Origin of the sequence: Rathayibacter oskolensis (genome assembly GCF_900177245.1) — a bacterium.
GTDB lineage: Bacteria > Actinomycetota > Actinomycetes > Actinomycetales > Microbacteriaceae > Rathayibacter > Rathayibacter oskolensis.
In genome coordinates, this window is record NZ_FXBM01000002.1 from 844,856 (window position 1) to 902,526 (window position 57,671).

Consider the following 57,671-nt stretch of genomic DNA (forward strand, 5'->3'; position numbering starts at 1 on the left):
TCCGCAAGGAGGGCAAGCTCGGCCGCGTCTACTACCCGGCGCCGTTCATGACGAACGACAACCTGGAGTACTACCAGGACGCGTACGAGATCGGCTACGAGAAGATCATCGACACCTACGCCGCGGCGACGCAGCACGTCGACCAGGGCCTCTCGCTCACGCTCTTCTTCAAGGACACCGCGACCACCCGCGACATCAACCGCGCGCAGATCTACGCCTGGCGCAAGGGCATCAAGACGATCTACTACATCCGTCTCCGCCAGCTCGCGCTGGAGGGCACGGAGGTCGACGGCTGCGTCAGCTGCATGCTGTAGCGTCCGACCCCCGATCACCCCTTCCGCACGACCGATCCGCACGAAGAAGAGATCATGACTCCCCCTGAGAAGCTCAAGCTGGTCAGCCACGTCAACGCCATCAACTGGAACCGCATCCAGGACGACAAGGACGTGGAGGTCTGGAACCGCCTCACGAGCAACTTCTGGCTGCCCGAGAAGGTGCCGCTGTCCAACGACATCCAGTCGTGGAACACGCTCACCCACGACGAGCAGCAGCTCACGATGCGCGTGTTCACGGGCCTGACCCTGCTCGACACCATCCAGGGCACGGTCGGCGCGGTGTCGCTCATCCCGGATGCGCTGACCCCGCACGAGGAGGCCGTCTACACGAACATCGCGTTCATGGAGTCGGTGCACGCCAAGTCGTACTCCTCGGTGTTCTCGACCCTGTCGAACACGCAGGACATCGACGAGGCGTTCCGCTGGTCGGTCGAGAACCCGAACCTGCAGAAGAAGGCGTCCATCGTCATGGACTACTACCAGGGCGACGACCCGCTGAAGCGGAAGGTCGCCTCGACGCTGCTCGAGTCGTTCCTCTTCTACTCGGGCTTCTACCTGCCGATGTACTGGTCCTCGCGCGCCAAGCTCACCAACACGGCCGACCTGATCCGGCTCATCATCCGCGACGAGGCCGTGCACGGCTACTACATCGGCTACAAGTTCCAGAAGGGACTCGAGCTGGTCGACCAGGCCAAGCGCGACGAGATCAAGGACTACACGTTCTCGCTGCTCTACGAGCTCTACGACAACGAGGCCCAGTACACCCAGGACCTCTACGACCAGCTCGGCCTGACCGAGGACGTCAAGAAGTTCCTGCACTACAACGCCAACAAGGCGCTGATGAACCTCGGCTACGAGCCGATGTTCCCCAAGCAGGTCACCGACGTGAACCCCGCGATCCTGTCGGCCCTCTCGCCGAACGCCGACGAGAACCACGACTTCTTCTCGGGCTCCGGCTCCTCCTACGTGATCGGCAAGGCCGTGAACACCGAGGACGAGGACTGGGACTTCTAGGTCCCGCTCCGATCCGTCGCGAAAGGCCCCTCCGCCTCCGGGCGAGGGGCCTTTCGCGACCGGTCGTCAGGCGCCGAGGAGGGCTGCGCGGATCGAGGTGAGCAGCGCGGGAGTGTGCACCGTGATCGTGGCCCAGAGGCGGTCGTTGTCGAGAGCCGCATCGTTGTGAGCGGCGGTGCTCCGGGTCGTGCGGAGGCCCGCGACGTCCTCCGCGGGCAGAGTCGCCACGATCTCGGTCGGCAGGTCGCGGAGCACGAGATCAGCGAGGTTGATCAGGGCCAGGGCGCCGACGTCGCGGCTGTCCGACTACGCTGCGAGGAACTCCTCCCGGCCGTCGCGGGAGGCCCTCGCGATCCGGGACAGGAGGCGATCGACCTCGGCGATGAGGCGCTCGGACTTCGCGCTGTCGTCCTCGTCGCTTCGCGGACGTGCGACGAATCCGGTCACAGCGGCACCGCCTGCTCTCGGATGACGCGGACGACGTCGTTGTCGGAATCGTCGACGACCACGTCGACCGGGAATCCGAGCAGCTCCTCCGCACGCCCTCGGAAGGCGGCGAGGCGCAGATAGTCGACGTCGGGGTCGGCTGTGACGAGCAGGTCGACATCGCTGCGCTCGTGATCGGTGCCCCGGACCGTCGAGCCGAAGACTCGGATGTCGTGCAGCCCGTGCTCGCCGGCCAGTTCGCGCAGGTGATCAGCCAGGAGCTCGAGCGCCACCGATGGCCGTAGCCGAGCCGCACGCAGGATGCGATCGAGCAGCTCAGGGCCTGCCCGCCGAGCGCCGGTCTCGATCGCAGCGAGGTTGGACTGCTGCACTCCTGCGGCTCGGGCGAGGGCTCCCTGCGACAGTCCGATGTCCTCTCGGGCGCGACGGATCACCGCGGCGGGGTCGATCGAGCCGGTCTGCATGCGTCGACAATATCAAGGTGATATAGCGGACGTCAGTCGAGCGGCAGGCGCATGACGACGCGCGGGAACCCCGCCAGGACCGAGGTCGTGTCGGCCGCCCATGAGAAGCCGGCGCGCTCGAAGAGGGCGCGCGTGCCGACGTAGGCCATCGTCTGCTCGACCTTGGCGCCGGCGTTGTCGACCGGGTAGCCCTCGATCGCCGGGGCGCCGTGAGCGCGCGCGAAGTCGACGGCGCCGGCGAGCAGTGCGTGCGAGATCCCGCGCTTGCGGAAGCCGGGGCGGACGCGGATGCACCAGACAGTCCAGACGTCGAGGTCGTCGACGTGCGGGATCTTCCTGTTCTTCGCGTAGCTCGTGTCGGCTCGCCGGTGCACGGCCGCCCAGCCGGCCACCTCGTCGCCGTCGTAGGCGAGGACGCCGGGAGGCGGATCCTCCTCTACGAGCTCGCGCATCCGCTCGCCGCGGGCAGGCCCCCGCAGCGCGTTGTTCTCGGTCGACGAGAGGAGGCGGTAGCTGAGGCACCAGCACACGCTGGCATCCGGCCGCTTGGGGCCGTTCATCGTCGCCAGATCGTCGAAGTCGGTGGCGGGACGCACCTCGATGCTCATGACCGCACCCTGCCACTGGTCCGCCGGAGAGGCAAGGCGTGAACAATTCAGGAAGGATGTCCGGCGGAGCCCGCGGATCCGCACGAAACCGCTGCCGTCTCGGCGTCTGTCCTGAGTTCTTCACCGACTCCACCCGCGGCGCGGCCGATTCACCACTCCGCCGCATGAATGCAACCCCCACGCACTGTTGGACGCCGCTCAGCAGGCCCGCCTACCGTGGAGGTCGTATCCAACGAAGGAGCACTTCCTGTGAAGCACGTCCCCCTCGGCGCCTCCGGCCTCGACTCCCCGAACGTCGTCCTCGGCCTCATGCGCATCCCCGACATGACCGACGACGCCATCCGCGACCTCGTCCGCACCGCCCGCGACTCCGGCATCGACTTCTTCGACCACGCCGACGTCTACGGCAACTCGCTGCACCAGTGCGAGGAGCGCTTCGCCGAGGCGCTCGCGCTCACTCCGAGCGAGCGCGCGGAGATCGTGCTGCAGACCAAGGCCGGCATCGTCGGCGACGGCCCGTACTTCGACTTCTCGTACGAGCACCTGATCGAGTCGGTCGAGGGCTCGCTGAAGGCGCTGCGCACCGACTACATCGACGTCCTCCTCCTGCACCGGCCCGACGCGCTCGTCGAGCCCGACGAGGTGGCCCGCGCCTTCGACGAGCTGCACGCGGCCGGCAAGGTGAAGCACTTCGGAGTGTCGAACCAGACGCCGCTGCAGATCGAGCTGCTGAAGAAGTCGCTGAACCAGCCGATCGTCGCCAACCAGCTGCAGCTGTCGATCACGCACTCGCCGATGATCGCGCAGGGTGTCGCGTCGAACATGCTCGCAGAGGACCAGTCGACGATGCGCGACGCGGGCATCCTCGACTACTGCCGCCTGAACGACATCACGGTGCAGGCCTGGTCGCCCTTCCAGAGCGGGTTCTTCACCGGTGTCTTCCTCGACAACCCGCAGTACGCCGAGCTGAACGCCGTCATCGACCGGCTCGCGAAGCAGTACGACGTGCCGGCGATCGCGATCGCGACGGCCTGGATCACCCGCCACCCGGCGAAGATGCAGGTCGTGCTCGGCACGACAAATGCGCAGCGCGTGCGCGACTCGGCCCTCGGCTCCGACCTCCCGCTCACGCGGCCGGAGTGGTACGAGCTGTTCCGCGCAGCAGGACACATCGTCCCCTAGAGCTCCCACCCCGGAGGAAAGCGCGTCGGCGCACGAGGAGGCACGGACCCGCGAGGGTCCGTGCCTCCTTCTACGTCGCGATGAGCAACCCCAGGCGCACCACGGAGTCGACCTCGACGTCCTCCGCGCGCCGCACGGAGGACTTCAGCGGCACGATGAAGCCGCCGTCCTTCGGCCAGAGCGAGGTGGTCCAGGTGCTGGCGCCGAGTGCCACGGTCACCGGGATCATGCCCCAGCCGTAGGTGACGTGCGCGGCGACGGCGGCGATCGCCTCCGCCTGATCGCCCGGCACGCTCACGAAGTGCCACGGTGCCGGCCCCCGCCAGAAGAAGACGACTCCCTCGAACTCGAGCTCCATGCGGGCCAGCGTACGACCGACGGGGACCCGTCCGGCAGACGCCGGTGCGACGCGGGAATAGCACGGGGCGTCCTGCGTTGAACTTGAGCGTAACCGACTCAACTTCTTCCAGGAGGACTGGTGCCCGATAACTTCAATGAGGCCGGAGCGAGCTCGTTCGACGACTTCCTCGCCCGCTACCTCGACGGCGAGCGAGCTCGCCAGGCGCGGTCGATCGACCTCAGTCGATTCCTCACCGCCCGTACCCAGGGCATCCTGCAGGCTGCAGGACGCTTCGCGCTCGAGCGCGGTCAGACCGAGCTCGACGCGCTGCACGTGCTGCGCGTGCTCATCGACGACGAGACCGTCGCCCAGGCCGTTCAGCGCATCGGCGTCGACCCCGCCGCCATCGCGACGGCCACGGAGGCGCGCCTGCCGCAGGCCAGCGACGGTCAGGCCTCGCAGAACGCCGCGACCATCACGAACAGCGCCCAGCGCGCCCTGTTCCACGCCTACCAGGTCGCCCGCTCGAGCGGCTCGACCTACATCGACCCCGAGCACGTCTTCTTCGCCCTCGTCCTCGGCCAGGACGCCCCCGCGGGCCAGGTGCTCGCCCGTGCCGGAGTGACCGCCGAGGCGCTCACCCAGGGCATGCGCGAGACGGTCTCCGCGGGTGCGGCGCCGGAGGAGAGCCCCGTGTCCTCCTCCTCCGCCTCCGAGACCCCGATGCTCGACAAGTTCGGCACCGACCTCACCGAGCTCGCCCGCGAGGGCCGGCTCGACCCGGTGATCGGGCGTGCCGACGAGATCGAGCAGACCGTCGAGATCCTCAGCCGCCGCACCAAGAACAACCCGGTGCTGGTCGGCGAGGCCGGCGTCGGCAAGACCGCGATCGTCGAGGGGCTCGCGCGCGCCATCGTGGCGGGCGAGGTCCCCGAGCAGCTGCGCGACAAGCGCGTCGTCTCGCTCGATCTCCCGGCGATGCTCGCGGGCACCCGCTACCGCGGTGACTTCGAGGAGCGCCTCACCACGACCATGGACGAGATCGCCGCCCACGCGGGCGAGCTGATCGTGTTCATCGACGAGGTCCACACCGTCGTCGGCGCCGGCGGCGCGGGCGAGGGCGGCATGGACGCGGGCAACATCCTCAAGCCTCGCCTCGCGCGGGGAGAGCTGCACCTGGTCGGTGCGACCACGCTCAAGGAGTACCGCACGATCGAGAAGGACCCGGCCCTCGAGCGCCGCTTCCAGCCGGTGCGCGTCGGCGAGCCCGGGATCGAGGACGCCGTCGCGATCCTGCACGGCCTCCGCCCCGCCTACGAGGAGCACCACCGCGTCACTTTCACCGACGACGCCCTGCGCGCCTCCGTGGAGCTCTCGGCCCGCTACCTCACCGACCGCGTGCTGCCCGACAAGGCGATCGACCTGATCGACCAGGCCGGCGCGCGCCTCCGCCTGAAGCTGGGCACCGGAGTGGACACCGCGGCTCTGCTCGAGAAGCTCGCCACGCTCGAGGGCGCGAAGAACGCCGCCGTCTCGGGTGAGCACTACGAGGAGGCGTCGCGTCTGCGCGACGAGATCACCGCGGTCCAGGCCGCGCTCGAGGCCGCGACGGGTCACGTCGCCCCGGAGGCGGTCGTCGGCGAGTCCGAGATCGCAGCCGTGGTCGCCCGCGCCACCGGCATCCCGGTGTCGCGGCTGACGGAGGGGGAGCGCGATCGCCTCGCGCACCTCGAGACGGAGCTGCACCAGCGCGTGATCGGCCAGGACGACGCGGTCACCGCGGTCGCCCGCGCCGTGCGCCGCAGCCGCACCGGTCTCGGCGACGCCTCTCGCCCCGTCGGGTCGTTCCTGTTCCTCGGCCCGACCGGAGTCGGCAAGACCGAGCTCGCCCGCACGCTCGCGGGGTCGCTCTTCGCCGATGAGCAGTCGGTGATCCGCTTCGACATGAGCGAGTTCGGCGAGCGGCACACCGTCTCCCGGCTCGTCGGCGCCCCTCCCGGGTACGTCGGCTACGACGAGGCGGGCCAGCTGACCGAGCGCGTGCGGCGGAACCCGTACTCCGTGATCCTCTTCGACGAGATCGAGAAGGCGCACCCCGACGTGTTCAACCTGCTGCTGCAGGTGCTCGACGACGGACGCCTCACCGACGGCCAGGGTCGCACGGTCGACTTCCGCAACACGGTGATCATCATGACCTCGAACCTGGGGTCGGAGTTCCTCGCGTCGCGGTCGGGTGCGCTCGGCTTCGTCGCGACGAGCGACGACAGGGCCGAGGGCTTCGCCTCGGAGAAGGACCTGCGCGACCGCGTCATGGGCCGCCTCCGCGAGGCGATGCGCCCCGAGTTCCTGAACCGCATCGACGAGATCGTGCTGTTCCGCCGCCTCGGTCGCGCTCAGCTGCGCGAGATCGTCGGCATCGTCCTCGAGGCCACCCGGGCCCGCCTCGCCCCGCGCGAGGTGTCGCTCGAGGTGACGGAGGCGGCCGTCGACTGGCTGGCCGAGCACGGCTACGAGCCGCAGTACGGCGCCCGCCCGCTGCGCAGGCTGGTGCAGCGCTCGGTCGACGACCGCATCGCCGACCTCTTCGTGAGCGGTGAGGTGGCCGACGGAGGCGCGGTTCGCGTCGACGCGGCCGGCGGCGAGCTGGTCGTCACCTCCGCGGCGCAACTGCCCCTGGCGGCCTGACCACCGCACCACCGCACCGCCCCGGCCCCGTCGGCTCCGCCTCTCGCAGAGCCGACGGGGCCTTCGCGTGCGGGCCGTCGCACTCTCGGCGGCGCTGCGCACCTGCTTGCGTGCGCGAGCACGGCCGGATAGACACGGGAGCACGAGAACCGGAGGCACGATGTCCAATCCGCGCTACTACGATCCGGTCGGACAGGCGATCAGGACCCTGCTGATCCTGAGCCTGGTCTGCTTCGGGCTGGCCCTCGGGCTGTTCGCCCTCGATGTCGTGACCCCGGGCACGATGACGGACGCGCGTCGCCCGTACGCCGAGGCGAGCGGGGCGCTCGCGTGCTTCGGGATCCTCGGGCTGTTCGTGCACTTCGCGACGGTGGCGATCGTGGGCGCGATCCGCGGGCGCGGCCAGTAGCCGCCGGGGGTCACCTCCGGCTCGCAGGAACGCGTTCGGCTCGCAGGAATCCGGGGATCCTGCGAGCCGAACGCGGTCTCACGAGCCGGAGACGGCCGTCAGGGGCACTTCTTCGCGCTGACCGAGACCTTGAGGGTCGCATCCGGTGCGACCGAGGAGCCGCCGGCCGGATCCTGACCCGTCACCTGGCCGGCGTCGGGAGCCCTCGGGTCCTCGGTGCAGGCCAGGGTGATGCTCGCGAAGCCGGCGGCTCCGAACGCGGCCTTCGCCGCCTCCAGGTCCTGACCGACGACGTCGGGCACCGTCTTCTGGTTGCCGTTGCTGGTGAAGACGGTGATGCCGCTGCCCGCCTCGGCGGAGCCCGACGGACTCTGGCGCGTGACGGTGCCGACCGCGGCATCGCTCGCCTCCGCGCCGCCCTCGACCACGCTGAAGCCGGCGGCCTCGAGCTTCGCCTTCGCGTCGGCGAGGGCGAGACCGGTCACATCGGGGATCTCGACCTTCGGCACGACCTGGAGGGAGCCGTCGGCCTCGGGGAAGGCGTCTCCGCCGTACTTCGCGTTGGCGGCCGCCATCACGACCGGCCAGATGCGGTGGCGGGCGGTCGCCGCCGATCCGGTGTCGAAGGCGTAGCGCGGCGCACGCAGGCTCGCGTCGCCCTTGATGTTGAAGACGCCGACCGCCGTGGCGACCCGGGTGCTCGCTCCGGTCATCCAGGTGGCGACCGCGTTGTCGGTCGTCCCGGTCTTGCCGATCAGCGGGGTGCGGTCGGGCGTCCTCGAGGCGACGGCGGTGCCTCCGGAGGTGAAGGTCGACTGGAGCGCGACGGCGGCCGTCGCCGCGACGTTCCGGTCGATCGACTGCCGGCAGTTCGCCGTCGGGACCGGCTGCTCGGCACCGGCCGCATCGGTGATGCGGTCGATGGCGATCGGGTCGCAAGTCGTCCCGCCGGAGGCGATGGTGGCGTAGGCGCCGGCCATCGACAGCGGAGAGACGTAGTTCGTGCCGAGGACCGTCGCGGGGTAGCGGTCGAGCTCGCCGTCGCTGCCCTGGACGACGCCCATGGCCGCCGCGGTGTCGCGGATCCCGCAGAGGTCGAGCTCTCGGGCCATGCCGACGAACCCGGTGTTCAGCGAGGTCTTCGTGAAGCTGATGGCCGTGCCGACCTGGCCGCCGCCTCCCTCGTCGTTGCGCGCGCTGGTGTCGTTGCTGGTCGTGGTGCCGCCCGGCTCGCAGGAGTCGGTGAAGGTGCCCCAGGTCGCCTTGCGGGTGCCGTCGACCCGCTCGTTGATGCTGTGCCCCTCCTTCAGCCACTCGACGAGGGTGAAGAGCTTGTAGGTCGACCCGGGCTGGATGCCCGAGGAGCCGCCGTAGGCCTTGTCGGTGCTCAGGTTGATCGCGCTGTAGCTCGGGTCGTTCGTGAGCACCTCGGGATCCTGCGAGTACTTTTTGTTCTGCGTCATCGCCAGGACGCGGCCCGTGCCCACCTCGACGCTGACCGAGACCGCGCCGACGTCGAAGTTCCAGGTCTGGGGGACCTCCGCGTTGACGGCGCCGACCGCGGCGCTCTGCAGGTCGACGTCGAGCGTCGTGTAGACGTCCTGTCCGCCGCGGCGGAAGTTCGACCAGCGGGTGTCCTCGTCGGTGCCGAAGATCTCGTTGTTCTTCAGCACGTTGGTGACGTAGTCGCAGAAGTAGCCCGCGTCGCCCGCGGAGGAGCAGCCGGTGCTGGGCTGGGTGATCTGGGGCTCGACCGGCGTCGCGATCGCGGCGTCGTGATCCTCCTGGGTGATCTTCCCCTCCTCGAGCATCTTGCCGATGATGTAGTCGCGGCGCTCCTTGTTGCGGGCGTAGCCGTTGGCGGCGCCGTTGTCGGGGTTGTCGGGCTGGTCGATGCGCAGGTTCGCCGGGTTGTTGACGATCGCGATGAGGCTCGCGGCCTGCGCGATCGAGAGGTTCGCGGCGGTGGTGTTGTAGTAGTAGTTGGCCGCGGTCTCGATACCGTAGGTGGTGCCTCCGAAGAACGCGATGTTGAGGTAGCCCTGAAGGATCTGGTCCTTCGTGTACTCCTTCTCGACGCCGATGGCGAGCTTCATCTCGCGGAGCTTGCGCTCGGGGGTCGTCCGGGTGGCCTCGTCGATCGCGGCGGCGCGCTCGGCCTCGTCGGTGATGTTGCGGACGGCCTTCTCGACGAGCACGTTCTTGACGTACTGCTGGGTGATCGAGGATCCGCCCTGGACGTCGTTGCCGATGACGTAGGTCTGCGCGACGGCGCGCAGGGTGCCGGGGAGGTCGACTCCGCCGTGCTCGTAGAAGCGCGGGTCCTCGCCCGAGACGGCGGCGTCCTTGGCGAACTGCGAGATCGCGTCCAGCGGCACCTCGATGCGGTTCTCGACGTAGAAGGAGGCGAGCAGCTGCGTGGAGCCGTCGGACCTGGTCGCGTAGATGTTGCTCTTCTCGGAGAGCTTGTCGACCTCGAGGTACTCGGGCAGGCCGTCGAAGATCCCGATGGACTGGTTGGCTGCGACCCCGGCGATCGCCACGGCGGGCGTGACGGTCGCGGTGACGAGCACTCCGGCCACGACGCTCATGGACAGGAAGCCCACGGTCGCCTTGACCACACCACCGACGGTCCTGTTGTCCGACGCCAAACCTTCTCCTTCGGTACCCCCAGTTTCACGCCGCAATGACCGACGCCCTAGCACGTTCTGCGCCAGGTCAACCTCGACAGACTAACCCGAGACCTTCCGAAGGCGAAGGGCCGGTCCGGGGGCTGACAAGCCACTGGGTGCTCGGCGGGACACATGCAGGACCGCGGCCCGATGCTCGCGGCCTCCGCTGAGTGGTTCCGTCGACTGCATGCAGTCCGGCTTCTTCTGCGTGCTCCATGAGCGGTTTCTCATGCGCGACGGAAGAGACCGCACCATCGAAGGCGTCGGGCGAGACGAGAGGCTCCTCCACAAGGCATCCGGATTGCTCCATACACATGTGGCCGCTACGGTTCGAGGAATTCTCACCCCCTCGACAGGAGATCCTCATGTCCTTCTCTCGGCGCGCCAGCGCTCTCCTCCTCTCGGCCGCCGCGCTCGCCACGAGTGCCCTCATCGCCCCGACCGCCTCCGCGGCCGAGAGCCAGTGCCCCACCGGGTTCAGCTGCGTCTGGACCGACGCGAACTACAGCAGCAGCTACTCCGGTCGGGGCAACGCGAACTACACGGAGTGGTACGCCGTGGGCGGCTACGTCTTCAACGACACGATCTCGAGCCTGAAGAACCGATACCCGGGGCGGAAGATCTGGTTCCAGCACGCCGACCGAGGGGGAGCGCAGCTCTGGATCACGCAGAACTACAAGATCGCCAATCTGCAGAACGCGGGCACGGGCCTCGCCAGCCACCCGAACTGGAACGACTTCATCTCGAGCGTCGACTGATGGGAGCGACCCGCCGAGCCGCGCGGGCGGTTGTCGCCGTGTCGTGTCTCGCCCTCACCGCGTGCTCGGTGGGCGCTCCCTCGGGCGGCCCCACCGAGCCCCCCGAGGACGTCGACATCAGCGCCTACTCGGACGTGCACGCGGTCCTCGACCGCTCGGCCGAGTCGATCGTCTACCCCATCGATGCGTTCTTCATCAGCCGGGCCGACCTCGGTCGTCTCGCCCAGGCCAACGCGTTGCTCTGGGACGACTGCATGCGCGAGGGAGGCCGGACGTACCCTCCGGCGGAGTTCGATCTGACGCAGTCGGTCGACGCACCGGACACGGCCTTCGGGATCTGGAGTCCCGACAGCGCTGACCGTTTCGGGTACGCACTGGACCCTTCCCTCGACGACGACATCGAGACCGCGAATGCAGCGCTGATGGCCGCGAGTCAGGCGGATCCGGGATGGGACGCGGCTTTCGACGCGTGTCTCGAGTCCGTCGAACGCCTTCCCGAGCTCGGACGCGACTTCGCCTGGGAGACCCCGCAGATCTCCGATCTCCCGCAATCGATCCGGAACGACGCGGGCATGCTGGCCTCCACCGACCCCGTCTGGGAGGACGCCCGCCAGGCCTGGAGCGACTGCCTCGTGAGCAGGGGCCTGACGCTCGACACCGAGGTGGAGGGCTCGTGGGCCCCCGAGATCCCCGAGGATCCCGAAGCGGCGATCAGGACGGCGGTGCTCGACGTGCAGTGCAAGGAGGAGACCGGACTCGTCGAGACGCTGAGCTCGCTGCACGCCCAGTACCAGGCCGCCCTGATCGATCGTCACCGGGCCGCACTGGACGAGGTCGCCGAGAAGGAGCGCGAGATCGTCGCGCACGCCGACGAGATCATCGCGACACGCGGAGCAGGCGGATGACGGAGCGGCCCCACGTCCGCCTGCCGGCGATCGCCCGACCCCGGACCCTCCTCGCGTTCGTCGCGGTGGTCGCTCTGGTGGGTGCGACCGGATACCTGCTCGGAGCGTCCACGAGCTCGACCGCCGACCTCGATGCGGTCGCGGCTCAGGCGCCGCCCGCGGTCGACGCGGCGGTCGAGCTCCGCTCGATCACTCCGGCCCGGTCGATCCAGGGCACGGTCGCCGCCGGCGACACCGTCACGGTGCCCTTCACCGGGATCACCGCTCCCGCCGTCCTCCCCTTCGTCACCGAGGTAGGGGCCGGTGCCGGTGCGGCGCTGACGAACGGCGGGCTGCTGATCGCCGTCGCCGGGCAGCCCCGCATCGCGCTGCGCACGTCCTCTCCTCTCTACCGCGATCTCCGGGTAGGTGACGTCGGTGCCGACGTCGAGTCGTTCGAGGCGGCCCTGAAGGCGGCCGTGGGAGGGGAGTTCGACGTCGACGACACCGTCACCGCCCTGACGCTCGAGGCGGCCGAGGAGCTGTGGGACGGCCTCGGCTACGACCTCCCGTCGGAAGAGGGGGAGGCGACCGCCGCCTCCTCGACCGGGACGAGCGGAACGGCATCCACGTCGACCGTGACCCCGGCCGCGGCGCCCGGATCGCCTGCCGTGCCCGCCGCGACTCCGGCCGAGCCGGAGCCCTACGTCGACGTCACCCAGATCGTGCAGCTCCCGAGTGACTCGGTCACCGTCCTCAGCATCCTCGCTCCGGGAGACACGGCGACAGCCGACGCACCGCTCGCCACGCTGCAGACGAGTCCCCGCCGGATCGTGGCCCGGGCGACCGTGGTCGATGCGGAGGCGTTCTCGCCGGAGGCGCCGCTCGTGCTCCGGACCGACGGGCGTTCGGAGCAGAGCGCCCGGGTCGGCCGGTTGGGAGACTTCGTCGACTCCGACGGGACCGCCCAGAGCGCTCCCGGGAGGGACGTCCTCGTCGACCTGCCGGCGGACTGGTCGGACCTGGCCGAGAGCTCGACGGTCACGATCACGACCGTCGAGGCGGGAGCCCCCGTCCTGGCGGTGCCGCTCGCGGCCGTGCAGGACGCCTCCGCCGCGCCCTTCGTCGTCGTCGTTCGGGCGGCGGAGTTCGCCCGCGACGAGGAGGTGGCGATCACGGTGCTCGCATCGGGCGACGGCTGGGTGCAGATCGACGAGGCGTCCGGCCTGGTCGAGGGGGACTCGATCGCGGTGAGTCCGTGACCGGGCCGCTCCTCTCCCTCCGCGGCGTCTCCCGCCGCTACGCCGGGTCGGCCGGCGCGCCTGCTCTCGACTCCGTCGACCTCGACCTGCATGCAGGGGAGTTCGTCGCGGTGGTCGGCCGTTCGGGTGCGGGCAAGTCGACACTGCTCAACGTCCTCGGACTCCTCGACTCCGCCGACGCAGGAGAGTACCGGATCGCCGGTCTCGACGTGGCGACCCTCGCGGAGGCGGAGCGCGACGCCCTCCGCTCCCGGACCTTCGGCTTCGTGTTCCAGGACTCCTTCGTGCTGCCGAACGAGACCGTGGCGCGCAACGCCGCTCTCCCTCTCCGCATGCGGGGGGAGGCGCGCGACGCTCAGATCGGCGCGGTCGCCGAGGTCCTCGACGAGTTCGGTCTGCTGCCGCTCGCGGAGCAGCCGGCGGGCACCCTGTCGGGAGGGGAGCGCCAGAGGACGGCTCTCGCGCGCGCGATCGTCGGCCGACCCGCTGTGATCCTCGCGGACGAGCCGACCGGCGACCTCGACTCGGGCACGACGGCCGTCGTCATGGACCTGCTCGTCGAGCTGCACCGCTCCGGCGTCACCGTCGTCCTCATCACGCACTCGGCCGAGGTCGCGGCCGTTGCCGAGCGCACCGTCCGGATCGCGGACGGCCGGATGGAGTCCGACACCGGCGCCACCGGAGCGGGGGAGCCGAGGACCGGATCGCCGGCCGATGGCGACTCTCCGACCCGGGCGTCCGTTCGCGCACCGCGGGCGCGCCGACGCGCCGGCTGGCTCCTCGGCGACGCGGTATCGGCGCTGCTGCTCTCGCCGGCCCGCACGGTGGGGATCCTCGCCGCCTTCGTGATCGCCGTCGCAGGACTCGTGACGTCGGTGGGCATGAGCGCGACCGCGGCGCAGCAGATCACCCAGCGGCTCGACTCCGCTGCGCTCGATCAGGTGACGGTGCGGATGCCCGCTGTCTCGAGCACCGAGGATCTCCGGCGCGCCGCCGAGGCGATCGGCTCGCTCGACGGCGTCCTCGCAGCGAGCCCGCGGACGACCCTGCCGGCCGCCGTCGCACGACCCGAGCGCTGGATCGGCGGCTCCTCGGTCACGACCGACGCGCCGGTGCTCGCTGTCGACCGGGCGTTCCTCGACGCGCTGCACCTCTCGGTCGCGCCGCGGACCGCGGCTGACTGGCTGGATGTCGAGGACACGGTGCCGGTCGCGCTGCTCGGACGCGGAGCGGCGGACGACCTGGGCATCCCGACCACGCGCACCGGGGACACGATCCGGATCGCGGGTCAGGCGGTGACCGTCGCGGGCTTCGTGACGTCCACGCCCCGGGATCCCGCGCTCGCCGAGTCGATCCTCGTCTCCCTGACCGACCTGACGGTGCCCCCGCAGTCGGACCTGCACGTCGTGGCGCGGACGGTCCCCGGACGGCCGGCCGCGATCGCGGAGTCCATCCCGCTCGCGGTCGATCCGGGCCGTCCCGAGACCGTGGTCGTCCAGACGGTCGCAGACCTCCGCCTCCTGACGCGCGGAGTGAGCAGCGATCTCGCTGCGAACCTCCTCGTCATCTCGGCGGTGCTCCTCCTCCTCGTCTGCTTCAGCAGCGCCACCTCGATGTTCCTGACGGTGTCGGCGCGCACGCGCGAGATCGCGCTGCGCAGGGCGGTCGGCGCGACTCGGCGCGACATCCGAGGCCTCTTCCTCGTCGAGGGGACGGCGATCGGAGTCGCGGGCGGCCTCTCCGGTGCGGCGCTCGGCACGCTGACGACCACCGTGCTCAGTGCTCTGCAGGGCTGGTCGCCCGTCGTCGACCCGACGAGCGCGCTGGTCGGAGTCGCCGCGGGAGTGGGGGCCGGGGCGCTGTCCGCCGTCGGCCCGGCGCTGCGCGCCGCCCGCGTCGAACCCGCTCTGGCGCTGCGCGCGGGGTGACCGACGCGGCCCTCGGAGGAGCGCCTCCGGGCACCGGGTGGACGCCGGAGGGACACGTGGATGTCGCCTGCGGGCCGTAGCGTCTGCGGCATGACCGGACTCCCCCTCCTCGCCACCGACGACGTCCAGCTCCGCTGGGCCCGTCCCGAGGTGCTCGACTCGTCGCGGCACCGGATGCTCCGCCTCCTCACCCTCGCCGAGCGCCTGCGCTACGAAGCCACCGGCCGCCGCGAGACGCGCGACAGCTTCCTCCTCGGCCGTGTCCTGGTCCGCGAGCTCGCCGCCGAGACCCTCGGCATCGACCCGCTCGAGATCATGGTCGACGCGCGCTGCGACCGCTGCGGAGGCCCGCACGGCCGCCCGGTCCTCGGTGGCGAGCACCCCGCTCTCGAGCGCATGCGGATCAGCATCGCCCACTGCGACGGCGCGGTCGTGGCCGCGCTCGCGACCGGCCGCGATCTGGGCATCGACGCCGCGCGCACCAGGACCGTCCGCGACCGGGTCGCCTCGGGCGAGGCGACCGCCGAGCAGATCCTGCACGAGCTGCGCGCCCAGGCGGTCGCCAAGGCCGACGGTCGCGGCTCGACGAGCGAGGAGCCCGTCCGCTTCCGCACGCGCGAGGGTGCGACGGAGGCGTGGATCGAGGGCTCGGAGCGCTACTTCGCGGTCTCGGAGCCGATCGTGCACTCGGCGCTCGTGGTCACGCTGGCGGTCGCGCAGGACTGACAGGGGCCGCCCCGGTCACCGCGGCGCGCGCACCGTCGCCAGCGAGTCGACGTGCAGCGGCGCGGTCTGCCAGCGCGCCGAGAACGTCCCGCTCTCCGGCGACACCCGCACCTGCAGTCGGTGCGGTGTCTCGAGGAAGACCACGTCGACCAGCAGTGCTCCGTCCTCCGCCCGGCCGGCGCCGGCCGCATGCACCCCGGAGGCGACCCACTCGCCGGTCCCCGGCGCGAGCAGCAGCCGCTCGTCACCCTCGATCAGGGCGATGGTCCAGGGGTCGCCCCCTGCGATCTCCACCGCTGTCAGGGAGGAGGGCTCCGAGCCTGTGGCGGGGGAGTAGCGGCCCGGTGCGGGAGCGTCGGCCGCCGACGCGAGAGGAGGCAGGGCGAGCGAGGCCAGGCGCGCGGCCAGCGCCGCGTCCGCCTCCGCCGACGAGGCGCGGCCGACGGCCGGCAGCAGGTGCTCCCAGACGCCCGCCAGCAGCGCCCCGGTGTCGGTGGTCTGCCCGGTGATCGCGACGACGAGGTCGTGCTCGGGCACGATCAGGCTGAACTGACCGTAGGCGCCGTCGGCGCGGTAGCCGTGCTGGGAGCGCCAGAACTGGAAGCCGTACCCCTGCACCCAGTCGGTGCCGCCCTCGCCGGGGGTGGCGATGTGGGCGCGCGACGCCTCGGCGACCCACTCCGGAGTGAGCAGCTGCTCGCCGTTCCAGCGGCCGTCCTGCAGATAGAGGAGTCCGAGCTTCGCGGCGTCCTCCGTCGTCGCGTGCAGTCCGCTGTAGCCGATCTCGCGCCCCGACTCGTCACGGGTCCAGGCGACCTCGCCGATCCCGAGCGGGTCGAGGAGTCGCGGCCGCAGGTAGTCGACGAGCGACTCGCCGCTCACGCGCTGCACGATCGCGGCGGCGGCGAACGTGCACGGCTGGTTGTAGGCGAAGACGCTGCCCGGCTCCTCCTCGGGAGGCGTGAGCAGGAAGCCGCGGACCATGTCGACCGGGTCGATCTCGCGGGCCCGATCGATCGTCTCGCTGCGGTGGCCGCTGGCCATGGCGAGGACGTCGCGGATGCGGATCCTCCGCGAGCGCGGATCCGTCACCTCGGCGTCGAGCTCGGGGAAGTGGGAGAGGACGGTGTCGTCGAGGTCGAGCAGCCCCTCGGCGGCGGCGAGTCCGACGGCCGTCGAGGTGAAGCTCTTGCTGAGCGAGTAGAAGAGGTGGAGGCGCTCGGCGCTGTAGGGCGACCACCAGCCCTCGGCGATGACCTCGCCGCCGTGGACGATCACGAGCCCGTGCAGCTCGACCCCCTCCGCGGCCTCGAGCGCATCGAGGAGGTCGAGGACGCCGCGGGCGTCGACGGACTGGGCGGACGGAGTGCTTCTCGGCAGTGAGACGGTCATGCTCCGATGCTACGGCCGGCTATGCGACCGTCTCGGCGGGGAACGGGCCGAGCCCGAGGAGGAAGCGCAGGATCTCCTCCGCCGGGGCCCGCACGGCGGGGCCGCGGCCGAGCTCCCACTCCGCATCCGTCGGGACGAGAGAGCGACCGCGGATCGCCGCGCGGATGGGCAGCGGACCGCGCTGGAGCCGATCGAGCGCGACAGCGCCCGAGATGCGGGAGGGGAGGCCGAGGTCCGAGGCGAGGGCGAGCTCGACGCGGACCACCTCGACGAGCTCAGCGACACCGCTCGGGCCGCGCCCCGCCCGCCGCGACGAGGCGAGCGCGGCGAGAGCTCCGGCGAGAGCCGGCGTCTCGGGGGGAGCGGCGGCCTCGCGCGCGCCGATGCGCGTCGCGAGGCGCTGGCCGGTGCTGCTCGAGAGCCGCACGATCAGCTCGCCGAGCAGAGCCCCGGAGACGGCACCGGCCGCCTCCTCCTCCATGACGGAGGGGGAGACGGCCAGGACCGCGAGGTGATCGAGCCGGTCGGCGACCGGCAGCCGCCAGTCGTTGCTGACCGTCGACTCGTCGGACGACGGCCCGGTGCTCAGCGGGAGGAACCGCGACCAGTCGGGCACGACTGCCGGGCCTAGCGCCCGCCCGAGCGGCGCTTGTTGTAGACGTCGAAGGCGACCGCCAGCAGCAGCACGAGGCCCTTGACCGCCTGCTGCCACTCGACACCGATGCTCATGATCGACATGCCGTTGTTCAGGACGCCGATGATCAGACCGCCGATGATGGCGCCGCCGATCGTGCCGACTCCGCCCTGCACCGCCGCGCCGCCGATGAAGGCGGCCGAGATGGCCTCGAGCTCGAAGCCGTCGCCCGCCTTCGGGCCGGCCAGGTTGAGGCGGGCGGTGAAGACGAGACCGGCGAGCGCCGCCAGGACGCCCATGTTCACGAACAGCCAGAAGGTGACGTTGCGGGTCTTGATGCCCGAGAGCTCCGCCGCGTGCAGGTTGCCGCCGATGGCGTAGACGTGACGGCCGAAGACCGAGCGGTTCATCACGACGCCGTAGATCATCACGAGCACGGCCAGCACGATCAGGGTCACCGGGATGCCCTTGAAGCTGGCGAGAGCGAAGGCGAAGGCGCCGATGACGAGCGCGACCAGCACGAGCTTGGTGACGAACCACGCGCCGGGCTCGACGCTCTGGTTGTACTTCTGGCGACCGCGGCGGGTGCGCACCGACTGCACGGTGAACGCGACGATCGCGAGCGCGCCGACGCCGAGCGACAGCGGATCGAGAGCGGTCTCGCCGAAGAGGTCGGTCAGGAAGCCGTTCCCCAGGGCGCGGTACTCGGTGGGGAAGGAGCCGATGTTCGCATTGCCGAGCACCACGAGCGCCAGGCCTCGGAAGATCAGCATGCCCGCCAGGGTCACGATGAACGCGGGTATCCCGACGTAGGCGATCCAGAAGCCCTGCCAGGCTCCGACCAGGGCGCCGATCAGCAGCGACAGGACGATCGAGAGCCACCAGGGCAGCCCCATGTTCACGGCGAAGACGCCCGAGACGGCTCCGACGAACGCGGCGATCGAGCCGACCGAGAGGTCGATGTGCCCGGCCACGATGACCATCACCATGCCGATGGCGAGGATCAGGATGTAGCCGTTCTGGACGATCAGGTTCGAGATGTTCTGCGGACGCAGGAGGATCCCGTTGGTCATGATCTGGAACAGCAGCACCACCACGATGAGGGCGATGAAGATGCCGTTCTTGCCGAGATCGCCGAGCACGTGGCTCAGCCGCTTCGTGAACGCGTTCTCGACGGGCTTCACCTGCGCTCCCGCCGCGGTCGACGGTTCGTTCTGCAGATCGGTCATCGTTGCTTCTCCTGAGTCATGAGGGTGAGGACCGCCTCCGGCGTCGCCTCGGCGATGGGCAGCTCGCCCGTGATGCGGCCCTCCGACAGCGCGTAGACGCGGTCGCAGATGCCGAGAAGCTCGGGCAGCTCGGAGGAGATCACGATGATCCCCTTACCCTCCGCCGCGAGCCGGTTGATGATCGTGTAGATCTCGTACTTCGCTCCCACGTCGATGCCGCGGGTGGGCTCGTCGAGGATGAGGACGTCCGGGTCGGAGTAGATCCACTTCGACAGGACGACCTTCTGCTGGTTGCCGCCCGAGAGCTTGCCGGTCTTGGCGAGCACCGTGGGCGACTTGATGTTCATGCTCGAGCGGTACTCGTTCGCGACCTCGAACTCGCGGTTGTCGTCGACCAGACCGCCGCGCGCGACCTTCCCGAGGGAGGCGAGCGAGATGTTCCGCTTGATGTCGTCGATGAGGTTGAGGCCGTAGTACTTGCGGTCCTCGGTGGCGTAGGCGAGGCCGTGGGCGATCGCCTCCGACACGTTGCGGATGCGGATCTCCTTGCCGGCCTTGAAGACCTGGCCCGAGATGCGGCTGCCGTAGGAGCGGCCGAAGAGGCTCATCGCGAATTCGGTGCGTCCGGCGCCCATGAGCCCGGCGATGCCGACGATCTCGCCGCGGTGCACCGTGAGGTTCACCTTGTCGACCATCACGCGGGACGGGTCCTGCGGGTGGTGCGCGGTCCAGTCGACGACCCGGAGGATCTCCTCGCCGATGTGCGGCGTGTGGTCGGGGTAGCGGTGGTCGAGATCGCGCCCGACCATGTCCTTGATGATGCGGTCCTCGGTGACGTCGTCGTGGGCGATCGTCTCGATGGTCTTGCCGTCTCGGATGACCGTGACGGTGTCGGCGATCTTCTTGATCTCGTTCAGCTTGTGGCTGATGATGATCGACGTGATCCCCTGCTCCTTGAGGTGCAGGATCAGGTCGAGCAGGTGATCCGAGTCGTCGTCGTTGAGTGCGGCGGTGGGCTCGTCGAGGATGAGCAGCTTGACCCGCTTCGAGAGCGCCTTCGCGATCTCGACGAGCTGCTGCTTGCCGACTCCGAGGTCCTGGATCTTGGTCGTCGGGTTCTCGCGCAGACCGACCCGGGCCAGCAGCGCGGCCGCCTCCTGGTTGGTCTTGTTCCAGTCGATCAGCCCGGCGAAGCCGCGGACCTCGTTGCCGAGGAAGATGTTCTCGGCGATCGAGAGGTAGGGGCTGAGCGCCAGCTCCTGGTGGATGATGACGATGCCCTTCGCCTCCGAGTCGCGGATGCTGGCGAACTGCATCACGTCGCCCTCGAAGACGATGTCGCCCTCGTAGGTGCCGTGCGGGTACACCCCGGACAGCACCTTCATCAGCGTCGACTTGCCGGCGCCGTTCTCGCCGCAGATGGCGTGGACCTCGCCGCGCTCCGCGTTGAGGGTGACGTCCTGCAGCGCCTTCACGCCCGGGAACGTCTTGGTGATGCCGCGCATCTCGAGGATGTTCGTGGTCACGTACGCCTCCATTCCTTCATAGAGCCGGGCCCCCTCGCGGGGGCCCGGCGGACTTCAGCAACAGCTTGAGCACACGTCTCTCGGTCGGGAGACGTTGTTCGCGGTTCTCGGTGGGGTGAGATGCAAGGCGGAGGAGGGCGCGATACCGGAGGTATCGCAACCGACGACAACGCCGCAGATCACCCCGCCGAGGACCGCGAGGGGTCAGCCGTTGACTTCGGCGTCGGTGTAGTAGCCGCCGTCGACGAGGACCGACTGGATCTGGTCCTTGGTGACGATGACCGGGTCGAGGAGGTAGGACGGGACGACCTTCTCGCCGTTGTCGTACGTCTCGGTGTCGTTGACCTCGGGCTCGGTGCCCTCGAGCACGGCCTGAGCCATCGAGACGGCCTCCTTGGCGAGCTCGCGGGTGTCCTTGTAGATGGTCGCGTACTGCTCGCCGGCGATGATCGCCTTGACGGAGTCGAGCTCGGCGTCCTGGCCGGTGATGACCGGGAAGTCGGTGCCGACGGTGTAGCCGGCGTCGGTGAGCGCCGAGATGATGCCGCGGCTCAGGCCGTCGTAGGGCGAGAGGACGCCCTGGACCTTGGATCCGTCGGAGTACGTCTTGGTGAGGATGTCCTCCATGCGGCTCTGCGCCACCTCGCCGTCCCAGCGGAGCGTCGCGACGGTGTTGAAGTCGGTCTCGCCGCTCTTCACGTCGAGCACGCCCTCGTCGATGTAGGGCTGGAGGGTGTCCATCGCGCCGTTGAAGAAGAACGTGGCGTTGTTGTCGTCGGGGCTTCCGGCGAACAGCTCGATGTTGAACGGACCGGCGGGAGCGTCGGCTGCCGCGGCGCCCTCGAGGTCGGTCAGGCCGAGGCCGGCGAGGAGCGAGGTGGCCTGCTGGACGCCGACCTTGTAGTTGTCGAACGTCGCGTAGTAGTCGACGTTCTCGGAGTCGCGGATCAGGCGGTCGTAGGCGATGACCGGGATGTCGTTCGCGGCCGCCTCCTCGAGCACGCTCGTCAGGGTCGTGCCGTCGATCGAGGCGACGATCAGGGCCTTCGCGCCCTTGGTGATCATGTTCTCGATCTGCGAGACCTGGGTGGGGATGTCGTCCTCTGCGTACTGCAGGTCGACCTCGTAGCCGGCCTCCTCGAGCTGCGACTTGACGTTGTCGCCGTCGGCGATCCAGCGCTCCGAGGACTTGGTGGGCATCGCGACGCCGACGAGGCCGCCGTCGCCCGAGCCCGAACCGGAGCCGGAGTCGGATCCGCCGGCGCAGCCGGCGAGGGAGAGGATCATCGCTCCGCCGGCGATGCCGGCGACGAGAGCGCGCTTCATTGTGGTCACTGTGTTTCCTTCGTCATTGAATGCAGTGGGGGGTCGCCGCTGCGGTGCGTGCGTGCGGTGGTGATGCCCATGTGAGCGATCACATTGCGTCATGCTAGCCCCGCTGATGGGTTTCGTGTCAACGCTCATGTCTCGACTCGGTAACGGCCCTTGCGCATCGAGCGGCGACGCGCGGGGCGACCGGACGCCGGACCGCGGTGACTCCTCGACCGCCTCCGCGCCCGCTGTCAACCGTCGATGAGCCGGAAGCTCCTGCCGCCCCCGGGTGTTGTGTCCTTCACTGTCGAAAGGACGAGAGACATGACCAAGACCTGGTTCATCACCGGCGCATCCAAGGGCTTCGGCCGCGAGTGGGCCGAGGCGGCCCTCGAGCGGGGCGACTCCGTCGCGGGGACGGCCCGCCGCATCGGGACCCTCGACGCCCTGGTCGAGCAGTACCCCGACACCTTCCTCCCGATCCGCCTCGACGTGACCGATCGCACCGCCGGCTTCGCGGCCGTCCAGCAGGCCGCCGAGCGCTTCGGCCGCCTCGACGTCGTGATCAACAACGCGGGCTACGGGCACTTCGGCATGATCGAGGAGCTGACCGAGGACGAGGTCCGCTCGCAGCTCGAGACGAACGTGTTCGGCGCGCTCTGGGTGACGCAGGCGGCGCTGCCGATCCTGCGCGAGCAGGGCTCGGGCCACATCATCCAGGTCTCGAGCATCGGAGGCATCAGCGCCTTCCCGTCGATCGGCGCCTACCACGCGTCGAAGTGGGCGCTCGAGGGCTTCAGCCAGGCGCTCGCCGGCGAGGTGGCCGAGTTCGGGATCCACGTGACCCTCGTCGAGCCGGGCGGGTACTCGACCGACTGGTCGGGTGCCTCCGCGTCGCGCAGCGAGCCAATCGCGGCGTACGACGCCGTCCGCGAGGCGGCCGCCCGCCGGCCCACCGCCTCCGCGAAGGGCGACCCGAAGGCCTCGCGCCTCGGGATCCTCGCGGTGGTCGACGCGGAGGAGCCGCCGCTGCGGATCTTCTTCGGCCGCGCCCCGCTGGGGATCGCGACCGCCGACTACGAGTCGCGACTGGCGACCTGGAACGCGTGGCAGGACGTGTCGATCGCAGCGCACGGCGACTGACGCCCCGCGGCCGGGCGGGCTCTCGACGCCCGGCCGTCGGCGCGTCAGGCCCTGGCGGACAGCGTGAGGGTGCGGGGCAGGGCCGTCGAGCCGCGCACGACGAGCTGGGGAGCGATCGGCGGCGCCGCCTCCGGCCGCTCGCCCTCGATCAGGTTCAGCAGCGCCGCCACGCAGCGACGGCCGAGCTCGGCGAAGTCCTGGCGGACGCTGGTCAGCGGCGGCCAGTAGAACGCCGCCTCCGGGATGTCGTCGAAGCCGATGACGCTGACGTCCTCCGGCACGCGGACGCCGCGCTCGTGGAAAGCGCTCATCAGCCCGAGCGCCATCTGGTCGTTGGCCGAGAAGACGGCCGTGAAGTCGAGGAACCGCGCGAGCTCGAGCCCCACCCGGTGACCGCGGTCGGCACTCCAGTCGCCGAGGATCGGCGGCCGCAGCGGCACGTTCCGATCTCCGAGCTCGGCGAGGTAGCCGCGCATCCGCGCCTCCGCCTCGATCCAGTCCTGAGGGCCGGCGAGGTGGACGATCTCGGTGTGACCGAGATCGATCAGGTGTGCGGTGGCCATCCGCGCGCCCGCCATCTGGTCGACGTAGAGCGCGTCGTCCCTCTCGTCGTCGGAGGTCTGCAGCGTGACGTTCGGGATGCGCAGCGCGACTCCCGAGAGGATGTCGAACACGCGGATCTGCGGCGCGATCACCACCAGCCCCTCGACCGCCTGGTTGAGCAGGTGGCGGATCCCGGCCTGGATCGACTCGCCGTCGGTGCCGTCGACGTTCGCCGTCACCACCAGGTACCCGGCGTCGCGGGCGGCGACCTCGATCGCCTGGATGCTGGAGGCAGGGCCGTACTGGAGGCTCTGCGACGACAGCACGCCGATGGTGCGCGTGCGGCTGGTCACCAGCGCCCGCGCGGCGAGGTTGGGCCGGTAGTCGAGCGCCGCCATCACGTCGAGCACGCGCTTCTTCGTCTCGGCGCGCAGGCTCGGGTGGTCGTTGAGGACGCGCGAGACGGTCTGGTGCGAGACCCCGGCTGCCCGGGCGACGTCGTAGATGCTCGGCGCCCGGGCCGCGGGCTTGTCTTCCGGCATCGGGCACCGTGGCTTCCTGTGATGGGGCGGCGCCTCGTCGCAGGGACCGTGAGAGCCCGCGGCGGCGCGGGACCCGCCCGTCCGCGGGCGCGTGTGAGCACACTTTACGTCTCCTCTCGCCGGGTGGGCTCCGAGCCCTCCCGATCCGGGGCCGGCGGAGGAGCGCCAGGGCAGGGTCCGAGCGGGTGTGCCGGACGGTCGAGCAGCGGGCTCCGGATCCGCGCAGACTCCGCCGGGTAGCGTGGCGGGATGCGCCTCCTCCTCATCCGCCACGGACAGACCCCCTCGAACGTCGCCGGACTGCTCGACACCCGCATCCCGGGACCCGGGCTGACGGAACTCGGTCGTGAGCAGGCGGAGGCGCTCCCGACGACGCTCGCGGGCGAGGGCATCGGCGCGATCGTCGTCTCGAGCATGCGGCGCACCCACGAGACCGCCGCGCCCCTGGCGCAGGCGCTGGGGCTGGAGCCGATCGAGCGCGACGGCATCCGCGAGATCGCGGCGGCGGGGCTCGAGATGCGCGGCGACGAAGCAGCGGTCACCGAGTACATGGACACCGTCTTCCGCTGGGCCGACGGCGAGACCTCGCTGCGGCTCGCGGGGGGCGAGACCGGGGACGAGTTCGCGGCGCGCTACGACGCGGTGGTCGCAGAGGCGGAGGCGTCCGGGAATCCTGTCGTCGCCGTCGTGAGCCACGGGGCCGCGATCCGGTGCTGGGCCGGACTGCGCTGCCGGGGCCTCGACGCACGCTTCATCGCCGACCACCTGCTCGACAACACGGGCGTCGTCGAGGTCGAGGGCTCCGGATCGACGTGGACACTGCTCTCGTGGGAGGGCGAGCCCGTCAGTGGGATCGGCGCGGCGGCACCCTCCGGTCCGGCGGGGGAGACGACGGACTGATCGCGGCCGGCGGGCCTGTGGGGGATCTTCACGAGAAGCCCCGCCGCACCCCGCATGCCGGTCGCGGCATGCACCGCAGCGCTCGCCTCACCCCGCCGCGTGCCTCCCCCGGGCGAGCGTCCCCTCCGTGAGCCGCAGCACTCGATCGGCCGAGGCCTGCACCGAGGCGTCGTGCGTGGCGATCAGCGCGGTGGCCGACTCGGCCTGCACGACCGACCGCAGCAGATCCACGATCGCCGCACCGGTCGCCGCGTCGAGCTGCCCGGTCGGCTCGTCGGCGATCAGCAGTCGCGGCGAGTTCGCCAGCGCCCTCGCGATCGCCACCCGCTGCTGCTGACCGCCCGAGAGCTCGCCGGGCCGCGACCGACCCCGACCCGCGAGCCCGACCAGGTCGAGCAGGTGCGCGACGCGGTCCTCGCGCGTCGCCGGATCCTCGCGGCGCAGCCGCAGCGGCAGGCCGACGTTCTCGGCGATGGTGAGGTGGGGCAGCAGTCCGAAGGTCTGGAAGACGAACGCCATCGAGTCGCGCCGCAGCCGGGTCCGCCCGGCGTCGTCGAGCCCGGTGACGGGCTCCCCGTCGAGCACGACGGTGCCGGAGGTGGGGACGTCGAGTCCGCTCACGCAGTTCAGCAGAGTGGTCTTGCCCGAGCCCGATCGCCCCGAGACCGCGACGATCTGGCCGCGGGGGACTCGGAACGAGACGTCGTGGAGCGCCGCGACGTCGCCGGCGGGCGTGCGGAAGGTCCGGGTCAGCCCCTCGACCACGAGGACGTCGGTCACGGCGTCTCCTCCTCGGGCGAGGCGTCGGCTCGGTGCTGCGGCCAGACGCCCACGTGGTCGCCCTCGAGGGTCAGGCGCACGCGGTCGACGAGGTCGAGCGCCTCCCGGTACTCGGCCGGCAGCTGGAGCCGGCCGACGCGGTCGAGCACCGCGAACTCCTCCGCCGTCATGCTGGCGCCGCTCGGATCGAGCTCCTCCCTGCGCAGGGTCTCGGACGAGATCCGGCCGTCGCGGATGGCGACGGTCCGCCGCACCTGGCTCGCGACGGCGGCGTCGTGCGTGACGATCACGACTGTGCAGCCGAGCTCCTCGTTCACAGCGCGCAGGGCGGCGAAGACCTCGTCCCCGGTGCGGGCGTCGAGCTGCCCGGTGGGCTCGTCCGCGAGGAGCACCTGCGGGGAGCCGGCCAGGGCGACGGCGAGCGAGACGCGCTGCTGCTCGCCTCCGGAGAGCTGAGCGGGCCGCCGGTCGGCCCGCTCGCCGAGCCCGAGCAGGGTGAGGAGCTCGCGCGCCCTCGCGCGCCTTTCGCGCCGGCCGCGTCCGGCCAGCGCCAGCGGGAGCGCGACGTTCTCGGCCGCCGAGAGCGAGGGCAGCAGGTTCCGCGAGGCCTGCTGGCGGACGAATCCGACCGTCGAGCGGCGGTAGTGCACGAGCTCGGCGCCGCGCATCGCGGCCAGGTCGTGGCCGGCCAGCCGCGCGCGCCCGGCGGTGGGGGCGTCGAGCCCCGACAGGATGCCGAGCAGTGTCGATTTGCCCGACCCGGAGGCGCCCACGATCGCGAGCACGTCGCCCTCGTCGACGAGCAGGTCGAGCCCCTGAAGGGCCTGCACCTCGACTCCTCCGGCGCGGAACACGCGCACGAGACTGTCGCAGGCGATGAGCGCCTCCGCCCCGTACTCGCCGCCTCCCTGGCGGGTGAGTGCGCTGGTGACCGTCATGATTCCTCCCCGGATCGCAGGACGTCGGATGTGCGGATTCGGCTCGAGAGCGGTGCGTCGACCGCGAGCGCCACGGCCAGCGCGGCGAGCGCCGCACCGAGCACGCCGGGCAGGAGCCACGGCGGGACCGAGACGACAGCGGTGCCGCCGACGAGCGTGTCGACCCCGAAGGCGGGCCAGGCGACGCTCAGGACGGCGGCGGCGGTGACCACTCCGCCGAGGACGCCACCGGCGACCAGCGGCACGAGCTCGCCCGCGGCGAGGGCGAACCGCGTGCGGCCGGGCACCCCGAGCGCGCTGAGGAGGGCGAGGGTGCGGCCTCGACGCCTCGCTCCGATGACCGTGGTCACGACCAGGGCGAGCACGGCCAGGGCGCCCGTCGCGAGCAGGGACTGCAGGGTCGCGTCATCGGCGCCGGAGACGAGCGCCGCGCCGCGCTGCCGGTCGAGGACGTCCTCGCGCAGGGTGACGACTCCGGCGGTGATCCCGGCCGTCTGCTCGCGGACGTCGGGACCGACGGCGAGCACGGTGCCGGGGTCGGCGAGGGCCGCGCGCCGCGCCTCGGCCGTCTGGTCGTCCGTGGCGCCGTCGACCGCGAGGGCGGCGAGGAGGCTCTCGCGGTCCACGAGGACGAGGCTCTCCTCTCCCGGCAGGGGCGCTCCCGCCGCGACGACCTCGACGGGTGCGCCGCCGAGGTCGAGCGTGAAGACGTCGGAGCCGACCCGCGAGGCCAGACGCGCGTCGACGAGGGCGGGGAGCGGCCGACCGGTGGGCGCCGGCACCGCGAGCGCGCCGACCGCCGGAGCGGCCGCCTGCAGCGGCTGGTCGGCGGGGAGTGCGGCGAGCAGCGCGGCGTAGTCGGAGTCGACGGCCCGGACCGTCGCCGTCGTCGAGCGGGAGGCGCCCTCGACTCCGATCCGGTCGAGCTCCGTCACCGCGGCGGCTGTCGCCCCGGCTCCCGCCAGCTCGTCCGCGAGCGCGACGCCCCCCGGTGCGCCGTCGACCCGCGCATCGGCGCCGACGGCCTGCCACGACTGCGCCTCCTGGCCGGCGGCGACGCTCTGGAGCAGCACGAGGGAGGTGACGGCGGCGCTCGCCGCGAGGACGACGGCGACGAGGGTCAGCATCGAGCGCCCCTCCTGGGCGCCGGCGCCGGCGAGGAGCGTCCCCGGCCCCCTGGTCCGCGCCGCCGCCGTCGCGAGAGGGCGCGCCACGGTGGAGGCGAGGGGGGCGAGCAGCACCGTCACCACCGCCGCGCAGAGCACCGGCGCGACCAGGGCCAGCGGATCCACGCCCGCCGCGGCCGTCCCGCCTCCGGTCCTCAGGGCGAGGATCGACGCGGCGGCGACGGCGACGAGAGCGCCCGCGCCGCCGAGGCGGACCGCCCGCGCGCGGACGGAGGGCACGGGTCGCAGCAGGGGACGCAGCGTGGCGACCACCGGGGCCGCCGCCACGATCGCCGCGATGCCGAGCATCAGTCCGGCGTCGGACGCGCCGGGTGCGACCGCCGAGGCGAGAGCGACACCGAGGAGCGTCACCGCGGCGGATTCGGCGGCCGCGTGGACCCCGATGACCCCGAGCGAGGCGCCGTGGGAGCGCAGGAGGGCGATCTCCGGCCGACGGCGCCGGGCGAGGGCGGTGCCCGAGAGCACCGCCACGAGCACCGCGACCCCCAGCAGGCCGGCCGCCAGCGTCGAGAGCTGCGCGGTCGCCGCGGCGACGGCCGGGGGGAAGCCCTCGAGCGCCTCCTCCCACCCCGAGACCGCCGTGACGCTGAGCGGGGCGCCCTCGGTGAGGGTCCAGCTCGCGGTCTCGACGGCGTCGATGCTCCCGCCCGCCGCGGTCGTCCTCTCGAGGTCGAACCAGGCGGGGTCGAACGAGACGCGCACCGTGCCGCTCGAGGGCCCCGGGAAGCGGGGCGCGACGACGTCGAACGACGCGGGGTCGGTGAGGACCGTGAACGAGGGGACGTTCCGTGCGCTCGTGAGGTCCCAGACTCCGGGCAGATCGGTCCAGCGGGCGTCGCCCGGATCGTCGGTCTCGACGATCCCGGTGACGACGAGGGTCACGTCGGAGTCGGGGGTCGCGCCGTCGATCGCGACGGTGCTGCCGACCGCCAGGCCGGCGGCGGCGGCGTTCGCCGCGGAGACGACGACCGGGACCGCCCCGGCATCGGGTGCGTCCGGAGGAAGAAGCCCCGAGACCGGCCGCACCGCCCCGGCTGCCGACGGAGCGAGCACGCCGATCCGCAGATCGACCGTGCCGCTCGGCGTCGTCGCCGCGAGCTCGGGGCTCAGGACGCCCGTGTCGATCTGCCGGGCGGCGTCGGCGAGCGTCGTCGGGAGCCGGTCGGGCAGCTCGGAGGCGAAGGTCGCGAGTCGCTCGGCCGTCGTCGTGTCGTAGCCGGACGCGTCGGCGACGGAGGAGCGCAGCAGCAGGTCGGCGTCGCGGCCCGCCGCGGCGACCGCCTCCCGCGCCGCGGCGTCGAGAGTGGACTCGATCTCTCGCGGAACGGCCAGTGCGATCGCGCAGGCGAGGGCGGTCACGAGGAGGAGCCCGAGCAGCGCGACCAGGTCGCGGCGGGCACGGCGGAGGACGAGGAAGAACGCCGTGCCCACGGCCGCGGCCCCGCGCATCCGGCTCATCCGTCGGCCCCCGTCCGCAGCAGCTCGGGCAGCGGGAGGCGGCGCTGGCCCCGCGCGAGAGCGACGGAGACGGCGGCGAGGGCGACGAGGAGCGCGAGCGGGGGGAGGGCGAGCGCCTGCCACGGGAGGATCAGCTCGACCGCGCGTCCGCTCGCCACGGCCGCGATCCGCGGGCCGACGAGCGCGAGGACCACGCAGCCCGCGCCCAGCCCGACCACGATCCCCGCGAGGGCCGTCGCGAGCGTGTCGGCGGCCATCACGGTCAGCATCCCGCGCCGGGAGAGCCCGACCGCGCGCAGCTGGGCGGCCTCGAGTCGTCGAGCCCGGTCGACGGCGGCCGCGCGGGCGCCGAATCCGGCCAGGGCGAGCAGCAGGCTCGCCCACACCACCACGGAGGCGGCGGCCGGGATCTCGGCACGCAGCGGCGCCTCGAGCATGCGCCGGGCGAGCGAGTCGGCGTCGACGCTCGCGCCGTCGGGCGACGGCGTGATGCTCGCGGCCCAGTACTCGTCGACCAGCGGACCGAAGGCGGCCGACTCCGCGAGGCGGTGCGAGAGCGCTCGTCCGTCGACGACGATCGTGCTCTCGTCGCGCACGCTCGAGGGGAGCCCGGCCGCGAGGGAGGCGAGGTCGTCGGCCGTCGCGGCGCCGGGCACCCCGACCGTGTCGCCGACCATCCGCACGACGACCGGCGCACCCGCGAGGAAAGCGGTGAGGTCGCCTCCCGGGACCACGTCGAGGTCGTCGGCCAGCACCGCGGGGACGACGGCTCCGACGCGCGCTCCCGGCTCCCAGCCGACGGCTCCGTAGGTGACGGGCGCCTGGGTGAGCACCGTCGTCACCGACAGCGCCACACCGGTGTCCGTCACGGCGACTCCGGCCGGCAGCGTCGGGTCGTCCTCGTTCGATCCCACCCAGCTCGCGGCGTCGGCCATCGGGACGGGGACGGACGCTGCGGCATCGGTCACGGCGGCGACGTCCTCGAGCGACACGCCGACGACCGCGACCTCGGCTGCCCCAGCGCCCCGGAGCGTCGCCGTGACGGCGACGAAGCGGATCCCGTCCGCGAGGGGGATCGCGCCGTCGGGCGAGGTGAGGGTCGCCGCCTCCGCCGGTGCGGTGACCGCTCCGAGCGGCAGCAGCGACAAGGTTCCGCGCGCGTCCTCGACCACGGCGGTGATCCCCGCCTCGACGCCGTCCGGCGCCTCGACAGCGACCCGCGCCTGCAGCGCGACGGTGCCTGCGGGCAGCAGCGGGCCCGTGTCGTCGGTGTCGTCGGCGGGCAGCTCGTCCAGGATCGTTGCGCCGCCCGCCCCGGCGACCGGATCGACGCCCTCGCCGAGCGAGCGGCGCGCCGGGCCGTCGAGCGCGAGGATCTGCGCGGCGGAGGAGGGTCCGTCGCCCTCCGCCCCGGCAGGCACCAGCCTGGTCACCAGGCTCTCGCGACGCAGCACGGGCCATGCGTCCGCCGGTGCCGCGTCGACGGTCGTCCGCGCCGGAGCGCCGACGGCCACGGCCGCCTGATCGTGCACCGCCTGCTGCCAGGTGGCGCTCGTCCCGAGAGCGATCACCGACGCCCCCGCGGTGAGCGCCACCAGCACGATCCCGGAGGACCGACCGGAGCCGCGGGCCGCGAACCAGCCGGCCAGCGGAGCGACCGCGCCGCGCGAGCGGACGGCGAGGAGTGCCAGCGGGCGAGCCGACGCCTCGGCCACTCGGCCGCCGATGATCGCGGCAGCGGTGAGCAGGACGGCTGGGGTGAGGGTGGGGAGGAGGTCGGCGCGGTCGAGTCCGCCGGTCGCCGCGCGCCAGACCAGCACCGCGGCGGCGACGACGACCACTGCCTGCGCCGCCACCGCGACGGCGCCGGAGGTCGCGCGTCCCCGCTCCGGGAGGCCGACCATCACGCCGACGATCAGCGCGACTCCGACCGCGCACAGCACCGCCCAGGAGTCGGGCAGCACCCAGCGGGGAAGTCCTGCGGCGTTCAGCGGGGGAGCGGAGGCGACGGCGGCGTGCAGGAGCACACCTCCCCAGGGCGTGAGCAGCGCGATCACGACCGCGACCGCGAGCGCGTCGACGGCGACCGCTCCGGTCAGCTGCGCCCGGGTCGCCCCGCGCTCGCTCAGCCGCTCGAACTCCTCGCGGCGCGCCTCGGCGAGCAGGCGGGTGACGGCGGAGGCCGAGGCGACCAGCACGACGACCAGGAGGAGGGCGACGACCAGGGCGGCCGACCGCGCGCCGTCGAGGCCGGCGGCGACGTCGTCGAGGGCCGTCGGCAGCTCGGTGTCGACGAACAGCGCGCCGTCGGGATGCGGAACCGACTGCGAGATCGCGGTCTCCGCCTCCGCGGCCCGCGCACGCAGAGCGGTCAGGCCGTCGACGCCGGTGGCCGAGAACGAGGGCAGCTCGACCGCTTCGAGCTGGGCGGGCGCGATCCCCGAGGCGTCGATCCCGCCCGGTGCCGCGAGCAGCGGTCCGACGGCGTGGACGGGGGTGAAGAAGGAGCGGTCCGGTTCGGGGAAGTCGACGGCGTCGCCCTGGGCCTGCAGGGGGTCGTTCTCCCAGAACGGACCGGATGCGGCGTCGTAGAGCGCGTCGATCCGGAGCAGAACGTCGGAGTCGTCGCCTCCGAGGACGAGCGGGTCGCCGACCGCGAGTCCGAGTGAGCGCGCCGCGGCCACCGGGAGGGCGATCCCCGGAGCCTCGGTCGGCCAGGCTCCCTCGACCAGGGTCGCCTCGGCGCCCGGATCGTCGAGCTCGGCGAGGAAGGAGTAGACGCCCTCGGGAGTGGTCGACCAGTTCGAGCCGGCCCAGCCGGTGCTCGACCACTCGACTCCCGCGCCGTAGGCCTCGCGAGTCGCGGTGTCGACCGCGGTGCGCGCGTCCGCGACGGGGCCCGAGGGATCCAGGACCCGCACGGTCACCGCGACGCGGTCGGTCGCCAGTGCGGTGAGCGTGCCGCTGACACCGCTCTGCTCGGTCGAGCGCACGAGCAGGAGGGAGCCGCAGAGGACGGAGCCCGCGAGAATCGCGACGGAGAGCACCAGGCAGAAGAGCTTCGCCTGCGACCGCCAGCGGCGCACGGCGAGTGCGGCCGCCCACAGGGGCAGGGATCCCGACGCGGTGACGACCGTGCACCTCCTTCGGTGAGCTGATCCAGCGGCCGTGACCGCCCGCCGAGTCTAGGCGGGTGAGAGCGCTCTCGCCGATCGCCCCGCCTGCGCGGTGTCAGCTCCGGGCGGCCGCGTACTGCTCCCGGATGACCGCGCGGTGATCCGGCGTCGGCTCCGCCAGCGACGTGACCTCCCACGTCGGCCGCTCGCCGGTCAGCGCCCAGGCGGCCTGCACCGCGGCGCCGTCGGCCACGTACTCGCCGGGCGTCGGCACGACCACCGGCACGTCGAACACCTGCGAGGCCGCGAGCTGCACCGCGCGGTTCTGAGCCGCGCCGCCGATGAGGAGGATCCGCCCGGCCGCCACGCCCTGCGCACGCACCGCGTCGAGGCCGTCGGCGAGGCCGCAGAGCATGCCCTCGATCGCCGCACGGGCGAGGTTCGGGCGGGTGGTCGAGGCGATCGTCATCCCGTGCAGGCTGGCGGTCGCGTCGGGCAGGTTCGGGGTGCGCTCGCCCTCGAAGTAGGGCACGAGCACGAGGCCGCCGGCTCCCGGCTCGGCCTCGAGCGCGAGGGCCGCGAAGTCGTCGAAGTCGCTGCCCAGCAGCGCGGCGGTGGAGGCGAGCACCCGCGCCGCGTTGAGCGTCGCGACGAGCGGGAGGAAGCCCCCGCTCGCATCGGCGAAGCCCGCGACGGTGCCGGAGGCGTCGCGCACCGGCTCGTCGGTCACCGCGAAGACGGTGCCGCTCGTGCCGATGCTGACGACCACGTCGCCGGGGCCGGCGCCCAGGCCGAGCGCCGCTCCGGCGTTGTCACCCGCTCCCGGACCGACGACGAGACCGCTCTCGGTGCGGCCCGCCGCCTCCGAGGGGCCGAGCACGCGGGGGAGGAGCGGGCGGTGGCCGAGGGCCCGCTCGAGCAGCTCCAGGTCGTAGCCGTCCGCGCCCCAGTAGGACGTGCCGGAGGCGTCGGAGCGATCGGTCGTGAGCGCGTCGAGCTGCGGGCCGCGCGACGAGTCGGGACCGAAGCCGAGGAGGCGCCAGGTCAGCCAGTCGTGGGGCAGGGCGACGGCGGCCACGCGGGCGGCGTTCGCGGGCTCGGCGTCGCGCAGCCAGCGCAGCTTGGTGGCGGTGAAGGAGGCGACGGGCACGGTGCCGGTTCGCCGCGCCCACTCCTCGGCGCCGAGCTCGTCGATGAGGGTGCTCGCGGCGGCGGCGCTGCGGGTGTCGTTCCAGAGCAGGGCCGGCCGGATCACCCGGCCCTCGGCGTCGAGCACGACCATGCCGTGCTGCTGGCCGCCGACCGAGATCGCGGCGAGGTCGTCGAGGCCGCCGGCGTCCGCGATCGCGAGCTGCAGCGCCTCCCACCACGCGGCCGGATCGACCTCGGTGCCGTCGGGGTGCGACGCGCGGCCGGTGCGCACGACGGCTCCGGTCTCGAGGTCGCGGACGACCACCTTGCAGCTCTGGGTGGAGGAGTCGATGCCTGCGACGAGCGTCATTGCCGTGTCCGTTCCTTGCGCGAGATCTCGCGGATCGTTGGCGGGGAGCGATCCACCGCCGGGAGACAGGAGAACGGACGAGACCCCGCGGTCGGCGCGGGATCTCGTCCGTGTCAGGGCGACTCGAGGAGTCGTCCCCGGGGGAGTGGGTCAGCGAGCGCCGAGGAGGTGCTCGGTGGCCAGCTGCTGCAGGCGCACGAAGCCGAAGCCCTTGCCGCCCAGGTAGGCGTCGGTGTCGAACGTCTCGTACGACGCGGAGTCGGCGAGCAGGTCGTCGTAGGACTCGCCCTCGTTGAGGGTCGGGGTCGAGAGCTCGCCGACCTTGGCGGCGGCGAGCGCCTCCTGCACCTCGGGGTCGGCGCGGAAGGCCGCGGCGCGCTCCTTGAGCAGCAGGTAGGTGCGCATGTTCGCGGCGGCCGAGTCCCAGACTCCGGTCTCCTCCTCGGTGCGCGAGGGCTTGTAGTCGAAGTGGCGGGGGCCGTCGTAGGCGGGCACGCCGCCGGGGCCGCCGTTCTCGAGGAGGTCGACGAGCGAGAACGCGTTGTGCAGGTCGCCGTGACCGAAGACGAGGTCCTGGTCGTACTTGATGCCGCGCTGGCCGTTGAGATCGATGTGGTAGAGCTTGCCGTGGTAGAGCGCCTGGGCGATGCCGGCGGTGAAGTTCAGGCCCGCCATCTGCTCGTGACCGGTCTCGGGGTTGACGCCCACGAGCTCGGGACGCTCGAGCGAGTCGATGAACGCGATCGCGTGGCCGAGGGTCGGCAGGAGGATGTCTCCGCGGGGCTCGTTCGGCTTGGGCTCGATGGCGAAGCGGATGTCGTAGCCCTTGTCGGTGACGTAGTCGCCGAGCAGGTTGACGGCCTCGCGGTAGCGCTCGAGGGCCGCGCGGATGTCCTTGGCGGAGTCGTACTCGGCGCCCTCGCGGCCGCCCCACATCACGAAGGTCTTGGCGCCCAGCTCGGCGGCGAGATCGATGTTGCGGAGGACCTTGCGCAGCGCGAAGCGGCGCACGTCGCGGTCGTTCGAGGTGAAGCCGCCGTCCTTGAAGACCGGGGCGCTGAAGAGGTTGGTGGTGACCATCGGGACGATGAGACCGGTCGACTCGAGCGCGCCCTTGAGGCGGTCGATCTGGGTCTGACGCTCGGCGTCGGTCGAGCCGAACGCGAAGAGGTCGTCGTCGTGGAAGGTGAGGCCGTAGGCGCCGAGCTCGTCGAGCTTCTCGACGGCGTGCACCACGTCCAGCGGCGGGCGGGTCGGGCCGCCGAACGGGTCGGCCCCGTTGTAGCCGATGGTCCAGAGGCCGAAGGAGAACTTGTCGGCGCGAGTGGGGGTCAGAGTCATGAGGACGATCCTTTCCGGCGACGTCGCCGAATTGTTGTTGTGCCCAACATATCGGCTGCCCGGTCGCGGGCGCAACGACGGAGGCGCCGGGGCACCGTTCGTCGGACATATCGCCGCTTGCTGAGAAACGGTTGCGGAAGCGCTTCGACTCTGCGTACAGTGCTCAGCACACCGCCGGTCGAAGCGCTTCGAACTTCGTCCCGGCTCCGACGACGAGGTCCGACAGGAGGAACGATGGCGACCATCCACGACGTCGCCCGCGTTGCCGGGGTCTCGATCAGCACCGTCTCCTACGCACTGTCCGGCAAGCGCTCGATCGCGGCGTCCACCCGGCAGCGGGTCGACGAGGCGGTGCGCCAGCTCAACTACCGCCCCCATGCCGGCGCGCGGATGCTCGCCGGTGCACGCACGCACATCATCGCCCTGTCGGCCCCCCTGCACGAGGACGGCCACCTGCCGACCCACATGCGGTTCGTGACCGCCGTCGTCGAGACTGCGCGGAAGAACGACTACGACGTCCTGCTCCTGGCCACGGACGACGAGGTCAGCGGCATCCGCCGCGTCGCCTCCAGCTCCCTGGTCGACGCCGTCGTGGTCATGGGGGTCAACGAGGTCGACGAGCGAGTGGACCTCGTCGAGGCGCTGTCGCTCCCGGCCGCCTTCATCGGCGTCCCGCGCAACGGCGGCTCCCTGTCGTGCGTCGACCTCGACTTCGAGAAGGCCGGCGCGGTCACCATCGAGTCCCTCGCCGCCCTCGGTCACCGCTCGATCGGGATCGTCGGCCACCCGCACTCCTACCTCGACCGCGAGACCAACTTCATCCGCCGCTTCAACGACGGTGTCGAGGCGGCAGCAGCCGCGCACGGCGTCGACGTCGCCCGCGTCTGGCCCGAGATCGGCCGTGTGACCGCGCAGCGCGCGTTCGACGAGCTCCAGGAGTCGCTCCCCGGGATGACCGCGCTCGTCTTCCACTGCAACGAGCCCGTGGTCGAGGCGGTGCTCGGCCGGATCCGCCAGCTCGGCCTGAGCATCCCGGGCGATCTCTCCGTCTTCGCCGCGTGCGCCAGCTACGCGACCGATCTGCTCGAGGTCCCCCTCAGCACGATCCCCCTTCCTCTCGACGAGATGTGCCGCATCGCCGTCGAGAACGCCCTGCGCCTCGTGCGCGGGGGTGACGAGCACGGCGTGACGCTGATCCCGCCTGTGCACGTCGACCGCGGCTCCGTGTCCGCGGTCGTCGTCTGACTCCTCCCCACCGACCGACACTGCCCTCCCGTCCGCGAATCGTCGAAACGCTTCGACGACAGTGCGGCCACCGCCTGCCAGCACGTCTTCTCCCCGACCACCGAATCCACCACCTGCACCGTCCTGCACGCGTCAGACCTGCACCGTCCTACAGAGAGGTAGAACCTTGAAAATCACACGTGGCCTCGGCGCCATCACCGCCTTCGCCGTCTCGGCGGCACTGCTGACCGGCTGCTCAGCCGGCGGATCCTCCGACCCCGACACGTTGAAGCTCTGGCACTTCGAGGGGACCGACAGCGATGTCGGACTCGCCTGGGAGCGAGCGATCGAGATCTTCGAAGAGGAGACCGGAGCGAGCGTCGAGTACGAGGACAAGAGCTTCGAGCAGATCCGCTCGACCGCCAGCCAGGTCCTCAACTCCGACGAGGCTCCCGACGTGATGGAGTCGCCCAAGGGCAACGCCACCGCCGGCCTGCTCGCCAGCCAGGGGCTCCTCGCCGACATCACCGACGCGGTCGAGGAGAAGGGGTGGGACGACATGCTCGCTCCGTCCCTCCAGACGACTGCGCGCTACGACGAGAACGGCATCATGGGCTCCGGCCCCTGGGTCGGCGTCCCCAACTACGGCGAGTACGTCACCGTCTACTACAACACCGAGATGTTCGCCGAGAACGGTGTCGCAGTGCCGACGACGAACGAGGAGTTCGAAGCGGCGATGGACGCCTTCGTCGACAAGGGGATCACCCCCCTCGCGGAGGCGGGAGCGGAGTACCCGCTCGGACAGCTCTTCTACCAGCTCGCCCTCTCGCAGGCGGACCGCCAGTTCGTGAACGACTACCAGCTCTACGAGAACCCGGTCGACTGGACCAGCGGCCCGCTCGCCTACGCGGCCGACAAGCTCAAGGAGTACACCGACAACGGCTGGATCTCGACGAACGCGACCGGCCTCAAGGCCGAGGACATGGGCGTCGCCTTCATGGCGGGCGGCGAGTACCCGATGATGGTCTCCGGCTCCTGGTGGGCCGGCCGCGTCCTGAACGAGGCGACGTTCGACTGGGACACCTTCCTGTTCCCGGGCTCCGAGCTGGTCCCCGGCTCCTCCGGCAACATCTGGGTGGTCCCCGAGCGCGCCGCGAACAAGGACCTCGCCTACGAGTTCATCGACATCACGATGCGCCCTGAGATCCAGGCGATGATCGGCAACAACGGCTCCATCCCGGTCGCCGCGAACCCCGAGGACATCACCGACGAGAAGTCGAAGAAGCTCATCACCGACTTCAACTCGATCGTCGAGCGCGACGGCCTCGCGTTCTATCCCGACTGGCCCACGCCGAACTTCTACGACCAGCTCGTCGGCGCGACCCAGGAGATCGTGAACGGCACCCTCACGCCCGAGGCGGCTCTCGAGCAGCTCGGCACCGAGTACGAGGACGGCGTGGCCGACATCACCGGCTAGCGCTCCGACGGGAGGCGGGGCCCGACCGGTTCCGCCTCCCGCCCTCCCTCGACGACCCGACCTGGGGAGGGGCGGCTCCTGCCGCCCCCTGCGAAAGGACTTCCATGGCAACGACGCTTCCCGCGGTGAGACCCACCCGGCGATCGGATGGGCGCAGCTCCATCCCCGGTATCGGATCCGCCGGCTTCTGGTTCTACCTGATCCCCGGCCTGGTCCTCTTCACCGCGATCATCCTCGTTCCCCTCGTGTGGAACGTGTACCTCAGCTTCACCGACTGGCGCGGCATCCGACCCCCCGAGTTCATCGGTCTCGAGAACTGGATCGAGCTCTCGCAGGACGCCAAGTTCTGGACCTCCTTCCGCAACTCGATCGCCATGATCGTCGCCATGGTCATCGTGCCCACCCTGCTGGGGCTGGTGCTGGCGGCTCTGCTCTTCGACGTGATCGGCCGCAAGTTCGGCGGCCGAGTCGCGAGCTTCCTCCGCGCCACCTACTACCTCCCGCAGATCCTCCCCGTGGCGATCGCGGCGATCGTCATCGGCTGGATCCTCCGGCCCGAGAACGGCGCGCTCAACACGATCCTCGATTCGATCGGCCTCGGTGCGCTGCAGAGCAACTGGCTCGGGAGTCCCGACACGGCGCTGCTCTCGATCATGTTCGTGATGGTGTGGGTCCAGCTGGGCTACCCGGTCGTCATCTTCATGGCCGCACTGCAGCGTGTCGACCCCGAGATGTACGAGGCGGCCGAGCTCGACGGGGCCAACTGGTACCAGCGGTTCCGGTTCATCACCATCAGCGCGATCCGACCCGAGATCTTCGTGGTCACCCTCACCTGCACCATCGCGGCGCTCAAGGTCTTCGGTCCGATCTACGCGCTCACAGGAGGCGGGCCCGGCACGTCCACCATCGTGCCCAGCTACTACTCCTACATCCAGTTCTTCCAGAGCCAGCAGGTCGGCTACGGAGCGACGATCGCCACCGCGCTCACGATCGTCGTCGTCATCGTCGCGATGATCTTCCTCCGCTTCCAGGCCCGCTTCGAAAACGCAGAAAGCGAGCGCTGATGTCCACGATCGCTCCCGCCACCCCGGCGGACGAGGGCACCACGCCCCTCCCCGTCACCCCCGCCGGCCCGCGCCGTCGCGCCTCCGGTGCCCGCCGGACGCCGGGCGACTGGCTGTGGCTCCTCATCGCCATCGTGATCGCCGTGCTGATAGCCATCCCGTTCGTCATCATCGTGATCAACTCGTTCAAGTCCCCGGAGGACTACAACAGCTCGGGTCCGCTGGTGCTGCCCCGCGAGCTGTACTTCGACGGCATCGTGAACTTCTGGAACCGGGTGAACTTCCCGGAGAAGCTCGGCAACAGCATCCTCATCTCGGGCTCCGTGGCGATCCTCGCGGTCGTGGTGTCCGTCCTGAACGCCTTCGCGATCGGGATCGGCCGCGTGCGCTTCCGCTCGTGGATGCTCCTGCTGTTCCTGCTCGCCGACCTCATCCCGCAGGAGGCGCTCCTCTACCCGCTCTACTACATGTTCAAGGAGGTCGGGCTCTACGACTCGAAGCTGGCGATCGTGATCATCTTCACGGTCATCCAGAGCGCGTTCGGCACCTATCTGCTCTCCTCGGTCTTCGCGACCTTCCCCAAGGAGATCCTCGAGGCCGCTGTCATCGACGGGGCGAGCCGGCTGCGCATCCTGCTCCGGGTCGTGCTGCCGATCAGCCGCGGCACGCTCTCCGTGCTCCTCATCTTCTTCTTCATCTGGACGTGGAACGAGTTCCTCATCCCTCTGACGTTCCTGGTGTCGAACGAGAACCAGACGGTCCCGGTCGCCATCACGACTCTGCAGGGCGACCGCCTGATGGACGTGACGACGACGAGCGCCTCGGCGCTGCTCGGCCTCATCCCGACGCTGCTCTTCTTCCTGTTCTTCCAGCGCACCCTCACCCGCGGCATCACCGCGGGCGCGGTCAAGTGACGACCGCTCCGACGAAAGGACCATCATGAAGTTCACCGACGGCTTCTGGCAGCTGCGCCCGGGTGTCGAGGCGCTGTACGCCCGCGAGGCGTACGACATCTGGCCGGAGGGGCAGAACGGGATCCGGGTCACGGCACCGACCGCCGTGATCGAACGGCGCGGCGACACCCTGAACAGGCCGGTCCTCACCGTCACGCTGACGTCTCCGCTCCCTGACGTCATCGGCGTGCGCATCGAGCACCACGTCGCGTCGGAGGATCGCGGATTCGACCTGGTCGGTGCGGAGGAGGGACACGGAGTCGTCGTCATCGACGAGACCGGCGGAACGCTGACGTCCGGCCGCCTGAGCGCCCGCATCGCCCCCGGTGCTCCCTTCGAGCTCGTCTTCGAGGCCGAGGGACGCATCCTCACCACCGCGGGCGAGAAGTCGATGGGATACCTGCGAGTCCGTCCCGACGCCCAGGTCGACGGTGCGCCGGTCGGGAACGCTCGAGCCGGGTCCGGCCGTGCCCTCGCCCCGGTCTACCTCCACCAGCAGCTCTCTCTCGGGGTCGGCGAGCTCGTGTACGGCCTCGGTGAGCGCTTCGGACCGCTGGTCAAGAACGGCCAGAGCGTCGACATCTGGAACGCCGACGGCGGAACGTCCTCGGAGCAGGCGTACAAGAACGTGCCCTTCCACCTCACGAACCGCGGATACGGCGTGCTCGTGAACGACTCGTCCCACGTCTCGTACGAGATCGGATCGGAGGCCGTCGAGCGCCTCCAGTTCTCCGTCGCTGGGGAGGCACTGGAGTACTTCGTGATCTATGGCGGTGAGCCGGCCAGCACCCTCGAGAGGTACACCGCCCTCACGGGGCGCCCCGCCGAGGTGCCCGCCTGGTCGTACGGGCTGTGGCTCTCCACCTCCTTCACGACCGACTACGACGAGAAGACGGTCACGTCCTTCATCGACGGGATGGCCGAGCGCGACCTGCCCATCAGCGTGTTCCACTTCGACTGCTTCTGGATGCGCGAGTTCAACTGGTGCGACTTCGAGTGGGACCCTCGAGTGTTCCCGGACCCTGAGGGCATGCTTGCGCGCCTCCGGGCGAAGGAGCTGCGCATCAGCCTCTGGATCAATCCGTACATCGGTCAGCGCTCCCCGCTGTTCGCCGAGGCGTCGGCCGCCGGATACCTCGTGAAGAACCGCGACGGCTCCGTCTGGCAGTGGGACCTCTGGCAGGCCGGCATGGGCCTCGTCGACTTCACCAATCCCGCCGCGACTCGGTGGTACCAGGAGAAGCTGCGCGTGCTGCTGCGTCAGGGCGTGGACTGCTTCAAGACCGATTTCGGCGAGCGCATCCCGCTCGGCGTGACCTGGTTCGACGGCTCCAGCCCGGAGCGGATGCACAACTACTACGCGCAGATCTACAACGAGGCCGTGCACGAGGTCCTGGTCCAGGAGCGTGGGGAGGGGGAGGCCGTCCTCTTCGCCCGGTCCGCGACGGCGGGCGGCCAGCGACTCCCGGTGCACTGGGGCGGGGACTCGACCTCGACGTTCGAGTCGATGGCCGAGTCGCTGCGGGGCGGCCTCTCCCTGGCGCTCTCCGGCTTCGGGTTCTGGAGCCACGACATCGGCGGTTTCGAGGGCACGCCGGACGCCGCGGTCTACAAGCGCTGGACGGCGTTCGGGCTCCTCTCCTCTCACTCCCGTTTCCACGGCTCGGGGTCCTACCGGGTGCCGTGGGCCTTCGACGACGAGGCCGTCGAGGTGACCCGGGTCTTCACCCGCCTGAAGCTCAGGCTCATGCCCTACCTGCACGGAGTGGGTCTGGAGGCTTCGGCGACCGGCGTGCCGGTCATGCGCCCGATGATCCTGGAGTTCCCGGACGACCGCACGGTGGCCCACCTCGACACGCAGTACATGCTCGGCCCGTCGTTGCTCGTCGCTCCCGTGTTCTCACCCGACGGGGTCGTCGAGTTCTACCTTCCGCGGGGCCGCTGGGTCTCGTGGTGGGACGGCGGCGTCGTCGACTCCGTCGGCGAGTGGAGGACCGAGACGCACGGCTTCGACACCCTTCCGCTCTACGTCCGCGAGGGAACGCTGCTCCCCGTGGGAGCGCGGCAGGACCGCCCGGACTACGACTACCTCGACGGCCTCGAGCTGCGCTCCTACCCCGACGCGACCGGAGTGATGCCCGAGGGCGCCGGCGTCACCGTCACCACTCCGGACGGTCGGGTGCAGCGCTTCACGGCGTGACGGAGGCGCAGCGAGGGCACCGGCCGAGGAGGAAGCGCCTCGGCCGGTGTGCCGCGCGGCCGCCCGCGGGGGCCTCGCTCCGGCCGCCGATAGGCTGACCCCGGCAAGCAGAGGAGACCGCCGAATGCCCGATCACGCGACGCGCGGCAACAACCTCGACCGGGTCAGGCGTCACAATCTCGCCGCGATCCTCCGTCTCGTGCACCGCGGGGGCCCGCGCTCCCGCTCGCAGCTGACCCGGGCCACGGGGCTGAACCGCTCGACGATCGCCGCCCTCGTCGGCGAGCTCGTCGAGCTCGGCATCGTCCGCGAGCGCGAGCCCGACACCCTCAACCAGGTCGGGCGGCCGAGCCCGATCGTCGAGGTGGATCCGCGAGTGGTGGCGATCGCGGTCAACCCCGAGATCGACGCCGTGACCGTCGCGGTCGTCGGCTTCGACGCGGAGGTGCGCCGCCGCATCCGCCGCGCCGCCTCCGTCCCGAGCGCCGAGTCCGCCGCCCGCCTCGCGGCCGACGCCGTGGCCGAGCTGCTGGCCGAGCTGCCGGAGGACGCGCGGACGGTCGGCATCGGCGTCGCCGTGCCGGGCCTCGTCCGCGACGCCGACGGGCTGGTGCGCGTCGGCCCTCACCTCGGCTGGGTCGACGAGCCCTTCTCGCGGATGCTCGCCGAGGCGACGGGGCTCCCCGTACTGTCGGCGAACGACGCCAACCTCGGCGCGCTCGCCGAGAGCGTCCTCGGGGCGGGACGCGACGTCTCGCACCTCATCTACCTCAACGGCGGGGCGAGCGGCGTCGGCGCCGGCGTGATCGTCGGAGGCGCACCGCTGCACGGCATCGACGGCTACGCGGGCGAGATCGGCCACACCCTCGTCAACAGCGCGGGCATCGACTGCCACTGCGGCGCCGTCGGCTGCCTCGAGACCGAGGTCGGCCGCGCCGAGCTGCTGACGGTGCTGGGTCTGGCGGAGAGCGAGCGGCTCGAGGAGGCGCTCGCGACGTCCGAGGACCCGGCCGTGCGCGCCGAGGTCGAGCGGCAGCTGGGGCACCTCGCCGTGGCGCTGCGGAACGTCATCAACATCTTCAACCCGCAGCTGGTGGTGCTCGGCGGCTTCCTGGGGGCGCTCGTCGGCGTGGCTCCGGGATTCCTCGAGCAGCGCCTGGCGCGCGGCGGTCCGTTCCGCGTGGCGCTCGACTCGGTGCGCATCGCACGCACCGAGCTCGGCGGCGAGCTCCTGATGCTCGGCGCGGCTGAGCTCGCCTTCGAGCACCTCCTCGCCGATCCGCTGACCACGCTTCTCCACCCGGCCGGCGGGTCCCAGCCCGCCGCCTGACCGCCGGGCGATTCCGTTCCCCGGCGCGGTGTGGTCGAATGGATTCGATCGAGAGGGAATACCGCGACGCCCGACGCGCTTCCCCTCTAGGGCTGCGGGCGATCCGAGGGTCCACCGCGCCCGTTCTCACCGCTCCCGCACTGCGTCCGCGCAGGAAGGCCCCCGTGACCACTCTCTCCTCGCCTCCCACCGACTCCCTGCCCCGGCACCCGGGCGACGCGCTCTCGAACCGCCAGCGCCTCGTCTACGTCATCGTCCTCGGGGCGCTGACGGCTCTCGGGCCGTTCACGATCGACCTCTACCTCCCCGCGTTCCCCGCTCTGCAGAGCGAGCTGAACGTGACGGAGGCGGCGGTGCAGCTCACGCTCACCGGCACGACGCTCGGCTTCGCCCTCGGCCAGCTGGTCGTGGGCCCGTGGAGCGATGCCGTCGGCCGGCGGCTGCCCATCCTGCTGGCGACCTCGCTGCACGTACTCGCCTGCGTCGGCGCGGCGTTCGCTCCCGAGATCGTCTCGCTCGGCGTCTTCCGCTTCCTGATGGGAGCCGGCGCCGCGGCCGGCGGTGTCGTCGCCATGGCGATGGTCCGCGATCTCTTCGGCGGCCGCCCCCTGGTCAAGATGCTCTCGCGCCTCGCGCTGGTGTCGGGGCTCGCGCCCGTCCTCGCCCCGGTGATCGGCTCGCAGCTCCTGCTGGTGGTCGACTGGCGCGGCATCTTCGTCTTCCTCGCGGTCTACGGGCTCCTCGTGATGACCGCGGTCGCCCTGCTGGTCGTCGAGACGCGCCCCCGCGCCGCCCGTCACGAGCGCGACAGCCGCTCCCTCGTGCAGCGCTACCGCGCCGTGCTGAGCGATCGCGTGTTCCTCGGTGTCGCGGTCATCGGTGGCATGACCTTCGCCGGTCTGTTCACCTACCTCTCCAGCTCGGCGTTCCTCTTCCAGGGGCTCTACGGCTTCGACGCTCAGCAGTACGGACTGCTCTTCGCGGTCAACTCCCTCGGAGTCGTCACGGGTGTCCAGGCGGCCTCCTACCTGAGCCGGCGGATCGGGCCGCAGTGGATCCTCGCGATCACGACCGTCTCGCTCCTGGTCACCTCGGGTCTGATCGCGCTCTTCGACGTCCTCGACTTCGGTCTCTGGGGCACGCTGATCCCGCTCTGGCTGTTCATCGCCTCCTGCGGCTTCACCTTCCCCTGCGTGCAGGTGCTCGGGCTCGTCAACCACGGCAGGGAGGCGGGGACGGCCGCGTCGCTGCTCGGCGCCGTGAACTTCGGCACGGCCGGTCTGCTCTCGCCGATCTCGGGCATCTTCGGCGCGGAGTCGGCCGTGCCGATGGCCGCGGTGATGATGTGCACCGCCGCGGTGTCGATCCTGGCGCTGTGGCTGATCGTGCGACCGCGCACGGTTCCGGCCCTGCAGGACTGACCGCCGGCCGGTCGACCTCCGGCCGGTGGGACGCCTCCGGCTCGTCGGATCTCGAGTCCGGCGCATCTCTCGGCTCGTGAAGCGCCGTTCGGCTCGCAGGATCTCCGTGCTCCTGCGAGCCGAACGTGATTCCGCGAGGGGGTAGTCGCTCCGGACGCGCCCGCAAGCCCCCGCGGCTGAACATCGCGTGACGGCATCATGTCCGGATGGAATCGCGCAACGACCCGCCGTCGACCGACCCCGGCACCGCCCGCCCCGACGCCGTGCAGCGCGAGCGGATCGGCGAGCGCGCCCCCTCCGCCGACGTCGTCTCGTCGAGGCTCCTCACCCGCGAGGCGGCTCGCCGGGTCTCACGGCGCTGGCCGCTGATCTCGGCCTCGATCGCCCTGCTCGTCACCGTCGTCCTGGCCGTGATCATCGCGTTCCGCCCCACCTCGGCGTTCTCGTTCGACGTCGAGTGGATGGACGAGGTCGTCGAGCACCGCTCGAGCTTCTGGGACATCCCCGCCCTCGTGATGAACACCGTGGGGGCGGGCATCACCGGCACGGCCGTCATCCCGCTGGGCATCGTCGCCGTCCTGCTCCTGTTCCGGAGGCGGTGGGCCGCGCTCTACTACACGGTCGCCGCGCTCGCGAGCGTGGGTCTCACGCAGCTCGTCAAGGAGCTTGTCGGCCGCGCCCGCCCCGAGGACATGCTGGTGACCAGCGACTACGGCTCGTTCCCCTCCGGTCACACCGCGAACGCGGCGACGACGGCGATGGTGCTCGCGCTGATCTTCCCGCTGCTGTGGGTCTGGATCGCGGGCTTCCTCTACTCGATCGCGATGATGGCGAGCCGCACCTACCTCGGCGCGCACTGGCTGACCGACACCATCGGCGGGCTGCTGCTCGGCATCGGAGTGGCCCTCGTCGTCTGGGCACCGCTCGCCGGCCGCCTGCGCTCCGAGTCCGAGCTCCCGCATCCGCCGATCTGGGTGCGCGCCGATCGGTGAGCTCTCCGCGCTCCGGCCCCTGTCGTCGCGCCCGGGCCTGCTGATCGAGCAGCCCGTGCAGCGGGCGTCTCGAGATGTCCCAGCGTCCGCGGACGAGGCCGTCAGCTCCCGAACGCGTCCAGGCCGTCGAGCTCGTTGAAGGTGTAGACGTGCAGGCCGTGCAGCCTGTCGCCGGCCGCCGCCTCGAGGCGGCGGACGAAAGCGGTCGGATCGAAACGGCGCCCGCGGAGCAGTCCGCCGGCCACCGAGGAGTTGCGCGAGAGGAACCCGAGAGACGCGCCGACGCCGATCCGGGCTCCGAGGGTCAGCAGGCGAGTGCGTTCGACCGGCCCCGGCACTCCGGCCCACACCGGCGCGGCGATGCCCTGCGGGCGGAGTCCCTCGGCGTAGCGCACGACCGCGTCGACGTCGAAGCACATCTGCGTGACGATGCCCCGGATGAAGGGCGCGCGCTCGCGCAGGTGCCGCGCGATGCTCTCGTCCGACAGGTGCGGGTGCCCCTCGGGGTACCCCGCGATGTCGAGGGCGAGCCCGGGAGAGATCTCGACGGCGTCGCGGATCAGCTCGAGGCTCGTGGAGTAGGAGCCGGCGGCGTTCTTCGCGTCTCCCGAGACGACGAACGCCTCGTCGACGCCGGCCTCCCGCAGCCGTCCGAGGATCCGCTCGAGCTCGGAGCGCCCGGAGACGTTCCGGGCCGCGAGGTGCGGCACGACCCCGAAACCGCGCGCGGCGAGCTCGAGCGCGGTGTCGACGGTCCGCTCCGTCCCGTGCTGGGGGAGGCTCGTGATGGTGAGGGTGACGCCGGCGGGATCGGGGAACGCGCGCTCGGCCCGCTCGGCGATGTCGTCCGACGGGATGATCTCGAACCGCACCCTGCTCACCGTGCCAGCCTGCCACGCGGTCCCGGTGTCGGAGGCTCCCCCTAGCCTGGAGGCGGTCGTCGCCCGACGGCACCGGAGGGAGCCCCATGTACCTCGACGGCGACCGCATCGTCACGAGCCCCACCGATCTGTCGAACTGGGCGGCGTGCGAGTGGGCGGTGCTGCGGCGGCTCGACACCGCCCTGGGCCGCGCCCCCGCCCTCGTGGTGGCCGAGGACGACATGCTCGTGCGCACCGCCCGCCTCGGCGACGAGCACGAGCACCGCTTCCTCGCAGAGCTCAAGCAGTCGCACGAGGTCGTCGAGTTCGAGCGGCCGGAGCGCGCCGACTACCCGGCAGCGGCCGAGGCCGCCGTCGAGGCGATGCGGGCCGGTGCCGATGTGCTCTACCAGGCCACCTTCTTCGACGGGAGCTTCATCGGCTTCTCCGACTTCCTCCTCCGCACGCCTGACGGCGCCTACGAGGTCTACGACACCAAGCTCGCGCGCCACGCGAAGATCCCCGCGCTCCTGCAGCTCGCCGCCTACGCGGAGCAGATCGAGGCGCGGGGCATCCGCGTCGGCGCGCAGGTGCACCTCGTCCTCGGCGACGGCTCGGTCACGAGCCACGACCTCGCGACGATCGCTCCGGTGCAGCGCGTGCAACGGGCGCGCCTCCGCTCCGTGCTCGAGGAGCGGCTCGCCGCCGTCGAGCCCCTCGCCTGGGGTGATCCGCGCTACGCGGCGTGCGGGCGCTGCCCGGTCTGCGCTCCCGAGGTGCAGGCGCACCGCGATCCGATCCTGGTCGCCGGGATGCGACTGGATCAGCGCGCGAAGCTCGCGGCCGCGGGGATCACCAGCATCGACTCCCTCGCGGCGAGCACCGGTGCCGTCACGGGGATCAGCGCGGGCACCCTCGAGACCCTCCGCGATCAGGCGAGGCTGCAGCTCGAGTCCGAGGCCTCGCTCGGCCGGCCGCCGGTCGTGGAGGTGCTCGATCCCTCCGTGCTCGCGGCGCTGCCCGCCCCCGACCCGGGCGACCTCTTCTTCGACTTCGAGGGCGATCCCCTCCACACCGAGGACGACCGCCAGTGGGGGCTGGACTACCTCTTCGGCATGGTCGACGTCGACGAGCGGTTCACGGCCTTCTGGGCGCACGATCTCGCCGCCGAGCGCCGGGCCCTCCTCGACTTCCTGGCGCACCTGCGCGAGCGTCGCGCCCTCCACCCGCGCCTGCACGTCTACCACTACGCCTCCTACGAGCGCACGCACCTGCTCTCGCTGGCCCAGCGGCACGGGGTCGGCGAGGAGGAGGTCGACGGCCTCCTGCGCGACGGCGTCCTCGTCGATCTCTACCCGGTGGTCCGACGCGCGCTGCGGGTGGGCTCGCCGAGCTACTCCATCAAGAAGCTCGAGCCGCTCTACATGGGAGACGAGGCGCGCGACACGGCGGGGGTGACGAACGCCGCCGACAGCATCACCGCCTACGTCGAGGCCGTGGCCCTGCTCGCGGGACCCGATCCCGCGGAGGGGCGGCGCAGGCTCGAGCTGATCGCCGAGTACAACGCCTACGACTGCCGCTCGACGCTGCGGCTGCGCGACTGGCTGCTCTCGCTCGCGCCGGCCCGCGACGAGCTGCCACCGCTCGTCGAGGTCGACCTGCCTGTCGCCCGCGAGCCCGACCCGGTCGCGGTCGCCCTGCTCGCGCAGGTCGAGGGCGTCGAGCCGCGCGAGCGGACGCCCGACCAGACGGCCCTCGCCCTCGCGGCCGCCGCGATCGACTACCACCGCCGCGAGGCGAAGACCTTCTGGCAGGAGCACTTCGACCGCCTCCGCCAGCCGCTCGACGACTGGGCCGACACGCGCGACGTCGTCGTCGTCGACCGCGCCGAGGTGGTCCGCGACTGGTCCACCGCACCCCGGGCGCGCACCCTGTCCCGCGAGCTGCGCCTGTTCGGGCGGCTAGCTCCCGGCAGCCGGCTCAGCGCCGGCTCGAAGCCGTTCCTCGTCTACGAGGCGCCCGCACCTCCCGGAGCGCCCTCGCCCGGCCCCGGCCTCCGCGGCGCTTCCGACCGCAGCGAGATCCTCGCGATCCACGACGAGGGCGAGCGCGTCGTGCTCCTGCTCAAGGAGGCGGTCCGGTCGGGCGAGGATCCGCACGACGACGTCCCCCTCGCGCTCGCTCCCGCGCCGCCTCCCCGGGCGACTCCCCAGCCCGAGGCGATCGCCGAGTGGGGCGGGCACGTGCTCGACGCCCTGCCGGCGCTCCTGCCCGACCCTGCCCTCGACGTCCTGCGCCGCAGGCCGCCGTCCCGCGTCGTCCCCGTGCGCGACGACGACGTGATCGGCGCCGTCATCGCCTCCCTCCTGTCGATCGATCGTGCGACCCTCGCGGTCCAGGGGCCGCCGGGGACGGGCAAGACCTACCTCGGTTCGCACGTGATCGCGCGGCTGGTGCGCGAGCACGGCTGGCGGGTCGGCGTCGTCGGCCAGTCCCACTCCGTGGTCGAGAACGTGCTGACGGCCGTGGTCGGCAGGGGAGTCGATCCCGAGCGGGTGGTCAAGGTGCCCAAGGCCGGCACGGGCCAGGAGGCGCTCGCCGCGGCGGCCTGGACCGCGGTCAAGAACGGAGCCGCGCTCGCGTCCGTCCTCGCCTCCGAGGGGGGCTGCGTCGTCGGAGGCACCGCCTGGACCTTTGCGAACGACTCCGCCGTCCCGCGCCGCTCGCTCCAGCTGCTCGTCATCGACGAGGCGGGGCAGTTCTCGCTCGCGCCCACCATCGCCTCGTCGATCGCGGCCGAGCGCCTGCTGCTGCTCGGCGACCCGCAGCAGCTGCCGCAGGTGAGCCAGGGCTCGCACCCCGAGCCGGTCGACGAGTCGGCGCTGGGCTGGATCGCCGACGGTCACGACGTGCTCCCGCCCGCCTACGGCTACTTCCTGCGCGAGACCCATCGGATGCATCCGGCCCTCACCGAGGCCGTGTCCGAGCTCTCGTACGAGGGCGCGCTGACGTCGCGGGCGCCGGCGGAGCGCCTCCTCGAGGGCCTGGCGCCCGGCCTGCACTCGGCGCCCGTCGTGCACCACGGCGACACCACCTCGTCGCCCGACGAGGCGCGCCGCGTGGTCGAGATCGCCCTGTCGATGATCGGCCGCACCTGGAGCGACGAGCACGGCGAGCGGAGGCTGACCGCCGCCGACGTCATCGTCGTCGCCCCCTACAACGCGCAGGGCGGCCTCCTCCGCGAGGCGCTCGACGCCGCGGGCCTGCGCGAGACGGCCGTCGGCACCGTCGATCTGTTCCAGGGGAGGGAGGCGGTCGTCGCGATCGTCTCGCTCGCCGCGTCGTCGGGAGCCGACGTCCCCCGGGGCCTCGAGTTCCTGCTGATGCCCAATCGCCTCAACGTCGCGATCTCTCGGGCCCAGTGGGCGGCCTACCTGGTGCACTCGCCGGCGCTCGCCGCCTCGCCTCCGACCTCGCTCACCGCCCTCGAGCGCCTGTCCCGGTTCATCCGGCTCCTCGAGCGCGCCGCCGAGAACGCCGAGGAATGACGGAATCAGTGGTCATCGGCGCACTTCTCCTCCCTTCTGCCCCGTTCGCGTGCTTCTCCGCATCTGAATCCGTCGCTACGGTAGGGGGATGAGAATCCTCCTGGTCGGCGCCGGCGGCGTCGGCGACGCCATCGCCAAGATCGCCGCCCGCCGCAGCTTCTTCGAGCAGATCATCGTCTGCGACTACGAGCTCGAGCGGGCGGAGCGCACGGTCGCGTGGATCGCCGAGCGGCACGGCCTCGAGGGCGTCGAGAACCGCTTCGTCGCCGCCAGGATCGACGCGTCCGACGCCGAGAGCGTCGAGACCGTCGCCCGAGCGCACCGGGCGACCCACGTGATGAACGCCGTCGAGCCGAAGTTCGTGCCGACGATCTTCGCCGGCGCGCTCGCCGCGGGCGCCGACTACCTCGACATGGCGATGAGCCTGTCACGGCCGCACCCCGACGAGCCGCACTCCCTGACCGGCCTCAAGCTGGGCGACGAGCAGTTCGCCACGGCGAACGCATGGGAGTCGGAGGGTCGCCTCGCGCTGGTCGGCATGGGCGTCGAGCCCGGCCTCTCCGACGTGTTCGCCCGCTACGCCTCCGATCACCTCTTCGACGAGATCGACGAGCTCGGGGTCCGCGACGGGGCGAACCTCGTGGTCCGCGACGAGAGCGGGGCCGAGATCTTCGCCCCCTCCTTCTCGATCTGGACGACCATCGAGGAGTGCCTGAATCCTCCGGTGATCTTCGAGAAGGACCGGGGCTGGTACACGACACCGCCCTTCTCCGAGCCCGAGGTGTTCGAGTTCCCCGAGGGGATCGGGCCGGTCGAGTGCGTCAACGTCGAGCACGAGGAGGTGCTGCTCATGCCGCGCTGGCTCGACGCGAAGCGGGTCACCTTCAAGTACGGACTGGGCGAGGAGTTCATCGGAGTGCTGCGCACCCTGAACCTCCTCGGTCTGGATCGCACGGAGCCGATCCGCGTGCGCTCGTCGGAGGGGCCCGTCATGGTCGCCCCGCGCGACGTGGTCGCCGCCGCACTGCCCGACCCGGCCGGCATCGGCCCGCGGATGACCGGCAAGACCTGCGCCGGCCTCTGGGTCAGCGGCACGAAGGACGGCGCGCGTCGCGAGGTGTACCTCTACCACGTGAGCGACAACGAGTGGACGATGGCCGAGTACGGCACCCAGTGCGTGGTCTGGCAGACGGCGCTCAACCCCGTCGTCGCCCTCGAGATGCTCGCGACCGGTGTCTGGTCGGGCGCCGGGGTCCTCGGCCCCGAGGCGTTCGACGCGGCGCCGTTCCTGGAGCTGATGGCGCGGCCGGTCGCCGAGGGCGGCTACGGGCAGGCCTGGCACGTCCGCGAAGGCTGAGCGGACGTCGGAGGACCGAGCGCACCTAGGCTCGTTCCATGAGCATCGACGACGGGCTCGCCTCGGCGAGGGACGACGCGCGCGCGGCACTGGACGCCGCCCGGGCACTGCAGGCCGAGGCCGCGAGGGCACTCGAGCGGGCCGAGGCCGCAGCGGCGGCTCTCGGTGCCGTCGCGGGACCGGAGGAGGCGGCGGCGGTCGTCGACGACGTGCGGCTCGTCGCCGAGACGCCGGGCGGGCCTGCGGTGGGCGCGTCCGCTCCCGGCCCCCTGTCCGGACCGGCCGTCGACGCCGTCCGGGCGGGCTACGCCTTCACCGGTCCGGCGCTCGAGCTCGGCGCCCTCGTCAACGGCGAGGCGCGCGTCGACGTCCCGATCCGCATCCCGCTCGGGATGCTCAACCGGCACGGCCTCGTGGTCGGCGCGACCGGAACGGGCAAGACCAAGACCCTGCAGGTGCTCGCCGAGCAGCTCTCGGCGCACGGCGTCCCGGTCTTCGCGGCCGACATCAAGGGCGACCTCTCGGGGCTGGCGACCGCGGGCACCGCGAGCGACTCCCTCCTCGCGCGCACCCGCACGATCGGGCAGGAGTGGCGGGCCGAGGCGTCGCCCGCCGAGTACTTCGCTCTCGGCGGCATCGGCACCGGTGTCCCCGTCCGCGCGACCGTGACCGGCTTCGGTCCCCTCCTGCTCGCGAAGGTGCTCGGCCTCAACCACACCCAGGAGTCGAGCCTCGGCCTGGTCTTCCACTACGCCGAGTCCGCAGGGCTCCCGCTCGTCGACCTCTCCGACCTGCGCGCCGTCCTCACCTACCTCGTCGGCGACGAGGGCAGGGCCGAGCTCGCCGAGCTGGGCGGCCTCTCGAAGGCGACCGCGGGAGTGATCCTGCGCGAGCTGATCGCGTTCGCCGACCAGGGCGCCGACGTCTTCTTCGGCGAGCCCGAGATCGACACGGCCGAGTTCCTCCGCACGACCGCCGACGGCAGGGGCCTCGTCAGCCTGCTCGAGGTGCCCGGAGTCGCCGACCGTCCGGCGCTGTTCTCGACCTTCCTGATGTGGCTGCTCGCCGATCTCTTCAACGATCTGCCCGAGGTCGGCGACCTCGACCGTCCGAAGCTCGTCTTCTTCTTCGACGAGGCGCACCTGCTCTTCCGCGACGCGTCGAAGGACTTCCTCGCGGCGATCACCCAGACCGTGCGGCTGATCCGCTCGAAGGGCGTCGGCATCGTCTTCGTCACCCAGACACCGAAGGACGTCCCGGGCGACGTCCTCGCCCAGCTCGGCTCCCGGATCCAGCACCAGCTGCGCTCCCACACGCCCGAGGACGCGAAGGCGCTCCGCGCGACCGTCTCGACCTACCCCGAGTCCGACTACGACCTCGGCGAGATCCTCCAGGCGCTGCCGATCGGCGAGGCGGTCGTGACGGTGATGAACGAGCGGGGAGCACCGACCCCCGTCGCGTGGACCCGCCTGCGCGCCCCGCTCGGGTCGATGGCGCCCACCCCCGAGGCCGAGCGGGAGGCGAGCGTCCAGCGCTCCCCGCTGCTCGCCCGCTACGGCACCCCGCTCGACCGCGACTCCGCCCGCGAGATCCTGACCCGCCGCCTCGACGCGGCCGCCGAGGCCGAGGAGGCCCGCGTCGCCGCCGAGGAGCGCGCCGAGGAGGAGGCCCGCGCAGCGAAGGAGCGCGCCCGCGAGGAGGTCCGCCGCGCCAAGGAGCGCGCCACCGCCGAGCGCCGAGCCGAGGAGGCGGCCCAACGCTCGCGCCGCCGCACGACACCCAGCCGCACCTCCCGCACCCCGCGCCGCGACAAGACCGTCGTCGAGCAGGTCCTCGGCTCCTCGGCGGGGACCACGCTGCTCCGCGAGGTCGTCCGCGGCATCTTCGGCACGGCCCGCCGCCGTCGCTGACGGGGCGATCTGCGGCGTTGTCGTCGGTCGAGATACCGCCGGTATCGCTCCCTCCTCCGCCTTGCGGCTGACCCCGCTGAGCCCCGCGGTCCATTCCCGCTGCCTGCTGACGGAGTGGGCCGCGCAGCGGGCGTATCGAGATCCACCACGGTCAGCAGCTCCGGTCGCGACCCCCCTGCCCGGCCCCCCTCCGCCCCGATCCATCCGTCACGAACGGCCTGTCCGACTCCGAGAGCACGGGTCCTCTGCGCCGGGTCGCACACCTCGGCACCGAGTCCAGCGCCCGGGGCGACGGGGGCCCGCGTGTTAGCGTCGGTCCCCGTGACCGAGAGCCCGACGACCCGCGACCGCATCCTCCGGGCGACCGCCGAGCTCCTCGCCGAGGGCGGTCGCGACGCGGTCTCGACCCGGGCCATCAGCTCGGCCGCCGGGGTGCAGGCGCCCACCATCTACCGCACCTTCGGCGACCTCCGGGGCCTGCTCGACTCCGTCGCCGCCGCCGGATTCGCCGCCGCTCACGCCGAGTTCGAGCGCGTCGACCACCCGGCCGACCCGGTCGACGCCCTCCGCGCCGCCTGGGACCACCACGTCGCCTTCGGCCTCGCCGAGCCGCATCTGTACGCGCTGATGTTCACCGCGCGTCCGGGGGAGGAGTCGGAGGCGGCACGCCTCGCCCGGGGCGTCCTCCTCGAGCACGTCCGCGCCGTCGCCGACGCCGGCCGGCTGACCGTCGACGTCGAGCGAGCCGCCCGGCTGCTCCAGTCCGCGGCGCTCGGCTGCACCCTCACGCTGAGCGCCGTCGACGACGACGAGCTCTCGGCGCGCTCGCGCGAGGCCGTCCTCTCCGCGATCACGACCGCGGAGGCGGGTTCGGCCGATCCTGCCGCTCGCGCTGTCGCCGGCCATGCGGTCGCACTGCGCACGGCTCTGCCCGAGCTCGGCGCGCTGAGCGCGGGGGAGCGGGGACTCCTCGAGGAGTGGCTGGTCCGTCTCGCGCACTGACTGCGCAGGTCCTGCCGACGAGAGCCACGCGGACGGGGCCCGTGAACGAGTGAACGGCGCCGCGCGCTGGCGAGAGCGTGCGGCGCCGTTCGGCGGAGGATGGGGGATTCGAACCCCCGAGGGCTTTCACCCAACACGCTTTCCAAGCGTGCGCCATAGGCCACTAGGCGAATCCTCCAGGCGCGACCGGAATCGCGACTCATGCATACTACCCGCTACCCGTCGCGACCGCTGACCACGCGCGTCCGGAGGCTCCGCTAGACTGTCTCCCGGCTCCCCGCGTGGCGCCATCCAGGCCAACTCCCCCAGGGCGGAAACGCAGCAAGGGTAACCGGGCTCTGGCGGGTGCGCGGGGGGTCTTCTTCGTCTCCGGGCCCCCGCGGCAGGCCTCCTCCCCAGCCCGCGCAGCCTGCACGCTCTCCCATCCCGGGGCGCCTACCCAGCCTCGCGCGAGGCCCCGTCGGTAGGCTTGCAGCGATGGTTCAGAGCATCTACATCTCGTCCGCCGAAGGTCATTCGGGCAAGTCCACGGTCGCCCTCGGCGTCCTCGACCTGCTCAGCAGTCAGGTGCAGCGGGTCGGCGTCTTCCGGCCGATCGCGCGCTCCGCCTCCGAGCCCGACTACGTGCTCGAGATGCTGCTGGGGCACTCCGAGTCGGGCCTCGCCTACGAGGACTGCATCGGCGTCACCTACGACGACGTCCACACCGATGGCGAGGCCGCCCTGTCGCGGATCGTCGAGCGCTACAAGGGCGTCGAGGCGCAGTGCGACGCGGTCGTGATCCTCGGCTCCGACTACACCGACGTCGGCAGCCCCACCGAGCTCGGCTACAACGCTCGGGTCGCCGCCAACCTCGGCGCGCCCGTGCTCCTCGTGCTGACCGGCCGCGACCCCTCCCGCAGCGAGCAGCTCGGGCAGGCGCCCGCCCGCACGCCCGAGGAGATGCGGCAGATCACCGAGCTCGCCGCCGTCGAGTTGCGCGCCGCTCACGCCACCCTGATCGGAGTCATCGCCAACCGCGCCGATCCCGGCACCGCGTCCGAGGCCGTCGAGGCCATCCGCTCGGCTCTTCCCGTGCCGGTGCCGGTCTGGGCCATCCGGGAGGATCCGTTCCTCGTCGCGCCGAGCTTCTCGCGACTCGTCGACCTGGTCGACGGGGTCGTCGTCGCGGGCGACCAGGAGCTGCTCGGCCGCGAGGTGCTCGGAGTCGTCGTGGCCGGCATGTCGATGGTCAACGTGCTGCCCCGGCTGATGGAGGGCGGCGTCGTCATCGTCCCCGGCGACCGGCCGGAGGTCGTCCTCGCGGTGATCATGGCGCACGCCTCCGGGAACTTCCCCACGGTCTCGGGGATCATCCTCAACGGCGGATTCGAGCTCCAGGAGCCGATCGTGCGTCTGATCGAGGGCGTCGACAACCGCCTCCCGATCGTGATGACCGAGCTCGGCACCTACGACACCGCGGTGCGGGTCACCGCGGCTCGCGGCCGGCTCGCTGCCGACTCTCCGCGCAAGCGCGACACCTCCCTCGCCCTCTTCGAGGAGGCGATCGACGCGGTCGAGCTGCTCACCCTCCTCGATGTCGGCCGCTCCGAGGTCGTCACCCCACTGATGTTCGAGTACGGGCTCATCGAGCGCGCCCGCATCGCCGACCGCCACATCGTGCTGCCAGAGGGCGGTGACGACCGCATCCTCCGCGCCGCCGCGACGGTGCTCAAGCGCGGGATCGCCCGCCTGACGATCCTCGGCGAGGAGTCGGAGGTCCGCGCGCGCGCCGCCGGCCTCGGCCTCGACATCGACGGCGCCCGCGTGCTCAGCACCCACGACCCCGAGCACCGCGCGCGCTTCGCCGAGGAGTACGCGAAGATCCGCGCGCACAAGGGCATCACCTACGACCACGCCTTCGACACCGTCACCGACGTGTCCTACTTCGGCACGATGATGGTGCAGCTCGGCCTGGCCGACGGCATGGTCTCCGGAGCCGCGCACACGACCGCGCACACCATCCGGCCCGGCTTCGAGATCATCAAGACCAGCCCCGGAGTCTCCGTCGTCTCGAGCGTGTTCCTGATGGCGCTCGCCGACCGCGTCCTCGTCTACGGCGACTGCGCGGTCAATCCCGACCCGACCGACACGCAGCTCGCCGACATCGCGATCTCCTCCGCCGAGACCGCGCAGCAGTTCGGCATCGACCCGCGGATCGCGATGCTCTCGTACTCCACCGGCGAGAGCGGCGCCGGAGCCGACGTCGAGAAGGTGCGCTCGGCGACTGCTCTCGTGCGCGAGCGCCGCCCCGACCTGCTCGTCGAGGGCCCGATCCAGTACGACGCCGCGGCGGATGCGGCGGTCGCCGCGTCGAAGATGCCCGGCTCGCAGGTCGCCGGCCGCGCGACGGTGTTCATCTTCCCCGACCTCAACACGGGCAACAACACCTACAAGGCGGTGCAGCGCTCGGCCGGAGCCGTCGCGATCGGCCCGGTCCTGCAGGGTCTGCGCAAGCCGGTCAACGACCTCTCGCGCGGTGCCCTCGTGCAGGACATCGTCAACACCGTCGCCATCACCGCGATCCAGGCGTCGACGCAGGCGATCGTGCCGCCCACCGCCGCCATCCCCGTCGTGCGCTAGGGCCACCCGCCCGAGCGCCCCCTCCGACCCCGATCACCCCAGGAGTCCATCGTGTCCGTCGTCCTCGTCGTCAACAGCGGTTCGTCGTCCTTCAAGTACCAGCTCATCGAGATGACCACGGAGGAGACGCTCGCCAGCGGCCTCGTCGAGAGGATCGGCGAGGAGACCGGCCGCACGAAGCACAGCCGCGACGGAGAGAGCGTCGAGTTCGAGACCCCGATCCCCGACCACACGGCCGGGTTCGACGCGATGATCCGCGCCTTCGCCGAGCACGGGCCGAGCCTCGACGAGTTCCCGCCGGTCGCCGTCGGCCACCGCGTCGTGCACGGCGGGAAGCGCTTCTACGAGCCCACCGTCATCACCGACCTGGTGAAGATCAACATCGAGGACCTCTCCGATCTCGCCCCGCTGCACAACCCCGCCAACCTCGAGGGCATCGAGGCGGCGCAGAAGGCG

The 57,671-nt window shown here is 71.6% G+C and carries 45 protein-coding genes, 1 tRNA gene and 1 other RNA gene (2 of these 47 running past the window's edge); 27 read left to right on the forward strand and 20 right to left on the reverse strand.

The features are described 5' to 3' along the window. Together nrdE and nrdF are read left to right on the forward strand one after the other, a co-directional pair. Nucleotides 1-314: the 3' end of a class 1b ribonucleoside-diphosphate reductase subunit alpha gene (gene nrdE, locus B9Y99_RS13050; protein WP_085477409.1), read on the forward strand. 1,792 nt of this gene lie to the left of the window's left edge; only the last 314 of its 2,106 coding nucleotides appear in the window; its start codon lies off the left edge, out of view; the stop codon is at nucleotides 312-314. Nucleotides 315-368: 54 nt separating this feature from the next. After that, a complete protein-coding gene (gene nrdF, locus B9Y99_RS13055) occupies nucleotides 369-1,349 on the forward strand; it encodes a class 1b ribonucleoside-diphosphate reductase subunit beta (RefSeq protein ID WP_085476995.1) in 981 nt (326 codons plus the stop codon). Nucleotides 1,350-1,415: 66 nt separating this feature from the next. On the opposite strand, the gene B9Y99_RS13060 is transcribed toward nrdF, so the two are convergent. Genes B9Y99_RS13060 through B9Y99_RS13070 form a run of 4 tightly spaced genes read right to left on the reverse strand, consistent with a single transcriptional unit; the run spans nucleotide 1,416 to nucleotide 2,868 of the window. Next, nucleotides 1,416-1,604, reverse strand: a complete 189-nt coding sequence (locus B9Y99_RS13060; protein ID WP_085476996.1) for a ribonuclease HepT family protein — start codon at nucleotides 1,602-1,604, stop codon at nucleotides 1,416-1,418. A 51-nt stretch (nucleotides 1,605-1,655) separates the two neighbouring features. Next, complete coding sequence (locus B9Y99_RS18840; protein WP_165759622.1) at nucleotides 1,656-1,796, reverse strand: hypothetical protein; 141 nt, start codon at nucleotides 1,794-1,796, stop codon at nucleotides 1,656-1,658. Further along, the gene (locus tag B9Y99_RS13065) at nucleotides 1,793-2,260 is read right to left on the reverse strand and encodes an XRE family transcriptional regulator (protein ID WP_085476997.1); all 468 of its coding nucleotides are present in this window, start codon (nucleotides 2,258-2,260) and stop codon (nucleotides 1,793-1,795) included. The genes B9Y99_RS18840 and B9Y99_RS13065 overlap by 4 nt, the downstream gene beginning before the upstream one ends. A 32-nt stretch (nucleotides 2,261-2,292) precedes the next feature. Beyond that, the gene (locus B9Y99_RS13070; RefSeq protein WP_085476998.1) at nucleotides 2,293-2,868 is read right to left on the reverse strand and encodes a GNAT family N-acetyltransferase; all 576 of its coding nucleotides are present in this window, start codon (nucleotides 2,866-2,868) and stop codon (nucleotides 2,293-2,295) included. 249 nt (nucleotides 2,869-3,117) lie between these two features. Between B9Y99_RS13070 and B9Y99_RS13075 the strand changes: the two genes are divergently transcribed. Next, complete coding sequence (locus B9Y99_RS13075; RefSeq protein WP_280158403.1) at nucleotides 3,118-4,050, forward strand: aldo/keto reductase; 933 nt, start codon at nucleotides 3,118-3,120, stop codon at nucleotides 4,048-4,050. A gap of 70 nt (nucleotides 4,051-4,120) precedes the next feature. On the opposite strand, the gene B9Y99_RS13080 is transcribed toward B9Y99_RS13075, so the two are convergent. Beyond that, nucleotides 4,121-4,408 (reverse strand): DUF1905 domain-containing protein, encoded by a 288-nt coding sequence (locus B9Y99_RS13080; protein WP_085477000.1) that lies wholly within the window; start codon nucleotides 4,406-4,408, stop codon nucleotides 4,121-4,123. A gap of 120 nt (nucleotides 4,409-4,528) precedes the next feature. Between B9Y99_RS13080 and B9Y99_RS13085 the strand changes: the two genes are divergently transcribed. Both B9Y99_RS13085 and B9Y99_RS13090 read left to right on the forward strand, forming a co-directional pair. Further along, nucleotides 4,529-7,075 (forward strand): ATP-dependent Clp protease ATP-binding subunit, encoded by a 2,547-nt coding sequence (locus tag B9Y99_RS13085; protein ID WP_085477001.1) that lies wholly within the window; start codon nucleotides 4,529-4,531, stop codon nucleotides 7,073-7,075. 160 nt (nucleotides 7,076-7,235) lie between these two features. Beyond that, nucleotides 7,236-7,484, forward strand: coding sequence for a hypothetical protein (locus B9Y99_RS13090; RefSeq protein WP_085477002.1), 249 nt, complete (start codon nucleotides 7,236-7,238; stop codon nucleotides 7,482-7,484). 98 nt (nucleotides 7,485-7,582) lie between these two features. On the opposite strand, the gene B9Y99_RS13095 is transcribed toward B9Y99_RS13090, so the two are convergent. Beyond that, a complete protein-coding gene (locus B9Y99_RS13095; RefSeq protein ID WP_085477003.1) occupies nucleotides 7,583-10,105 on the reverse strand; it encodes a transglycosylase domain-containing protein in 2,523 nt (840 codons plus the stop codon). A gap of 416 nt (nucleotides 10,106-10,521) precedes the next feature. Here B9Y99_RS13095 and B9Y99_RS13100 point away from each other — a divergent pair, with 416 nt between their 5' ends. The 5 genes from B9Y99_RS13100 (at nucleotide 10,522) to B9Y99_RS13120 (ending at nucleotide 15,714) form a co-directional block, all read left to right on the forward strand. Beyond that, complete coding sequence (locus B9Y99_RS13100; RefSeq protein ID WP_165759623.1) at nucleotides 10,522-10,914, forward strand: peptidase inhibitor family I36 protein; 393 nt, start codon at nucleotides 10,522-10,524, stop codon at nucleotides 10,912-10,914. Beyond that, nucleotides 10,914-11,819: a hypothetical protein gene (locus B9Y99_RS13105; RefSeq protein WP_085477005.1), complete on the forward strand. Its 906-nt coding sequence runs from the start codon at nucleotides 10,914-10,916 to the stop codon at nucleotides 11,817-11,819. The genes B9Y99_RS13100 and B9Y99_RS13105 overlap by 1 nt, the downstream gene beginning before the upstream one ends. Then, nucleotides 11,816-13,060, forward strand: coding sequence for an efflux RND transporter periplasmic adaptor subunit (locus tag B9Y99_RS13110; RefSeq protein ID WP_085477006.1), 1,245 nt, complete (start codon nucleotides 11,816-11,818; stop codon nucleotides 13,058-13,060). The genes B9Y99_RS13105 and B9Y99_RS13110 overlap by 4 nt, the downstream gene beginning before the upstream one ends. After that, nucleotides 13,057-14,988, forward strand: coding sequence for an ABC transporter ATP-binding protein/permease (locus tag B9Y99_RS13115; RefSeq protein WP_085477007.1), 1,932 nt, complete (start codon nucleotides 13,057-13,059; stop codon nucleotides 14,986-14,988). Before B9Y99_RS13110 ends, B9Y99_RS13115 begins: the two co-directional genes overlap by 4 nt. A gap of 90 nt (nucleotides 14,989-15,078) precedes the next feature. Next, the gene (locus B9Y99_RS13120; RefSeq protein ID WP_085477008.1) at nucleotides 15,079-15,714 is read left to right on the forward strand and encodes a 4'-phosphopantetheinyl transferase family protein; all 636 of its coding nucleotides are present in this window, start codon (nucleotides 15,079-15,081) and stop codon (nucleotides 15,712-15,714) included. A gap of 15 nt (nucleotides 15,715-15,729) precedes the next feature. On the opposite strand, the gene B9Y99_RS13125 is transcribed toward B9Y99_RS13120, so the two are convergent. From B9Y99_RS13125 to chvE, 5 genes are all read right to left on the reverse strand, one after another. Further along, the gene (locus B9Y99_RS13125) at nucleotides 15,730-17,106 is read right to left on the reverse strand and encodes a serine hydrolase domain-containing protein (RefSeq protein ID WP_085477009.1); all 1,377 of its coding nucleotides are present in this window, start codon (nucleotides 17,104-17,106) and stop codon (nucleotides 15,730-15,732) included. A gap of 19 nt (nucleotides 17,107-17,125) precedes the next feature. Beyond that, the gene (locus B9Y99_RS13130; protein ID WP_085477010.1) at nucleotides 17,126-17,722 is read right to left on the reverse strand and encodes a hypothetical protein; all 597 of its coding nucleotides are present in this window, start codon (nucleotides 17,720-17,722) and stop codon (nucleotides 17,126-17,128) included. Nucleotides 17,723-17,733: 11 nt separating this feature from the next. Beyond that, nucleotides 17,734-18,969, reverse strand: a complete 1,236-nt coding sequence (gene mmsB, locus B9Y99_RS13135; protein ID WP_085477011.1) for a multiple monosaccharide ABC transporter permease — start codon at nucleotides 18,967-18,969, stop codon at nucleotides 17,734-17,736. Continuing rightward, the gene (gene mmsA / locus B9Y99_RS13140; protein ID WP_085477410.1) at nucleotides 18,966-20,495 is read right to left on the reverse strand and encodes a multiple monosaccharide ABC transporter ATP-binding protein; all 1,530 of its coding nucleotides are present in this window, start codon (nucleotides 20,493-20,495) and stop codon (nucleotides 18,966-18,968) included. Before mmsA ends, mmsB begins: the two co-directional genes overlap by 4 nt. A 204-nt stretch (nucleotides 20,496-20,699) precedes the next feature. Then, the gene (chvE, locus tag B9Y99_RS13145; protein WP_085477012.1) at nucleotides 20,700-21,821 is read right to left on the reverse strand and encodes a multiple monosaccharide ABC transporter substrate-binding protein; all 1,122 of its coding nucleotides are present in this window, start codon (nucleotides 21,819-21,821) and stop codon (nucleotides 20,700-20,702) included. Between the two features lie 309 nt (nucleotides 21,822-22,130). On the opposite strand from chvE, the gene B9Y99_RS13150 reads away from it, so the two are divergent. Beyond that, the gene (locus B9Y99_RS13150) at nucleotides 22,131-22,949 is read left to right on the forward strand and encodes an SDR family oxidoreductase (RefSeq protein WP_085477013.1); all 819 of its coding nucleotides are present in this window, start codon (nucleotides 22,131-22,133) and stop codon (nucleotides 22,947-22,949) included. 44 nt (nucleotides 22,950-22,993) lie between these two features. On the opposite strand, the gene B9Y99_RS13155 is transcribed toward B9Y99_RS13150, so the two are convergent. Then, the gene (locus tag B9Y99_RS13155) at nucleotides 22,994-24,034 is read right to left on the reverse strand and encodes a LacI family DNA-binding transcriptional regulator (protein WP_085477014.1); all 1,041 of its coding nucleotides are present in this window, start codon (nucleotides 24,032-24,034) and stop codon (nucleotides 22,994-22,996) included. Between the two features lie 249 nt (nucleotides 24,035-24,283). On the opposite strand from B9Y99_RS13155, the gene B9Y99_RS13160 reads away from it, so the two are divergent. Further along, nucleotides 24,284-24,934, forward strand: a complete 651-nt coding sequence (locus tag B9Y99_RS13160; protein ID WP_085477015.1) for a histidine phosphatase family protein — start codon at nucleotides 24,284-24,286, stop codon at nucleotides 24,932-24,934. A gap of 87 nt (nucleotides 24,935-25,021) precedes the next feature. Here the strand turns inward: B9Y99_RS13160 and B9Y99_RS13165 are convergent, their stop codons facing one another. The 6 genes from B9Y99_RS13165 to xylA form a co-directional block, all read right to left on the reverse strand. Then, nucleotides 25,022-25,714, reverse strand: a complete 693-nt coding sequence (locus B9Y99_RS13165) for an ABC transporter ATP-binding protein (protein WP_208856954.1) — start codon at nucleotides 25,712-25,714, stop codon at nucleotides 25,022-25,024. Continuing rightward, entirely contained in the window at nucleotides 25,711-26,652 is a 942-nt protein-coding gene (locus tag B9Y99_RS13170) for an ABC transporter ATP-binding protein (RefSeq protein ID WP_085477016.1), read from the reverse strand. The genes B9Y99_RS13165 and B9Y99_RS13170 overlap by 4 nt, the downstream gene beginning before the upstream one ends. Then, the gene (locus tag B9Y99_RS13175) at nucleotides 26,649-29,288 is read right to left on the reverse strand and encodes a hypothetical protein (protein WP_085477017.1); all 2,640 of its coding nucleotides are present in this window, start codon (nucleotides 29,286-29,288) and stop codon (nucleotides 26,649-26,651) included. The genes B9Y99_RS13170 and B9Y99_RS13175 overlap by 4 nt, the downstream gene beginning before the upstream one ends. Nucleotides 29,289-29,293: 5 nt before the next feature. Beyond that, nucleotides 29,294-32,383 (reverse strand): FtsX-like permease family protein, encoded by a 3,090-nt coding sequence (locus tag B9Y99_RS13180; RefSeq protein ID WP_085477018.1) that lies wholly within the window; start codon nucleotides 32,381-32,383, stop codon nucleotides 29,294-29,296. A gap of 145 nt (nucleotides 32,384-32,528) precedes the next feature. Beyond that, nucleotides 32,529-33,914 carry a xylulokinase gene (gene xylB, locus B9Y99_RS13185; protein WP_085477019.1) on the reverse strand — a complete coding sequence of 462 codons (1,386 nt, stop codon included), beginning with the start codon at nucleotides 33,912-33,914 and terminating at the stop codon, nucleotides 32,529-32,531. 150 nt (nucleotides 33,915-34,064) lie between these two features. Continuing rightward, nucleotides 34,065-35,255, reverse strand: coding sequence for a xylose isomerase (gene xylA, locus B9Y99_RS13190; RefSeq protein ID WP_085477020.1), 1,191 nt, complete (start codon nucleotides 35,253-35,255; stop codon nucleotides 34,065-34,067). A 234-nt stretch (nucleotides 35,256-35,489) separates the two neighbouring features. On the opposite strand from xylA, the gene B9Y99_RS13195 reads away from it, so the two are divergent. The 8 genes from B9Y99_RS13195 (at nucleotide 35,490) to B9Y99_RS13230 (ending at nucleotide 45,916) form a co-directional block, all read left to right on the forward strand. After that, entirely contained in the window at nucleotides 35,490-36,500 is a 1,011-nt protein-coding gene (locus B9Y99_RS13195) for a LacI family DNA-binding transcriptional regulator (protein ID WP_085477021.1), read from the forward strand. Nucleotides 36,501-36,666: 166 nt separating this feature from the next. Further along, the gene (locus B9Y99_RS13200; RefSeq protein ID WP_085477022.1) at nucleotides 36,667-37,956 is read left to right on the forward strand and encodes an ABC transporter substrate-binding protein; all 1,290 of its coding nucleotides are present in this window, start codon (nucleotides 36,667-36,669) and stop codon (nucleotides 37,954-37,956) included. Between the two features lie 104 nt (nucleotides 37,957-38,060). Next, nucleotides 38,061-39,020 (forward strand): carbohydrate ABC transporter permease, encoded by a 960-nt coding sequence (locus tag B9Y99_RS13205; RefSeq protein WP_085477023.1) that lies wholly within the window; start codon nucleotides 38,061-38,063, stop codon nucleotides 39,018-39,020. Then, on the forward strand, nucleotides 39,020-39,934 hold the full coding sequence (locus B9Y99_RS13210) for a carbohydrate ABC transporter permease (RefSeq protein ID WP_085477024.1): 915 nt from the start codon (nucleotides 39,020-39,022) through the stop codon (nucleotides 39,932-39,934). Before B9Y99_RS13205 ends, B9Y99_RS13210 begins: the two co-directional genes overlap by 1 nt. A gap of 25 nt (nucleotides 39,935-39,959) precedes the next feature. Further along, a complete protein-coding gene (gene yicI / locus B9Y99_RS13215; protein WP_085477025.1) occupies nucleotides 39,960-42,173 on the forward strand; it encodes an alpha-xylosidase in 2,214 nt (737 codons plus the stop codon). 124 nt (nucleotides 42,174-42,297) lie between these two features. Then, nucleotides 42,298-43,503, forward strand: coding sequence for an ROK family transcriptional regulator (locus B9Y99_RS13220; protein WP_085477026.1), 1,206 nt, complete (start codon nucleotides 42,298-42,300; stop codon nucleotides 43,501-43,503). A 38-nt stretch (nucleotides 43,504-43,541) separates the two neighbouring features. Beyond that, nucleotides 43,542-44,924, forward strand: a complete 1,383-nt coding sequence (locus tag B9Y99_RS13225) for a multidrug effflux MFS transporter (protein ID WP_085477027.1) — start codon at nucleotides 43,542-43,544, stop codon at nucleotides 44,922-44,924. A 206-nt stretch (nucleotides 44,925-45,130) separates the two neighbouring features. Next, nucleotides 45,131-45,916 carry a phosphatase PAP2 family protein gene (locus tag B9Y99_RS13230; protein WP_085477028.1) on the forward strand — a complete coding sequence of 262 codons (786 nt, stop codon included), beginning with the start codon at nucleotides 45,131-45,133 and terminating at the stop codon, nucleotides 45,914-45,916. Nucleotides 45,917-46,017: 101 nt separating this feature from the next. Here the strand turns inward: B9Y99_RS13230 and B9Y99_RS13235 are convergent, their stop codons facing one another. Beyond that, complete coding sequence (locus B9Y99_RS13235; protein ID WP_085477029.1) at nucleotides 46,018-46,797, reverse strand: methylenetetrahydrofolate reductase; 780 nt, start codon at nucleotides 46,795-46,797, stop codon at nucleotides 46,018-46,020. A gap of 86 nt (nucleotides 46,798-46,883) precedes the next feature. Between B9Y99_RS13235 and B9Y99_RS13240 the strand changes: the two genes are divergently transcribed. From B9Y99_RS13240 to B9Y99_RS13255, 4 genes are all read left to right on the forward strand, one after another. Continuing rightward, entirely contained in the window at nucleotides 46,884-50,324 is a 3,441-nt protein-coding gene (locus tag B9Y99_RS13240; RefSeq protein ID WP_085477030.1) for a TM0106 family RecB-like putative nuclease, read from the forward strand. Nucleotides 50,325-50,412: 88 nt separating this feature from the next. Then, nucleotides 50,413-51,681 (forward strand): saccharopine dehydrogenase family protein, encoded by a 1,269-nt coding sequence (locus B9Y99_RS13245; protein WP_085477031.1) that lies wholly within the window; start codon nucleotides 50,413-50,415, stop codon nucleotides 51,679-51,681. A 38-nt stretch (nucleotides 51,682-51,719) separates the two neighbouring features. Then, complete coding sequence (locus B9Y99_RS13250; RefSeq protein WP_085477032.1) at nucleotides 51,720-53,591, forward strand: helicase HerA-like domain-containing protein; 1,872 nt, start codon at nucleotides 51,720-51,722, stop codon at nucleotides 53,589-53,591. A 321-nt stretch (nucleotides 53,592-53,912) separates the two neighbouring features. Beyond that, nucleotides 53,913-54,593 (forward strand): TetR/AcrR family transcriptional regulator, encoded by a 681-nt coding sequence (locus B9Y99_RS13255; RefSeq protein WP_085477033.1) that lies wholly within the window; start codon nucleotides 53,913-53,915, stop codon nucleotides 54,591-54,593. A gap of 93 nt (nucleotides 54,594-54,686) precedes the next feature. Here the strand turns inward: B9Y99_RS13255 and B9Y99_RS13260 are convergent. Further along, nucleotides 54,687-54,771, reverse strand: a tRNA-Ser gene (locus B9Y99_RS13260). A gap of 90 nt (nucleotides 54,772-54,861) precedes the next feature. Between B9Y99_RS13260 and ffs the strand changes: the two genes are divergently transcribed. The 3 genes from ffs to B9Y99_RS13275 all read left to right on the forward strand — a co-directional run. After that, nucleotides 54,862-54,958: signal recognition particle sRNA small type (gene ffs, locus B9Y99_RS13265), an RNA gene on the forward strand. A gap of 112 nt (nucleotides 54,959-55,070) precedes the next feature. After that, nucleotides 55,071-57,215, forward strand: a complete 2,145-nt coding sequence (pta, locus tag B9Y99_RS13270) for a phosphate acetyltransferase (RefSeq protein ID WP_085477034.1) — start codon at nucleotides 55,071-55,073, stop codon at nucleotides 57,213-57,215. A gap of 51 nt (nucleotides 57,216-57,266) precedes the next feature. After that, a protein-coding gene (locus B9Y99_RS13275) for an acetate/propionate family kinase (RefSeq protein WP_085477035.1) crosses the window boundary here: on the forward strand, nucleotides 57,267-57,671 show its start. The gene runs 780 nt beyond the window's last position; the window shows 405 of its 1,185 coding nt (coding positions 1-405); its start codon is at nucleotides 57,267-57,269; its stop codon lies beyond the right edge, outside the window.

Coding starts and splice junctions, on each gene's coding strand:
- xylA (WP_085477020.1), bottom strand. CDS start 35,255: ATGACTCTGACCCCCACTCGCGCCGACAAGTTCTCCTTCGGCCTCTGG.
- B9Y99_RS13250 (WP_085477032.1), top strand. CDS start 51,720: ATGAGCATCGACGACGGGCTCGCCTCGGCGAGGGACGACGCGCGCGCG.
- B9Y99_RS13175 (WP_085477017.1), bottom strand. CDS start 29,288: ATGCGCGGGGCCGCGGCCGTGGGCACGGCGTTCTTCCTCGTCCTCCGC.
- B9Y99_RS13100 (WP_165759623.1), top strand. CDS start 10,522: ATGTCCTTCTCTCGGCGCGCCAGCGCTCTCCTCCTCTCGGCCGCCGCG.
- B9Y99_RS13220 (WP_085477026.1), top strand. CDS start 42,298: ATGCCCGATCACGCGACGCGCGGCAACAACCTCGACCGGGTCAGGCGT.
- B9Y99_RS13070 (WP_085476998.1), bottom strand. CDS start 2,868: ATGAGCATCGAGGTGCGTCCCGCCACCGACTTCGACGATCTGGCGACG.
- B9Y99_RS13155 (WP_085477014.1), bottom strand. CDS start 24,034: ATGCCGGAAGACAAGCCCGCGGCCCGGGCGCCGAGCATCTACGACGTC.
- mmsB (WP_085477011.1), bottom strand. CDS start 18,969: ATGACCGATCTGCAGAACGAACCGTCGACCGCGGCGGGAGCGCAGGTG.
- B9Y99_RS13120 (WP_085477008.1), top strand. CDS start 15,079: ATGACCGGACTCCCCCTCCTCGCCACCGACGACGTCCAGCTCCGCTGG.
- B9Y99_RS13065 (WP_085476997.1), bottom strand. CDS start 2,260: ATGCAGACCGGCTCGATCGACCCCGCCGCGGTGATCCGTCGCGCCCGA.
- B9Y99_RS13105 (WP_085477005.1), top strand. CDS start 10,914: ATGGGAGCGACCCGCCGAGCCGCGCGGGCGGTTGTCGCCGTGTCGTGT.
- nrdF (WP_085476995.1), top strand. CDS start 369: ATGACTCCCCCTGAGAAGCTCAAGCTGGTCAGCCACGTCAACGCCATC.
- B9Y99_RS13110 (WP_085477006.1), top strand. CDS start 11,816: ATGACGGAGCGGCCCCACGTCCGCCTGCCGGCGATCGCCCGACCCCGG.
- xylB (WP_085477019.1), bottom strand. CDS start 33,914: ATGACGCTCGTCGCAGGCATCGACTCCTCCACCCAGAGCTGCAAGGTG.
- B9Y99_RS13090 (WP_085477002.1), top strand. CDS start 7,236: ATGTCCAATCCGCGCTACTACGATCCGGTCGGACAGGCGATCAGGACC.
- B9Y99_RS13150 (WP_085477013.1), top strand. CDS start 22,131: ATGACCAAGACCTGGTTCATCACCGGCGCATCCAAGGGCTTCGGCCGC.
- B9Y99_RS13210 (WP_085477024.1), top strand. CDS start 39,020: ATGTCCACGATCGCTCCCGCCACCCCGGCGGACGAGGGCACCACGCCC.
- B9Y99_RS13125 (WP_085477009.1), bottom strand. CDS start 17,106: ATGACCGTCTCACTGCCGAGAAGCACTCCGTCCGCCCAGTCCGTCGAC.
- pta (WP_085477034.1), top strand. CDS start 55,071: ATGGTTCAGAGCATCTACATCTCGTCCGCCGAAGGTCATTCGGGCAAG.
- yicI (WP_085477025.1), top strand. CDS start 39,960: ATGAAGTTCACCGACGGCTTCTGGCAGCTGCGCCCGGGTGTCGAGGCG.
- B9Y99_RS13230 (WP_085477028.1), top strand. CDS start 45,131: ATGGAATCGCGCAACGACCCGCCGTCGACCGACCCCGGCACCGCCCGC.
- B9Y99_RS13245 (WP_085477031.1), top strand. CDS start 50,413: ATGAGAATCCTCCTGGTCGGCGCCGGCGGCGTCGGCGACGCCATCGCC.
- B9Y99_RS13160 (WP_085477015.1), top strand. CDS start 24,284: ATGCGCCTCCTCCTCATCCGCCACGGACAGACCCCCTCGAACGTCGCC.
- B9Y99_RS13080 (WP_085477000.1), bottom strand. CDS start 4,408: ATGGAGCTCGAGTTCGAGGGAGTCGTCTTCTTCTGGCGGGGGCCGGCA.
- B9Y99_RS13205 (WP_085477023.1), top strand. CDS start 38,061: ATGGCAACGACGCTTCCCGCGGTGAGACCCACCCGGCGATCGGATGGG.
- B9Y99_RS13225 (WP_085477027.1), top strand. CDS start 43,542: ATGGATTCGATCGAGAGGGAATACCGCGACGCCCGACGCGCTTCCCCT.
- B9Y99_RS13240 (WP_085477030.1), top strand. CDS start 46,884: ATGTACCTCGACGGCGACCGCATCGTCACGAGCCCCACCGATCTGTCG.
- B9Y99_RS13195 (WP_085477021.1), top strand. CDS start 35,490: ATGGCGACCATCCACGACGTCGCCCGCGTTGCCGGGGTCTCGATCAGC.
- B9Y99_RS13170 (WP_085477016.1), bottom strand. CDS start 26,652: ATGACGGTCACCAGCGCACTCACCCGCCAGGGAGGCGGCGAGTACGGG.
- chvE (WP_085477012.1), bottom strand. CDS start 21,821: ATGAAGCGCGCTCTCGTCGCCGGCATCGCCGGCGGAGCGATGATCCTC.